73 protein-coding genes (2 of these 73 cut by a window edge) are annotated in these 52,711 nt (G+C 59.9%); 22 read left to right on the forward strand and 51 right to left on the reverse strand.

From position 1 onward, the window contains the following. From HWX91_RS25715 to HWX91_RS25920, 42 genes are all read right to left on the reverse strand, one after another. Positions 1 to 831: the 5' portion of a hypothetical protein gene (locus HWX91_RS25715; protein ID WP_028195606.1), read on the reverse strand. Its footprint begins 453 nt before the window's first position; the window shows 831 of its 1,284 coding nt (coding positions 1–831); the start codon lies at positions 829 to 831; its stop codon lies off the left edge, out of view. A 2-nt stretch (positions 832 to 833) separates the two neighbouring features. Next, complete coding sequence (locus HWX91_RS25720; RefSeq protein WP_028195605.1) at positions 834 to 1,394, reverse strand: hypothetical protein; 561 nt, start codon at positions 1,392 to 1,394, stop codon at positions 834 to 836. Between the two features lie 16 nt (positions 1,395 to 1,410). After that, positions 1,411 to 2,145: a DNA methyltransferase family protein gene (locus HWX91_RS25725; protein WP_028195604.1), complete on the reverse strand. Its 735-nt coding sequence runs from the start codon at positions 2,143 to 2,145 to the stop codon at positions 1,411 to 1,413. A gap of 89 nt (positions 2,146 to 2,234) precedes the next feature. Then, positions 2,235 to 2,429 carry a hypothetical protein gene (locus HWX91_RS25730; RefSeq protein ID WP_052660685.1) on the reverse strand — a complete coding sequence of 65 codons (195 nt, stop codon included), beginning with the start codon at positions 2,427 to 2,429 and terminating at the stop codon, positions 2,235 to 2,237. Between the two features lie 14 nt (positions 2,430 to 2,443). Then, positions 2,444 to 2,824, reverse strand: a complete 381-nt coding sequence (locus HWX91_RS25735) for a hypothetical protein (RefSeq protein WP_052660684.1) — start codon at positions 2,822 to 2,824, stop codon at positions 2,444 to 2,446. Between the two features lie 23 nt (positions 2,825 to 2,847). Further along, entirely contained in the window at positions 2,848 to 3,570 is a 723-nt protein-coding gene (locus HWX91_RS25740) for a metallophosphoesterase (protein WP_042274448.1), read from the reverse strand. Positions 3,571 to 3,735: 165 nt separating this feature from the next. Next, on the reverse strand, positions 3,736 to 4,233 hold the full coding sequence (locus tag HWX91_RS25745; protein ID WP_028195602.1) for a hypothetical protein: 498 nt from the start codon (positions 4,231 to 4,233) through the stop codon (positions 3,736 to 3,738). A gap of 12 nt (positions 4,234 to 4,245) precedes the next feature. Continuing rightward, the gene (locus tag HWX91_RS25750; RefSeq protein ID WP_028195601.1) at positions 4,246 to 4,548 is read right to left on the reverse strand and encodes a hypothetical protein; all 303 of its coding nucleotides are present in this window, start codon (positions 4,546 to 4,548) and stop codon (positions 4,246 to 4,248) included. 303 nt (positions 4,549 to 4,851) lie between these two features. After that, positions 4,852 to 6,483, reverse strand: a complete 1,632-nt coding sequence (locus HWX91_RS25755; protein WP_052660683.1) for a hypothetical protein — start codon at positions 6,481 to 6,483, stop codon at positions 4,852 to 4,854. Between the two features lie 382 nt (positions 6,484 to 6,865). Further along, the gene (locus HWX91_RS25760) at positions 6,866 to 7,636 is read right to left on the reverse strand and encodes a hypothetical protein (protein WP_042274446.1); all 771 of its coding nucleotides are present in this window, start codon (positions 7,634 to 7,636) and stop codon (positions 6,866 to 6,868) included. 135 nt (positions 7,637 to 7,771) lie between these two features. Continuing rightward, entirely contained in the window at positions 7,772 to 7,942 is a 171-nt protein-coding gene (locus HWX91_RS25765; protein WP_156034511.1) for a hypothetical protein, read from the reverse strand. A 532-nt stretch (positions 7,943 to 8,474) separates the two neighbouring features. Continuing rightward, positions 8,475 to 8,798 (reverse strand): hypothetical protein, encoded by a 324-nt coding sequence (locus HWX91_RS25770; protein WP_028195599.1) that lies wholly within the window; start codon positions 8,796 to 8,798, stop codon positions 8,475 to 8,477. A gap of 47 nt (positions 8,799 to 8,845) precedes the next feature. Beyond that, positions 8,846 to 9,049: a hypothetical protein gene (locus tag HWX91_RS25775; protein ID WP_127837859.1), complete on the reverse strand. Its 204-nt coding sequence runs from the start codon at positions 9,047 to 9,049 to the stop codon at positions 8,846 to 8,848. A gap of 32 nt (positions 9,050 to 9,081) precedes the next feature. Beyond that, a complete protein-coding gene (locus tag HWX91_RS25780) occupies positions 9,082 to 10,239 on the reverse strand; it encodes a DEAD/DEAH box helicase family protein (RefSeq protein WP_028195598.1) in 1,158 nt (385 codons plus the stop codon). 9 nt (positions 10,240 to 10,248) lie between these two features. Continuing rightward, entirely contained in the window at positions 10,249 to 10,404 is a 156-nt protein-coding gene (locus HWX91_RS25785; protein ID WP_156034510.1) for a hypothetical protein, read from the reverse strand. Positions 10,405 to 10,414: 10 nt separating this feature from the next. Next, a complete protein-coding gene (locus HWX91_RS25790) occupies positions 10,415 to 10,606 on the reverse strand; it encodes a hypothetical protein (protein WP_127837860.1) in 192 nt (63 codons plus the stop codon). A gap of 106 nt (positions 10,607 to 10,712) precedes the next feature. After that, the gene (locus tag HWX91_RS25795) at positions 10,713 to 11,315 is read right to left on the reverse strand and encodes a hypothetical protein (protein ID WP_028195596.1); all 603 of its coding nucleotides are present in this window, start codon (positions 11,313 to 11,315) and stop codon (positions 10,713 to 10,715) included. Positions 11,316 to 11,390: 75 nt separating this feature from the next. Next, the gene (locus HWX91_RS25800; protein ID WP_028195595.1) at positions 11,391 to 11,825 is read right to left on the reverse strand and encodes a hypothetical protein; all 435 of its coding nucleotides are present in this window, start codon (positions 11,823 to 11,825) and stop codon (positions 11,391 to 11,393) included. Positions 11,826 to 11,879: 54 nt separating this feature from the next. Beyond that, a complete protein-coding gene (locus tag HWX91_RS25805) occupies positions 11,880 to 12,365 on the reverse strand; it encodes a hypothetical protein (protein ID WP_042274443.1) in 486 nt (161 codons plus the stop codon). 26 nt (positions 12,366 to 12,391) lie between these two features. After that, positions 12,392 to 13,174, reverse strand: a complete 783-nt coding sequence (locus HWX91_RS25810) for a hypothetical protein (protein ID WP_127837862.1) — start codon at positions 13,172 to 13,174, stop codon at positions 12,392 to 12,394. Positions 13,175 to 13,224: 50 nt separating this feature from the next. Further along, a complete protein-coding gene (locus HWX91_RS25815) occupies positions 13,225 to 13,731 on the reverse strand; it encodes a hypothetical protein (RefSeq protein WP_028195593.1) in 507 nt (168 codons plus the stop codon). Positions 13,732 to 13,927: 196 nt separating this feature from the next. Next, a complete protein-coding gene (locus tag HWX91_RS25820; protein ID WP_028195591.1) occupies positions 13,928 to 14,662 on the reverse strand; it encodes a TrbG/VirB9 family P-type conjugative transfer protein in 735 nt (244 codons plus the stop codon). A 103-nt stretch (positions 14,663 to 14,765) separates the two neighbouring features. Continuing rightward, positions 14,766 to 15,452 carry a hypothetical protein gene (locus HWX91_RS25825; RefSeq protein WP_028195590.1) on the reverse strand — a complete coding sequence of 229 codons (687 nt, stop codon included), beginning with the start codon at positions 15,450 to 15,452 and terminating at the stop codon, positions 14,766 to 14,768. A 76-nt stretch (positions 15,453 to 15,528) separates the two neighbouring features. Further along, positions 15,529 to 15,720: a hypothetical protein gene (locus tag HWX91_RS25830; RefSeq protein WP_028195589.1), complete on the reverse strand. Its 192-nt coding sequence runs from the start codon at positions 15,718 to 15,720 to the stop codon at positions 15,529 to 15,531. Between the two features lie 11 nt (positions 15,721 to 15,731). Then, positions 15,732 to 16,064, reverse strand: coding sequence for a hypothetical protein (locus HWX91_RS25835; protein WP_028195588.1), 333 nt, complete (start codon positions 16,062 to 16,064; stop codon positions 15,732 to 15,734). A 42-nt stretch (positions 16,065 to 16,106) separates the two neighbouring features. Then, entirely contained in the window at positions 16,107 to 16,415 is a 309-nt protein-coding gene (locus tag HWX91_RS25840) for a hypothetical protein (protein ID WP_102857297.1), read from the reverse strand. A 21-nt stretch (positions 16,416 to 16,436) separates the two neighbouring features. After that, complete coding sequence (locus HWX91_RS25845) at positions 16,437 to 16,697, reverse strand: hypothetical protein (RefSeq protein WP_042274441.1); 261 nt, start codon at positions 16,695 to 16,697, stop codon at positions 16,437 to 16,439. A gap of 154 nt (positions 16,698 to 16,851) precedes the next feature. Further along, entirely contained in the window at positions 16,852 to 17,118 is a 267-nt protein-coding gene (locus HWX91_RS25850) for a hypothetical protein (protein ID WP_028195587.1), read from the reverse strand. 151 nt (positions 17,119 to 17,269) lie between these two features. Continuing rightward, positions 17,270 to 17,488 (reverse strand): hypothetical protein, encoded by a 219-nt coding sequence (locus HWX91_RS25855; protein ID WP_127837864.1) that lies wholly within the window; start codon positions 17,486 to 17,488, stop codon positions 17,270 to 17,272. A gap of 79 nt (positions 17,489 to 17,567) precedes the next feature. After that, entirely contained in the window at positions 17,568 to 19,808 is a 2,241-nt protein-coding gene (locus HWX91_RS25860; protein WP_042274439.1) for a DEAD/DEAH box helicase, read from the reverse strand. Positions 19,809 to 19,818: 10 nt separating this feature from the next. Continuing rightward, positions 19,819 to 21,138: an ATP-binding protein gene (locus HWX91_RS25865; RefSeq protein ID WP_042274437.1), complete on the reverse strand. Its 1,320-nt coding sequence runs from the start codon at positions 21,136 to 21,138 to the stop codon at positions 19,819 to 19,821. Positions 21,139 to 21,532: 394 nt separating this feature from the next. After that, entirely contained in the window at positions 21,533 to 22,006 is a 474-nt protein-coding gene (locus tag HWX91_RS25870; protein WP_028195583.1) for a hypothetical protein, read from the reverse strand. Positions 22,007 to 22,062: 56 nt separating this feature from the next. After that, a complete protein-coding gene (locus tag HWX91_RS25875; RefSeq protein WP_028195582.1) occupies positions 22,063 to 22,548 on the reverse strand; it encodes a hypothetical protein in 486 nt (161 codons plus the stop codon). Positions 22,549 to 22,610: 62 nt separating this feature from the next. Further along, the gene (locus HWX91_RS25880) at positions 22,611 to 22,988 is read right to left on the reverse strand and encodes a hypothetical protein (protein WP_102857298.1); all 378 of its coding nucleotides are present in this window, start codon (positions 22,986 to 22,988) and stop codon (positions 22,611 to 22,613) included. A gap of 42 nt (positions 22,989 to 23,030) precedes the next feature. Continuing rightward, the gene (locus tag HWX91_RS25885; RefSeq protein ID WP_028195580.1) at positions 23,031 to 23,729 is read right to left on the reverse strand and encodes a hypothetical protein; all 699 of its coding nucleotides are present in this window, start codon (positions 23,727 to 23,729) and stop codon (positions 23,031 to 23,033) included. Between the two features lie 168 nt (positions 23,730 to 23,897). Next, positions 23,898 to 24,194, reverse strand: a complete 297-nt coding sequence (locus HWX91_RS25890) for a hypothetical protein (protein WP_028195579.1) — start codon at positions 24,192 to 24,194, stop codon at positions 23,898 to 23,900. A gap of 84 nt (positions 24,195 to 24,278) precedes the next feature. After that, positions 24,279 to 24,563 (reverse strand): H-NS histone family protein, encoded by a 285-nt coding sequence (locus HWX91_RS25895; protein ID WP_028195578.1) that lies wholly within the window; start codon positions 24,561 to 24,563, stop codon positions 24,279 to 24,281. A gap of 32 nt (positions 24,564 to 24,595) precedes the next feature. After that, a complete protein-coding gene (locus HWX91_RS25900; RefSeq protein WP_028195577.1) occupies positions 24,596 to 25,423 on the reverse strand; it encodes an SPFH domain-containing protein in 828 nt (275 codons plus the stop codon). A gap of 72 nt (positions 25,424 to 25,495) precedes the next feature. Next, a complete protein-coding gene (locus tag HWX91_RS25905) occupies positions 25,496 to 25,735 on the reverse strand; it encodes a hypothetical protein (RefSeq protein WP_042274435.1) in 240 nt (79 codons plus the stop codon). Positions 25,736 to 25,805: 70 nt separating this feature from the next. Further along, the gene (locus tag HWX91_RS25910; RefSeq protein ID WP_081833006.1) at positions 25,806 to 28,385 is read right to left on the reverse strand and encodes a TerB N-terminal domain-containing protein; all 2,580 of its coding nucleotides are present in this window, start codon (positions 28,383 to 28,385) and stop codon (positions 25,806 to 25,808) included. Between the two features lie 51 nt (positions 28,386 to 28,436). Continuing rightward, a complete protein-coding gene (locus HWX91_RS25915; RefSeq protein ID WP_028195573.1) occupies positions 28,437 to 29,252 on the reverse strand; it encodes a hypothetical protein in 816 nt (271 codons plus the stop codon). A 74-nt stretch (positions 29,253 to 29,326) separates the two neighbouring features. After that, complete coding sequence (locus HWX91_RS25920; RefSeq protein ID WP_028195572.1) at positions 29,327 to 30,109, reverse strand: hypothetical protein; 783 nt, start codon at positions 30,107 to 30,109, stop codon at positions 29,327 to 29,329. Positions 30,110 to 30,403: 294 nt separating this feature from the next. On the opposite strand from HWX91_RS25920, the gene HWX91_RS25925 reads away from it, so the two are divergent. From HWX91_RS25925 to HWX91_RS25955, 7 genes are all read left to right on the forward strand, one after another. Further along, on the forward strand, positions 30,404 to 30,769 hold the full coding sequence (locus HWX91_RS25925) for a hypothetical protein (protein ID WP_028195571.1): 366 nt from the start codon (positions 30,404 to 30,406) through the stop codon (positions 30,767 to 30,769). Continuing rightward, positions 30,766 to 31,053 (forward strand): hypothetical protein, encoded by a 288-nt coding sequence (locus HWX91_RS25930; RefSeq protein WP_052660681.1) that lies wholly within the window; start codon positions 30,766 to 30,768, stop codon positions 31,051 to 31,053. The genes HWX91_RS25925 and HWX91_RS25930 overlap by 4 nt, the downstream gene beginning before the upstream one ends. Positions 31,054 to 31,172: 119 nt before the next feature. Further along, positions 31,173 to 31,922, forward strand: a complete 750-nt coding sequence (locus HWX91_RS25935) for a hypothetical protein (RefSeq protein WP_052660680.1) — start codon at positions 31,173 to 31,175, stop codon at positions 31,920 to 31,922. 142 nt (positions 31,923 to 32,064) lie between these two features. Continuing rightward, positions 32,065 to 32,916, forward strand: coding sequence for a hypothetical protein (locus tag HWX91_RS25940; RefSeq protein ID WP_028195570.1), 852 nt, complete (start codon positions 32,065 to 32,067; stop codon positions 32,914 to 32,916). A gap of 142 nt (positions 32,917 to 33,058) precedes the next feature. Next, positions 33,059 to 33,904, forward strand: coding sequence for a hypothetical protein (locus HWX91_RS25945; RefSeq protein ID WP_028195569.1), 846 nt, complete (start codon positions 33,059 to 33,061; stop codon positions 33,902 to 33,904). Positions 33,905 to 34,167: 263 nt separating this feature from the next. Further along, positions 34,168 to 34,881, forward strand: a complete 714-nt coding sequence (locus HWX91_RS25950; RefSeq protein ID WP_028195568.1) for a hypothetical protein — start codon at positions 34,168 to 34,170, stop codon at positions 34,879 to 34,881. Positions 34,882 to 34,908: 27 nt separating this feature from the next. Continuing rightward, positions 34,909 to 35,154: a hypothetical protein gene (locus HWX91_RS25955; protein ID WP_028195567.1), complete on the forward strand. Its 246-nt coding sequence runs from the start codon at positions 34,909 to 34,911 to the stop codon at positions 35,152 to 35,154. Between the two features lie 475 nt (positions 35,155 to 35,629). Here HWX91_RS25955 and HWX91_RS25960 read toward each other — a convergent pair whose 3' ends face one another. Further along, a complete protein-coding gene (locus HWX91_RS25960; RefSeq protein WP_052660679.1) occupies positions 35,630 to 36,535 on the reverse strand; it encodes a Flp pilus assembly complex ATPase component TadA in 906 nt (301 codons plus the stop codon). Positions 36,536 to 36,795: 260 nt separating this feature from the next. On the opposite strand from HWX91_RS25960, the gene HWX91_RS25965 reads away from it, so the two are divergent. The 6 genes from HWX91_RS25965 to HWX91_RS40900 all read left to right on the forward strand — a co-directional run bounded on the left by HWX91_RS25965 (position 36,796) and on the right by HWX91_RS40900 (position 39,815). Further along, complete coding sequence (locus HWX91_RS25965) at positions 36,796 to 36,978, forward strand: hypothetical protein (protein WP_028195566.1); 183 nt, start codon at positions 36,796 to 36,798, stop codon at positions 36,976 to 36,978. A 467-nt stretch (positions 36,979 to 37,445) separates the two neighbouring features. Next, a complete protein-coding gene (locus tag HWX91_RS25970) occupies positions 37,446 to 37,751 on the forward strand; it encodes a hypothetical protein (RefSeq protein ID WP_042274427.1) in 306 nt (101 codons plus the stop codon). 79 nt (positions 37,752 to 37,830) lie between these two features. Then, positions 37,831 to 38,124 carry a hypothetical protein gene (locus tag HWX91_RS25975; protein ID WP_028195563.1) on the forward strand — a complete coding sequence of 98 codons (294 nt, stop codon included), beginning with the start codon at positions 37,831 to 37,833 and terminating at the stop codon, positions 38,122 to 38,124. Between the two features lie 61 nt (positions 38,125 to 38,185). After that, entirely contained in the window at positions 38,186 to 38,422 is a 237-nt protein-coding gene (locus HWX91_RS25980; RefSeq protein ID WP_028195562.1) for a hypothetical protein, read from the forward strand. A gap of 308 nt (positions 38,423 to 38,730) precedes the next feature. After that, positions 38,731 to 39,048 (forward strand): hypothetical protein, encoded by a 318-nt coding sequence (locus HWX91_RS40895; protein WP_028195561.1) that lies wholly within the window; start codon positions 38,731 to 38,733, stop codon positions 39,046 to 39,048. A 32-nt stretch (positions 39,049 to 39,080) separates the two neighbouring features. Next, positions 39,081 to 39,815: a hypothetical protein gene (locus HWX91_RS40900; RefSeq protein ID WP_063627871.1), complete on the forward strand. Its 735-nt coding sequence runs from the start codon at positions 39,081 to 39,083 to the stop codon at positions 39,813 to 39,815. On the opposite strand, the gene HWX91_RS25995 is transcribed toward HWX91_RS40900, so the two are convergent. Continuing rightward, positions 39,812 to 40,117 (reverse strand): hypothetical protein, encoded by a 306-nt coding sequence (locus HWX91_RS25995; RefSeq protein WP_127837866.1) that lies wholly within the window; start codon positions 40,115 to 40,117, stop codon positions 39,812 to 39,814. The genes HWX91_RS40900 and HWX91_RS25995 overlap by 4 nt on opposite strands. A 242-nt stretch (positions 40,118 to 40,359) precedes the next feature. Between HWX91_RS25995 and HWX91_RS26000 the strand changes: the two genes are divergently transcribed. Then, on the forward strand, positions 40,360 to 40,566 hold the full coding sequence (locus HWX91_RS26000; protein WP_028195559.1) for a hypothetical protein: 207 nt from the start codon (positions 40,360 to 40,362) through the stop codon (positions 40,564 to 40,566). A gap of 155 nt (positions 40,567 to 40,721) precedes the next feature. Here HWX91_RS26000 and HWX91_RS26005 read toward each other — a convergent pair whose 3' ends face one another. The 7 genes from HWX91_RS26005 to HWX91_RS26035 all read right to left on the reverse strand — a co-directional run bounded on the left by HWX91_RS26005 (position 40,722) and on the right by HWX91_RS26035 (position 44,333). Then, on the reverse strand, positions 40,722 to 41,192 hold the full coding sequence (locus HWX91_RS26005; RefSeq protein ID WP_102857301.1) for an RES family NAD+ phosphorylase: 471 nt from the start codon (positions 41,190 to 41,192) through the stop codon (positions 40,722 to 40,724). Next, complete coding sequence (gene parS, locus HWX91_RS26010; protein WP_028195557.1) at positions 41,189 to 41,644, reverse strand: type II RES/Xre toxin-antitoxin system antitoxin; 456 nt, start codon at positions 41,642 to 41,644, stop codon at positions 41,189 to 41,191. Before parS ends, HWX91_RS26005 begins: the two co-directional genes overlap by 4 nt. A gap of 87 nt (positions 41,645 to 41,731) precedes the next feature. Beyond that, on the reverse strand, positions 41,732 to 42,457 hold the full coding sequence (locus tag HWX91_RS26015; RefSeq protein ID WP_028195556.1) for an immunity 52 family protein: 726 nt from the start codon (positions 42,455 to 42,457) through the stop codon (positions 41,732 to 41,734). A gap of 8 nt (positions 42,458 to 42,465) precedes the next feature. Further along, positions 42,466 to 42,819, reverse strand: coding sequence for a restriction endonuclease fold toxin 5 domain-containing protein (locus HWX91_RS41240; RefSeq protein ID WP_311734554.1), 354 nt, complete (start codon positions 42,817 to 42,819; stop codon positions 42,466 to 42,468). A 130-nt stretch (positions 42,820 to 42,949) separates the two neighbouring features. Next, entirely contained in the window at positions 42,950 to 43,417 is a 468-nt protein-coding gene (locus HWX91_RS26025) for a hypothetical protein (protein ID WP_081833003.1), read from the reverse strand. After that, positions 43,410 to 43,913 carry a DUF4123 domain-containing protein gene (locus tag HWX91_RS26030; protein ID WP_028195553.1) on the reverse strand — a complete coding sequence of 168 codons (504 nt, stop codon included), beginning with the start codon at positions 43,911 to 43,913 and terminating at the stop codon, positions 43,410 to 43,412. The genes HWX91_RS26025 and HWX91_RS26030 overlap by 8 nt, the downstream gene beginning before the upstream one ends. 3 nt (positions 43,914 to 43,916) lie before the next feature. Next, complete coding sequence (locus HWX91_RS26035; RefSeq protein ID WP_028195552.1) at positions 43,917 to 44,333, reverse strand: PAAR domain-containing protein; 417 nt, start codon at positions 44,331 to 44,333, stop codon at positions 43,917 to 43,919. A 520-nt stretch (positions 44,334 to 44,853) separates the two neighbouring features. Here HWX91_RS26035 and HWX91_RS26040 point away from each other — a divergent pair. The 8 genes from HWX91_RS26040 to HWX91_RS26075 all read left to right on the forward strand — a co-directional run. After that, entirely contained in the window at positions 44,854 to 45,972 is a 1,119-nt protein-coding gene (locus tag HWX91_RS26040; RefSeq protein WP_028195551.1) for a hypothetical protein, read from the forward strand. A gap of 304 nt (positions 45,973 to 46,276) precedes the next feature. Continuing rightward, positions 46,277 to 47,515: a hypothetical protein gene (locus tag HWX91_RS26045; RefSeq protein WP_028195550.1), complete on the forward strand. Its 1,239-nt coding sequence runs from the start codon at positions 46,277 to 46,279 to the stop codon at positions 47,513 to 47,515. A gap of 156 nt (positions 47,516 to 47,671) precedes the next feature. Continuing rightward, a complete protein-coding gene (locus HWX91_RS26050; RefSeq protein ID WP_028195549.1) occupies positions 47,672 to 48,079 on the forward strand; it encodes a hypothetical protein in 408 nt (135 codons plus the stop codon). 471 nt (positions 48,080 to 48,550) lie between these two features. After that, complete coding sequence (locus HWX91_RS26055; protein ID WP_028195548.1) at positions 48,551 to 48,799, forward strand: hypothetical protein; 249 nt, start codon at positions 48,551 to 48,553, stop codon at positions 48,797 to 48,799. A 188-nt stretch (positions 48,800 to 48,987) separates the two neighbouring features. Then, positions 48,988 to 49,464, forward strand: coding sequence for a hypothetical protein (locus HWX91_RS26060; RefSeq protein WP_028195547.1), 477 nt, complete (start codon positions 48,988 to 48,990; stop codon positions 49,462 to 49,464). 10 nt (positions 49,465 to 49,474) lie between these two features. Beyond that, positions 49,475 to 49,996, forward strand: coding sequence for an NADAR family protein (locus HWX91_RS26065; RefSeq protein ID WP_042274424.1), 522 nt, complete (start codon positions 49,475 to 49,477; stop codon positions 49,994 to 49,996). A gap of 132 nt (positions 49,997 to 50,128) precedes the next feature. Next, on the forward strand, positions 50,129 to 50,950 hold the full coding sequence (locus HWX91_RS26070; protein WP_028195546.1) for a hypothetical protein: 822 nt from the start codon (positions 50,129 to 50,131) through the stop codon (positions 50,948 to 50,950). A gap of 196 nt (positions 50,951 to 51,146) precedes the next feature. Next, positions 51,147 to 52,711, forward strand: the 5' portion of a protein-coding gene (locus tag HWX91_RS26075; protein ID WP_028195545.1) for an adenine nucleotide alpha hydrolase family protein. 367 nt of this gene lie beyond the right edge of the window; only the first 1,565 of its 1,932 coding nucleotides appear in the window; its start codon is at positions 51,147 to 51,149; the stop codon falls past the right edge of the window.

The following is a 52,711-nucleotide window of genomic DNA, read 5'->3' on the forward strand; positions in this document are numbered from 1 at the left end:
GCGCGGTAGGGCATCGAGAAGAGCGTCATCGTTGCGAGTCGACGAGTCTTGCGTAACAAGGCTTTGCGCAATTTCACGGACCGAATGCTGTCCATCGACTTCGAGAGCACCCGCGCGAAGAGCGGCGAGACACCGTTCCCATGCTCGCGTCCAGATCAGCCGACAGACCTGTTCGTTCACGAGCTGGTGGCGCTGGCCGGCGTACCATTGGTCGAACGCCACATCAGCGGTCACCGCCGTGCCGGCGTGTGCTTCGGCGATCGCAACACGCACCGCGCGAATCCACAGTGCGTCATAGCCGGCGCACTCGGCGGACACCGGAACGGCGATCTGATTGCGGATCTCCAGGATCCGCTCGTTGGTCAGAGGTGCGGGCCACTCGGCCGGCCCGGCGAACAACCGGCGGACCTCGCATGCTGGGCCGCTCTCGTAGCCGCTGTAGCGGCCCGTCGCAAGCGTCGCCTCGTACAGATCCTGAGTGCAATTCTTCCAGACCGCCAGCGGACTGCCGTCGATGCGGTGCACCTGGTAGGAGGCCGGTTGCTGATGCTGGCTGGCGGGCAGGGCCGCGAGCAGAATTAAGCGCGCCTCCGCGATGCGATCAGCGCGGTTGCAGCGGTCGTCCTTGTTCCACCAGATCTCGAACTCATCATCCGACCACTCAAATTGCTTGCAGCGTTCACGCTCTAGCGCCTTGGCGGCGCGCTCAGCACGATTTTCGAGGTCGGCGGGCTGTGCGGTTGCCGGATGATGGCACCGGCCCTCGGATTTGCATTGACCCGGGAGGTCGCATTCGCGGAAGCGGCAGTTCGAGAAGGGCGAAGAGGCCATGTTCAGACTCGCGTGTTTGGGTCGTTGGTTTGCGCGCCGCCGGGCGCGAAAGGTTCTTTTTTGATCGGACAGGGCTGGATGGACCCTACACCGGGCATGCCGATTCGGCCGAGCGGGTCGACGTAGGCGCCGTCCCTGCGTTCCGTGACCGCGCTATCCGCCTGAGCGCGATCCAGGAACACCTTGTCGCGGTACATGCGGCCGCCCGTCACGAGGTAGGCGACGGGCTTCATGTCATGAGCAAGCATCCGGCCGAGCTTCGCGAGGACAGCCTGTTCGACCGCGCGGATCAGAACCGGGTCCGGCACGATGTCGCCGTATCCTTCGATTGCGGCCGTTGCCTTGGCGTCGTCCATGGCAGCCGACATCTCGCCTACTGACAGGACCTTGTTCGGGAAGCCGGTGGGCGGCGCAGTCAGCGCGGCGCGGCATTCCTGCAGCACGCTGACAGCCGACATTAGGTGACGCTGGCCATCCTGCTTGCCCAGCGCATCAAGGCCATCGCCCACGCCCGTCAGGCGGCTGATTGCAATGTCGATCTTGCTGCTCAGATGTTCAGTCATGTTCTGCGGGTGGCCGTTAGGAGGGGATCACAGCGATGATGGTGTTGACCGCCGTTCCAGCGGCAGCGAAGGCGCCGGCGGGGAGATCCTCGAAGTGGCCGCCACGCGCGACCACCAGGTCACGGAAGTCCGCCGTGAGTTTGTCGGCCCGAAAAAGCACGCCGGCGGACATAACCGAAACAAGGCGTCCGTTGGGCGCGAGAAAGCGCAGGGCGTGACGCACATGATGAACGTCAGCGCGCTTAGTGAACGGGGGATTCATCACGATGCGCTCATAAACCGGCTGAGGCTGGATCGTGAGAAAGTCGGCCTGCGTGATGCTCCAGTGGTCGTAACCGAGCGACTTGAGTGTCTCGACATTCGCCGGCAGGAGTTCGTAGCAGTCGACAGACGCCTCGCGAAATGCGCACGCGATGTTGCCGCGGCCCGCGCTAGGCTCAAGAACTCGGTGGCCTGCCCGCACGTCCGCGAGTCCGATCAGTCGTTCGACAACCGCGGGCGGCGTCGGGAAATAGCCGAAGTCTTGCGGCACGGTGATTTCACCCGACAGGATGATCTGCTCGATCGCGTCGCTGGCATCGCAATAGAACAAGTGCGCCTTCGCTTTGCGATTCCACTTTCCGCCGGCAGCTTCGAGCACTTTGTTGGTGCGCTCGTAGAGTGAGCGATCCAGTTGGCCGATCAGTCTCAGCGAGCTGCCCGTCGTTTCGGCAACACTCAGCGTTGCGAGCACATCGTTTGCGATTTTCATCTTCGCTCCAGGTTGTGATTTTTAGCGTATCGATAAGGTCCACGCGTTCATGATGCGGTTGCGAATTCGACTCGCAAATCGGCTCGCGATCAGAAGAGTTGAGGTTGCATTTGATGCAGGTTTTTCCGTTTCACTGCGCTGATGCGCGATTCCCCGTCCTCCGTCAGCCACTGGATCTTTGACCGCTCACCCTGAGCCACGCCCAGAACCAGCACGATGCGGTTCTTGTAGCGGGCGAGGGAGCTTTCGCCCGGAACCTGAGATGAGGAAGAGGGGTTCACCACGCGCTCTTTCCTGTTCAGGCCGCATCGGGAAAGAAGACTGGGATGCCAGGTAGCGTGCCGGGCATCCGGCGGCGCACAGCGGCAGGCACGGCCATGACGACGCCATTCACGGTCGGCAGGCTGTCCTGCGATTCGAAGGGCGTGCCGGTGCCGAGCACGACCCACATCGATTCGTTCCGATCGACCAGCGCGACCCATTCGATTTCACCTTCCTGACCGGCGAGTCCCTCGACCTCCACGACGCCGGCGTCGGGCAACACGATGTGGCCGCGCGAATAGTCGATCTCGACCTCGTCCATGCCGAACAGCGTTGCGACGCTGTCAGCCTCTTGCAGACGGATGTTGTTGGAGATGGCGTAGTGTTCCCAAAGCGAAGTGAGTTGGCGTGCGTTCATGGTTGCTGTAGGTGTTGGGCCCGTTAGGCGACGGCCGCTTCCCGAAGGATCGTGCAGGCGGTTGGCGCGAGCTGAACAAGCGTCAGCTTGTTCATGTGCTTGAAGCACGCGCCCGTGTCGATGTAGTAGACGTTTGCGAGGCGGCTGATCTGCCCAAGCGGCGTGTGACCGACGACGATGGCCGCCACGTCCTGAACCGTTGTGCAATCTCCGGACTCGATACGCTCACGCGACCACAGCGCCTGCTGCGTCAGCAGCGTGCGATCGCGGCTCGTGAGCGACGGATGGGTCAGCCTGCCGGTGAAGTCCCGCCAGCGTGCAGCCGGGCAGTCGGCATGCACGATACCGATGTCGCCCACATCCGTCTCGACGGTAATTGCGACGGGCAGCGTGGACAGCGCATCGGAGACTTCGATCTGGAACGAGCGCGGACTGCCTACCATCCACGCGCCACCGTTCCTTACGTAGGTCTCCATGTCCATGCTGCCTTCCGGATAGCGGATGGCCATGTCTTCGTGATTGCCCCGCACGGCATGGAACCAGGGCTGGCTGATGTACTCGAGCACCCGCTCCGACTCCGGACCGCGGTCAACCATGTCGCCGACCGAGAAAATGCGATCGACGGCCGGGTCGAAATCGATTTGGCGCATCGCCGCATCAAGGCGGGAGAAGTGGCCGTGAATATCCCCGACCACGAAGTCGCGGCCGCGGGTATTGCGCGGGTAATTCAGGGCAAGGCTCGACATAATGGCTTCTCTGCGTGTGTGTGACGATACGAAGAGCAGCGTACCTACCAGGCAATGAAACACAAACGGCCTCAGGCAAGCGCTCGGTTGAGCACGGGCTCAACGAAGCTGATTTACGAGAGGGGAAGCCCGCCGCTGGTTAGAGCGAGCGGGCATGGATCACTGTCAACGCAAGGTCTTGCCGTCAGGCAAGCCAATGAGTTTGGTGCGATCGAAGGTTTCGAGAAGGTCGTCCGTGGCGGTGAGCATGCGGCGCTCGGCCAGGAGGAAGGTTTCGTAGAGGCGTTGGCGTTCGCGGTCGTTTTTCCGTTGTTCCTCTCTCATGAAGTCAAATCGAGCTCGGAAATCCGAGTAGATCCAGTCTTCGTCGAGCGGAAGCAGTGCAACGTGATCCAGAACGAAATGTCCGACAGGGCCTGGAAGGGCGGAGCCTTTCAGATGCGCCGAGCCGACACTCAGTATCAGTCCCTGATGCGCGCGCATCAGCTCATCGTCCAGCTTCGAAGTCCCATAGGAAACCGCGACGTAATGCCGATCGCCCAGTGAAAAAGGGACATCCGCTACGAGGCAGTAATGGGGTTTCGGGCCGGGCTGATGAGGATCACTGTCGTACGGGAAGAGACACTTGAGCACAACACCTCGCACAATCTGCGAGGCGTCCATGCAGTGTCTCCTTCAGACGGCTGGGCTTGTGCCTGAGTTGCTATCCGCGTTTTCCAGCACGCGGGAGAGTTCACGGCGATTGCGAGCGCGAGACTCGGCGATCTGCTCGCGCCAAGCGGGAATGACTTCGGCCGGGATGGATGCGTCCATGTAGCCCGTGACACCAGAATCGGTGACGGTTTTCAGAACTTCTCGACCGTTGGCTGCAATGAACTTTTCCATGAGGAAATGATACACCCGGTACGCGGGTTGCAATGCTGATTTGATATTTCGGGAAACTGTCGCCATTACCTGGCGAAGCATTTGCTGTTGCATAAGCTCTCCTTGTTGCCGCGCGGGCGAGAAAAAAGGAGAGAGCGATGACGCTCGGTTGGGGCGACCCCCAACTGAATGTACCGTCAACACAACGCTGATCTTTGATGTGGGACGCTGGCCCTGCCGATCAAACGGCTGCTCCGATTATAGGCGATTTGTCCCGTCGCGAGGAAATCGGTGTAACCGGTCGGTGCCGGCGACGGCATCGGCTGGCGGCGCGTCGGCGCAGCTATGTTCATGCTCCAGCTTGCCGCGCTGACTGGTTGGCAGGGGGCAGTCAAACCCTGCCCAACCAGCCAGTTCTTATTGGCCTTGTTCAAACTGCTGCAATTCCTGCCGGAGCATTATCGGCGCGTTGATTTTGCGGCCCATCCGGAACATGTCACGGAAGGTCGAGATTTTCTGGCCTCGCAAGTCGGTCGCCTTCCCGTCGCTCTCAAGAAAGTCCATCGCAGTAGCAATCCGGCCCGCAGTCATTTCTACCCGGTTGCTGTTGAAGCGCACCTGGCACCCGAACCACATGGCGTCATCCAGCGCGTTCCCGCGCGTCCAGTGATAGGCCACCCACTTCCCGAGCGATAGCCAAGCGTACGAAGCCTTGCCAACGGTATCCGCAAGGCGTCCAATCAGGAAGAAGATGAACTCCTCGTCGCGGCTTGGGTCCCACGACCGCATGCTCCAGCACTCTCTCTGATAGGTATCGAACATCGACCACAGCGTGTCGTCCGACAGCATGGCCAGTTCCGGGTAGCATGACCGGAGCCCTTCGGCCTGATCTCTGTATTCATGGTCGAGAAGACCGTGTAGGGTATTCAACCGACCGAGGTCCAGCTTGTCAGTATCAGCCCAGATGGCGGACACGAGGTTGACTGCAATCGCGTCCATGCTGGCACACGCCTGTTTCCACGCGAGTTCAGCGTCTCTCGCCTTCAGGAAGAGTGACTCCGGTATCGGAGCAAATCCCGGGCGCCACTCGGTCCTTTTGAGGCGAAGATATAGTCCCGCAGGATCAGATTCGGGCTGGACTGTCGGTGGCTCGATCATCAAATCCCCGCTGTCCACAAGATTAAGCGGCTCGCGCAATACCATGGGCTGGCCACGATATTCGAATTCGCCGATGCCTGTTACGACCTCGCCCATCAGGAGTTTAACGAGGGCTGGCTGCGCTGCCTCGCGCGAACTGAAAGCGCCCGGCAAGCGCGCATCGAACGGAACATGGCGGATGACAACACCCCCGTCTGCAACTTCTTCGAATTCATACGGTGCCGGAACAATCTCCCACTGGCCGACGGCATCTTCCGGCGAAACCATTGCCTCACCGACCAGCTTTAGAGCAATGTCCGCAAAATCCGGATTGTCGTACTTAACCCCGACAGCCTCGACTAGACGGATCAACCTTTCGAACACGAATACCTGACCGTCACGAACCTGATACTTTGCATTCGGAATGCCGTCGATCACGCGGAGTGCTTCCCGAAGGGAGTCGTCCTTCTGGTTGAACAGGTATCCAGCCTCATCCAGGGCGAGCATCGTCTTGAATGTACCGTTCCCGCCGTGACTGGCGAGTCGCCTCTCGATCGCCTCGAACATGATCTTTGCCTCGGTGCTGATCGTGGTAGCTGCGGCCAGCTCGTCAAGATGAAGTTCTGGCACAAGATCCGTACCCGATAGCGGCGTGATCCCATAGCGCTCGAACATCTTCCACACCACGGCGGACTTGATTTCCTTCATGCTCAGTGAGCCATTGGGTATCGAAAACGATGCGGTGGCTTCGTGCTGAGCATCGTGCAGGCTGTTGTAGCCGAACAGGACGGCCAGGACATTCTGGGACTGCATCAGAGAGAGATCGTCGAGCGGCCAGACTTTACGCAGGGCTTTGGCGATCTTCGTATACGAACCATGCTCGAAGTCGGCATGGAGTAATGGGACACGCATAGCAACACTCCTTCCGTAGCGCGAATTCATGCAGTGGCTGGTTCACCGTCAGTGCGCTACGCAGGGTTGTTGTGTGCGTCTAACGGAATAGGTGTGTTACATCTCATGGCACTGCCTTTGCCAACACCAGCGGCGCGATCGAGATAGACCGGTGTGGCAAATATAGCATGGAGAAATAGCGGGGTGACAGTGGAATTTCGCTTCTGACGCGCTAAACAGGCCCGCATCAGGTTGGGGCCTATCCTGATTTCCAGGTCGCGCGCATTCATAAAAAACGGTGCACGCGCCCCGGTGGACGGAAACGATTCGCTGACTTCAAGCGACGCCCATCGAGACACACAGAAACGAAAACTCAGTCGCGATCATTGCGATTCGCGCTTCCTTATCCAAAGATGTGTCCGAAGGTTGCACGGGCGGAGGCGGTTGCTTTCCTGACGTTCTCGGAGAATGCTCGAAGTTCCGCAATCCGGTCGAGCGCATCGAGCAACTGCTCCATCTGCAGCGATTTTCCGGCCCGGCCGAATTCAGCGGCGATTACTTCACCCAGTCGCTTCGAAAGGTCGGGAGCCAGCTTTTCCATGCCGGCGACCTTGGACAGCATCTGCACAATCCAGTCGATATACGGGGGGGCTTCGGGTGAATCTTCTTTGCCCGGAACGGCACTCTCCACGGTTATGTCCAATCGGACGGCGCCGAATAGCCCGCGTGCCAGTGCACGCGAGGACTCCCGGTCGAGACCACGTACCGAAATTTTGCTCCCATCGACACCAATCGTCATGTCGTAGCCGCCGTCCTCGCTCTGGCCAAGTTCATCCATCGTTCCATGAACGGACAGCGTTGCGGCCGACATCATTGTGGCACGCTGCTCAAGGGTGGCGATCCGCTTCAGCAGCGCAATGATTGTCTCGGGGTTGCATGCCTCGATAAATGCCATGTCTTCCTCGGAGATCCCGATGTCGGCCGTGTTTTCACCGGGAATCTTGTAGGCCTGCGCAACACCGCCGTCCGGACCGCCTGCCGCCGTGAGCCGGCGCACGCTATTGGAGGTCCACCACGTCCATTGACCTCGGGTCGCAGCTTTCGCCAGTTGAAGGAGGAGGGCGGCATCGATTTGGTCGTTCTGATTCGACGCTTCGGATTTAGATTCGATCATCGGTTGATCCTTATCGTGCATTCTTTAGCTGGACAATCCGTCCGGCAAACTTGACGCAGGCCAGATACGGAGAAACTTGCAGTGCCGTCATCGCTGCGTCGCGCGCGAGCCATTGCCATCAAATTTCCAGTTGCTTCAGCGTGCGATGCGCTGGGCGATCGTCGGCCAGACGTAGACGGTTTCCAGCACAAGGAACGTGGTGAGAGCTGTCAAGTAAGCAATTGGTGTTACCTGCATCCAGCGAACCTGCTTCTTCAAGGCCCAAACTTCACAGCCCATCACTTGTTGGATTTCGGTGACGTTCATGTTTCCGTCCTATTGAATGGTCTCGACGCCCGAGAGCTTTGCAGAGCCCGTGCTGAATTGAGCAGTAATCGGTCTATGGAGGTCATGTTTTCCCTTAGACGTTTCTTTGACGGAGCAATCGACGCAATCGTGCTCTCGCGCTATTTCGATCTATACCCTTTGGGAGCATGACGTGCGGATCGTCTAGCGCATTACGTAGGCACTCAACCACGTCGCCAGCAATCGCCGGTTGGTCTTCGACGTGACAAGTCATGGCAAGGCCGACGAGTAGCGCCCGGTCATCGACTGGCATATCTATGAACCACGGCCACACCAACTGGAGACGCTCTTTTGAACGTACCGCTGCGGCCGCCCCAGCCTTCATTCCCAACACCTGGGCAACATGCACGGCAACGAGGATAGATAACGCGATCAGTGCAACGAACAGGAGCCGCCGCTTTGGACTCATCGCTTCGCACTACCTTTATTACGCAGCGGTTCTAGGGAGGTATCCAGTTCGCATCCAAGCGCCCAGATTCCGGCTATGCTTCTGTCAGTTTGCGAATCCGCTCGTGGTGTGCCGACGCTCCCATGGCGACCAAACGGCAAGGGTAAAGCACGAAACAACTATGCCCAGACGCATAATCACCCCGACAATCCCGTCATCGCACAGCGAGAGCCATAGTGGAATCGCTGTGCCGAGCTGCCGCAAGATATATAGAGCACATATCGGTCCAGCCGTACCCACCGTCGCCACGACGGCGAGCAGAATCTCTCTATCGCGATGTCCGAGGGTTGCCTTGGCAAAGAAGAACAACACGTACGCGATGAAGACCGTAGCCAGCACGTCTTGCAGGAAATTAACAGATATAGCCAATTCATCCTCCTTCAGTGATTTGGTGGGTCGCGTCCATTCCACTCTTTCTATTGGGCAATAAGCACGGCGACGAATAGCGGCCAGCCCCATCCCTCATGGTTGCCGCCGGCGAGGTATACCGCGCCTGCGATGCAGGCTAACACCGGCAGATTGGCGAGAACCAACATAGCGAGCGCCGGAGTGGCCGGTGTTGCGCTATGAGCGTTGTCGGAACGGATTCGCTTACTGACGAAATTCTTTATCTGAGACATGAGTTTTCCCCATCAACCTTTAATCTTAGTCGTTACTTCGCGCACATAGCGGTAGTTTCCGGCAGTGTCCGTTGCGCATCCACTTGAGCGGATTCGATAGGGAACTGTTCGCGCAGGCTGGGGTATTCGTCGAGTGCAGCTTTCGATGGCAAACAAACCTGCTTGCGAAAAAAATCGCGCGAAGAAGCGTCCGAATTCATATAGAGCGATTCGTGGACCGCCAGCCGATGCGCTTCGCGCAATGCCTCGTCGCCGAGCGAATCCACCGTACGTAGCACGCTGCCCCGGAACCAAACCATCGTCTTCGCCGGTTCGCCGTCGAACGGGCCATACTGTCGGCCTGACGCTATCTGCCTGAAGTGCGCATACGTGCACTCCTGCGGCTCAAGCGGCTTACTCTGTTCAGCGACGCCTCCCAATCGAGCCGGCGGTGCGGGATCGGAACCCTGGCCGGGTATCTCCGCCTTGTCAAACGCTTCGAGCCATCGCCCTTCGATAAGCGAGCTGACAATCGAATCTTCGTAGTCGGCCCAATCCATCTTGATGGTGTTCAGCGTGGTCGACTCAAAGGGCGAGCGATGCACAAACAGTCGATACGCGTCCTGGTAAGCCAGCTCTTCACGAACCCGCACATCCAATGCGTCGGGGCCGGTCGCCCACCATTCCGCAGGTCGCGTGCCCTTCGTGTGAAGCATGCGCTGTCGAATTGCGTTTTCTTCGCTGCCGAATACACCGTCGACGACAACGAGCAGCACATGACGCATCCGAAAACCGGAAGAGCGGATCGCAGTTTCGATATACCGGGCATGTTCGGTGGGGAGGTAGTCGAAGCTCTCCCACCATCGATCTACCAGTACCACGTTCGCGTCGGAACGTACCCACGACTCGATCAGCGCGAGGGAATGATCGACGATCTTCTGCAGGACGTCCGGATCGCGTCCGCCGGCTGCATTGTTCAGGTGGTCGAGTTCCCGGCTGAAGGCGCGGTCGCTTTGCCGCTGGTCATCGGGCGTGTGTGGATCGTAGTCGATCGTGCCAATGGCCTTTCCACCATGCTTCGCGATGCGCGCGGCGAGGCGGCTGGAGAGAGTCGACTTGCCTGCACCGCAGATACCGACGAAATGCACAATGTCTCGAGCATTCGTCCACAGTTCTGCCTCTGTCAACTTCATCGGCGTATCTGCAAGCATTCCTTCTCCTCATTCTTCAACGTCGTAGTAATACTCAACGGATGGCTCGGACCTGAAGCGGTAATTGGCGAGCTCGACGATGGCATACGCGAGATCGCGATCATCACGGCTATCGACGTATGTGCGCTCACCGCTGGCCCAGTCGACTCGAACGATCTTGAACATGGCGCTTGTCCTAGACCTTTCTTCGATCAAGCAGTTGCAAAGAGCCTGTTGCGTTACCCAGACGATCGGTGAGCGTTGATAGCTCATCCGTCGACAAACGGTCGATATCGGGAAAATCAACCTGAATCGTTGCCGCAATGGCGCCGTCCCGGACCACGATTACTTCGTTGCTAACAATCGTCGATATAGGGTCCGTGGTCATTGCTTTCCCGTTATGGTGCACGGTCTGGAATTTGACATCGCTGCGAGTAGGTCGCGCCGGGAGCAAGTAGGGCATCCGGATAGCCGCGAGGCCGTCGATATTCGTCTCACGTGTCCGCGTTCAGAAGATGCGCATTAACCCGAGCGGCCGTGTCGACGTCGAGTCGACGTTCGATCGCATCCTTCAGTTCCGGGCTTACCGCGATCCGGTATCCGTATCGCTTGCCACGTGCGAGAAAAGTCTCGTTCTCGGCGCACCACGTGGCGAAACTGTCGAGAGCGCCGTCGCCGAGATAGCCGGCTTCCGCGTTCGCCACTTCCTGCTCGAATAGGAGTCCGCCGGTCGGCAAATTGCCGAGAACCACGGTGTAACCGTTGTCGGTCGGCAGGTTGGCATACCACAGGTCGATCTGGCAGCGATCGATTGTGGCCCGGAGCTTTGCGGTCTGGCGCAGGTGCGACGACCAGGGCGAGTGAGGCGTCGACGAAGGCGCGTACCGGTTGTAGAGAAGCGCGAAGATGCTCAACGCCTCGGCCCTCGGCAGCGAGAGAGCCGGGTATCCGTCGTTCAGGGTTTGTCGGCCGAATTGGACTGAGACGTCTTCAGCGTCCTCGTCCACATCGCACCGCGCTATGTTGATGCCGGTCAAGAACGCTCGAAAAATGTCGACCAGATGGCCCGGCAGAGTAGATTGGCTGGATGATTGCATTGCTGGTCCTCAAATCAGTGCGTTACCGTGTATCGGACGCCTAGGGATGGCGCCGCCCGTTGATAGGGAAATTCTTTATCGAGGAACCGAAATCGAATTGCTTGACTTCGAGCACGCCGCCGTTGCTTGGGGCGTATTCGCGACCGGCTGGCCGTTGACCGCAATGACCGGCCGCGTCTTCAACAGGCCGGCTGCAGTCTCTTGACATTGGTCTTTTGCCAGCGGCCATGTTGTGATAGAGGTATCCGTCGTTCGAACAGCAGGATCTTGATCGACGATGTCGACCTGGATGCCGTCATGGCATTTGCCTTCGTTGGCACTCTTGATCTTGCCGTCCAGGGCAACCTTGAACAGCGCGCTTGCGGGGGAGGCGAGAAACGCCTTGCATTCCGTCGTGCTCACCTTCCCGAGGTGAATATAGGAGGTGCCGCCGTCGATCGACGTGGTGATCGACGCGTAAGTCGGGGCACACGCCGCCAGCATCCCAATCACAAAAAGTACCTTTTTCATTCTGGCTCTCGCAGATTATTTTGCTTTCAATGCCTCCGCCTTGCACGGTAGCGGCTATGCGGGAATCACCTTGAATGGCTTGCCGACGGCGAGCGCCGCGCGGATGGAGAAAACAATAACCTCGTCGGGCGTACTGGTGCCAAAGGTCAGGACGCCATTGCCTGAATCGAAATTGGAGTCCACGACGCATTTCAGGTCGATCTCCACACTGTCATCGGGGGAGGAGAGGAGCGATGAAGACCAACCAACCCTCGATTTGAGCGCCCCGCCAAATTCAACCAACGCCGGTTCCTGTTCGCAGGCAGTGGCAAATACCGCTATCGTGGCCTTCTCGGGCGAGAGTCCACTGATGACGCGCACAGCTTTCGCGCGCTGTTCTGCGGTCAGCGTCATTGCTGCGCAAACGCAGAGGAAATCCAACGCACGTCCTTGCTCCTGCTCGCCGAAAAGGGACGCTTCCGTGGAAGCGCGTAGGGCGTACTCCGCATTCGCGACCGTGCCTGCCGGTGCAAGCGGAACTATCTTGTGATCGTCGGTCATCTAATTCTCCAGTTGTTCATTCTTTATTATTCGTCCTTCTGACAACCTTTCGCGACGAAATTGCGGAGCCAGACCTTCACAACGGGACCAGAAACGCCCAGGAGTAGAGGCCCAGATGCGCCCGCTGTAAATTGGCGATCGTTCCGCTTTCCCCGGATCCGTCGAAGAAAACGGCTCAGGATGGTATCCGCGCCAAAGGCCTTCGTACCAAGATGAATTCCGGGGAGGCCCATGCTCCGAAGGCCGCAAAAGAAATTCGTGATCTGGGCGCGCGCGAAGTCCGCCTCGCGCAAGGCCTGCCGAACGTGGCTGACCAGAACGGGATCATCCAGCGAACCGTAAAAGAGTACGCCCTCGGGGCGCCCCAGCAAGCTGTAAGAAAGGAATCGCTTTCTCCAGTCACCCGACCAGGGAAGTACCGCCTCAAGGACGTTTCTCCCTTCGATTCGGATGCCACCCGCCTCGAGGGCGTCAAGGAGCGTCTTCTGCTGTTCGACCCGTGCCTCGTGGCCGCCCTCAATGAAGTAGTCACCGAGCGCCTTGAAGATTTCCGGGCGGGTTTGTTCCGACCATCGTTTCAGGTTACGTTCCTTCCAGTCCCCGGTGCTCTCCCTGACCTGGAGAGGCACGAACGTCGAAAGCCGATCGCCCACCGTGTACAGGTTCATGGCAACGCCATCGCGCAGCATGCAGGTAAGCATTTCGCTGAGTGCCGCCCGTCGTTCCCGGGCGAAGTGATCGTCTCCAGGAAGCACGGCATCTGCGAGGGCGGTATGGTATTCGTGGTAGAAGCGCACGGAGGTGATCATAGCGGGCATCCCGGCTCGGTTTTGTCTGGACTTTCAGCGAACTCGATCGATCAGTCCTGTGCCTTGTTTAGCGCAGCACGCACAGACTCGTCGTTTTCTTCGACGAACCGATATATTTGATCGCCGACCTCGGTATCCGTGAAGCCCCATGCAATCCCCTGGCCGATTATCGACGCCGGAAGGATCATGAAAAGAACTTTCACTTGCGAGGCAGATGGAACGCCGTCCACTACCGTCGCAGCCAACGCGTCGTGAATGCGAGAGAACTCGCTGTCGTCGTCCGAATAGGCATCCCAGGTTGCTTCGCGGATAGCCTGTAGGCGTTGCTCTTCACGCTGTTCTTCCGCGTCGCGTTGCATACGCATCTGCTCCTTCTCTGCGTCAGATGGCTCTAGACGTCGCTCTAGCTCCTCTGTGGTTATGCCGAGCCGCTTGGCTTCCTCTTCCAGCAGCCGGCTTTTCCCCTTGGCGGTGGAGCCGATGATCAAGACGTGCTGAGGACCGTCGTCAGATCCAACCGTTGCGGCACCCGATACACCAAAGAACTGTAGAGCCATTATTTTTTCCCGGGGAGGTATTCCAGAAACTCGCACATGCTCATAACAAAGAGAATCCCGCTGACTCCGGCCACGAGCGCTAGGAGTAGCGCCATCAATCCGAGATGCTGAAATGCGCAGGCAACCGATAACAGCCCGCTCACGATAATGGCTGCGAAACTGAGCGCTGGGGACATCTTCATCGGACGTCTTTCACCTAGTTCGACACGATCTGGTTGCCAGCCGCATCGCAGGGGAACGAACGATGTTCGACGACGGGCATGGGCATATTGTCCGTCGTTCGCTTGTATGCGCTTTCATCGCAGATGCCACTTGCTCGCGTGACAAGTACGCCGGAGGCCGGAACGCCATCGAAGAACCCCGTGCCAGTGCGCGTGTCCTTGATTACAACAGGCTGACCGGCCGTTGCGCGGTCGATCTCGACGGACTTCGCCCCCACCCTCATGATGACCCGATCGATCAGCTTCGGAATCACGAAGCGTGCCGATTTTTCGTCCCACTTGGCGTTCAGAAGCGCGAACTTTCCGTCGTCCGTCTCCGAGAACACCGCGGGCAGGTCACCGTTGTATGGGGCGCGCAGTTGGATGTAGGTGAACTTGCCATCATCCCAGACTTTCGTCGGCACGAACCGCGGCGGCGGCGGGACATAGACGTGATAGTCTGAGCTGCTCGAATTGGCATCGTCAGCATGCGAGACGTTTGATAACTGCCACGTATGGCTCTTCGCTTCACAGTAAACCATTCCGGCATCCGTGCTCGTGATTTCGCCGGGTACCACGCACTTGGTACTCAGCACGACGCCGGGGCCGACGTGGACCACGCTTTCAGCAAGCATGGCGCCACCATCAGCTTCCGCCGGGTCAGCGGCATATGCGCCAGCGGAGAACGCGCCAGTCAGAAGCATCGCGATAGTAAGTTTCTTCACGGTCATTTTCCCATAGTATCGATCGGAAAGGAGGGCGTGACGTTTCAGGAGCCGTGCTCGCAACGCCTTGTCCAGCGCTACCTCCCCCCGGAAATAGTTTCGTATCTACTTACGCGGACGCGGTGTCGCTGACGGCTTGTCCTAGCATAAGGTTGCCGAGAGCGGCGTTGCGCTGGCCGGCATCGCGCTGAACAAGGATATGGAGGTACGAGAGGGCTGCGGCGAAGTCGTGACGGTGCGACGCGAGCTCCACGCAAACGCGAAACAGCATGCCGACCTCCGGGTCCAGCAGCGCGGCGAAGTGCTGCTTCCAATTCTTCGCGCCGTCGGTGCGCAGCATGGCGGCGATTTCGCGCCACTCTCGCTGGTGTCCCCCAACATTTTGATCTGCCAGAATCTCAGCGCCATCGGCATAGTGCCGGCCGGTCGCTTCGCACAAGTCCAGTACCTCTAGCGCCACGATTTGATCTTTCAGGTGTGTCGCTGAACTACGTTGGCCTTCGTGGCGCAGCATGCTGTGAAGAAGTGCTATAGCAGGCTTGAGTTCGACCACGCCGCTGCGCAGAGAGACGCCAGCTTCCACCAGTACGCTGACGTGCGGATCCATAGTCGACACGAGGTTCTTGACCCATGTCGAAGATCCAGTAGCAATCAGGCCGCGTATCTTTCGCCATTCGTCGGCAAGCTCGCCGACGTTGAGTTCCTCGACCACCGCGAAACAATGATCGAAGGTAGCACCGCCTGGTAGCCCGATGTTGAGCGCCTGCAGCACGACCAGTTGTTCCTGTAATCTCATTAAACGAGCTCCTCGGGTAAAGTACGGTGGGGCGAGACAGCGAGACGAATGTTCTTCTTCCTCGCCGTGTGGGTTTTCATTTGAACGAAGGGGGCAAGGCCGTTGCAATCAAGTGACCGGCATCGGCCGCCTTGCGCGACGTCTCCGCGATCTCCGAGTGGGCCTGAAGGGCTCGAAACTCTGCGTCGGTGAGCTTGAGGGCGTCATAATCCGAACGTTTGGCATCGGCCGCATTGATGCCAGGATTAAAAGTCGTGGTCTTAGTCATGTTCGCTTTTGCTAGTAATCCTTAGGTGGGTAAAAAACCGTCCCGCTCACATTCAAGCTCGCGACAGCTCTTCCATTGACTTCCTTTGTCGTCATGGTTCCTTCAATGCGTGAGCCTGCCGGTAACAAGAATTTCCCATCGGCATGCCCGGCGCGCGCGGCAATAAGCTGTGTATAAGCTTTGCCTGCTTGGCGCTTCCAGTTGGCTGCGTCTCTCTCGGCCAGCGCCTCGGAGATACGCATTTTCGCGGCGTACATCGCCAACCCTGCCGTACACAGCCAACCCATGGCGCCCACCGCGACAATCAGGAAAATCCCATACATCTTCTGCTGTCTTGTAAGCACTCTCACTCTCCTTGTTTTTGGCCCGGCAAGATCTGTTTCGGTCTACTCGCGCGTGGCTGCTGCCGCCTGACGCTGCAATGTTTCGACCGTTTCCCCCGGCCAGGGGCGCGGGAAAGGGGCGATCGAGTTCTTCATCAACCCCAGAAACCGGCCCTCACTGATGGGGACCGCGTCGGCCAGTTCGCAAAGGAAATCGTCTTGAGACTGCAACCAGTTCACCACCTCCGGATGCGAGGCAATGAAATCTGGCACTTCGTTGCGCAGCAACTCCAGCAACTCACGGTTTTCGTCGATCCGCTTGTGCACGCCACCGCCGACCCATCCCAAGATACGGCGCACGTGAGTGATCATCCTGCTTTCTCGAAAGAACATTTACGTGTATTTCCGCTTGTCGAACTGACGGTAGTAGGGGGTGCAAGCTTGCCGCGCCGACTGAATAGCCTCTGAGTTCGACTTGCGCCCGCGCTTCATCACGACGTCGCCCAGAAAGGTGACTTTTCCCGAACCGGTCGCGCCGGCGACTATGACAGTCCTTGTGCTGTGAAGAATCCTCGCCAGATGGGTTTGCAGATCTTCGTCGTTCCCGAGATCTGGCAGTGACTGGGGCGTTTCATCTTGCGGTTGATTGCTCATCGCATGTCGATCCCGTTTTCCTCTGCTTGAGTTTTCCACGGATCTGGGAGCCAAGTTAGGAGTTGCAGCCTTATTCATGGGAAATTTTCGTCGGTGTTGCTGCCGACTATTGCGGCCAAGTGAAAGCGGCGGCGGTCAGGAGTGGCGGTCGATGTTATTGAATTCGCTTGCCGGTTACGCAGTCAACCGGGATCGTATCGGCCCTGTAGCTGGGTAGCTGAACCGTTACCTCGTTTCCGCTGCTGTCTTTGCGGCGGAGCATGTAGGTATTGATCGACAGTAGAGTTCGAATTTCCTGGGTACAAACGCTTTTACTCGGGTCCGCTAGCAGACCATTGTCGAGCGTTTGCTCAAATGCATTCGCCGACAGACTCGACGCGGCACCAATGGTGACACCGAGTACCAAAGCGATTCGCTTCATTTCACAGATCCACTTTGCGGCTGCCGGCCGTGCGGGACGCTCGCGCGTCAATTGTTTGTGCGGTTATGACGGAAGGCAGCCCGGCTAATCGTGTGCGGCATCAAGCCCCGGTGCCGACCACCGTACGGACGCTCATGCGCCGGATGCGTCCCTACTTGAGCAGACCGTGTCGGGTGCGGTAGTCGTCTTTTGCCGATTGCGACATCGATGCCCAACCGTCCGCGCGCCCGATGGATGACCAAAGGGCAGCTTGCGCATCGTTGCCGATGGTCGGGGCGTCCCTCAGCTTGGCTCCTAGAGTGGCAAGCTGTTCACGTGTCGGCTGAAGTTTCTTGGCTGCCATATGTCCACCAGGTTGTTGACTATCCATGCCCTCGTATACGGCACAAGGCACAAAAGTTTCGCCCCCCCTAATGAAAACTATTGAGAATTAGCCAAGTCCGACGGATTCAGGGCGAATCTGGCGCCTGAAAATGGCGCCGCAGGAATTCGTATGTGCCGGGCAGGTCGAGAAACTGGGACGCGTAGTTCACCTGCAGCAGTGGCGGGGGGATCAGGGAATCCCACTTCTCGACGGCCAGGTTCTCCGCGTGGCGCAGAAGGTCGGCGGCATGCATGGGCTCGCCTTCAGCCAGACGCGCCAATAGCCGCTCGGCTTCCTTGATCGATGCGCCGCTGAGCGCGAGGCACAACCCTTCATTAACGGCGTCCATGCCGAAAAACTTCAGCATTAGCGCCAACGTCGTCTGAATTTCATCTCCCTGCCACAGGAAGAGCCGCAAGGTGCCCCCGTCGTCCGCGTGGGATACCTCACCAAGTCCGAGGGACTGAAACGTCATACGCGCCCCCTTGAGGAGCCTCTGGGCCTCTTCATCGAGGTAGGGCACCGGGGCGTCGGATACGAGAATCTGGCGCATCTGCTGGCGCACTCGGGTGTGCACCAGGCCCGGCGAGCCGCCGAACGACGGCGCCCGCCCGCCGCCGGACGGCTCGACTTCAATTACCTTCTGACCGTCGTCGATACGCGCGACCTTCCAGCGCCGACCCGCAAAAAGCAGGAAATCGCCTTCGGAGAGCGGGGACGTCATTGGCAGGGAACCGAGCGTGCGGCCGCGAGATACCAGGCGGAACTCTTCCGGGCTGGAGAAAGCCGCGTAGAAGCTGTAGTGCCCCGTGATCGCCTCGCCGGCCTGGCCGTGCAGCAGGAGACCGGAACTGTCCTGAATCAGGATATCCTTTGCACCCAGCGCCCGCAGCACCGTGACGAAGTCCTCCTGCATGACTGACCGGAACGGCCCGCGCACGCAGAGTTGGCGGAAGGCGTCGGCAGCGGTCACGCCGCCGCGCTGCCCGATCAACGACAGCAATTGCTGGATCAGCGTTGACAGGTGCATGCCGCCCACTCGGGGCGGCTCAACCCAGCGCTGCAGCAGGAGGTCGATCTGGGCAATCATCTGCACCATATCCTCGCGTAGCCGGTCAGGAAGGGCGGCGCGGGCATCAAGCGGCGCCTCGAGCGCGTAGCCGCGCAGAATCGCGGGCGTCCCCTTGCGCCGACCGGAGCGGCCGAGCCGCTGCCGCAGACTCGAGACGGACGGCGCTGGACCGATCTGCACGACGGATTCGACCGGACCAATATCTACGCCGAGCTCGAGCGTCGATGTCGCCACAGCCGACGCCGGCGTAACGGTCTGCTTGAGCGCGCGTTCCGTTTCCTCGCGCAACTCCTTCGACAGGTTCCCGTGGTGCGGCCAGAACTCGGCCGGTACGCAGTCGCGCTCGCACATCGCACGCAGCAGGGAGGTGTACTGCTCAACCTTCTGCCGACTGTTTGGGAAAATTAGGTGGTTGCGGCCGCGCAGGTTGCCGTAGATGTGACGACCGATTTGCAGCATGCCAGAGCCTGTCGTCTCCATTGCGCTCACGGGCTGGCCGCGCTTCACGCGCTCTTCGACTTCCTCATCCGACAACTGCGGCGGCCCATCCTGATACGCCTTGATCAAGATGCGGAGGGATGACGAGGCCTGTGTGCTCTCGATGATCGTGACCTTGGCACCTTCGCCGGGGCGGAGAAAATCGGCCGCGAGCTCGATGTCGCCCAGCGTGGCGGAAAGGCCGATACGCGGCACGCGCCGGCCGAGCGCGATCTCGAGGCGGTCGAGCAGGCTTTGCAGTTGCATGCCGCGTTCGCTGCCCATAAAAGCGTGCAGTTCGTCCACGACGACGTAGTCGAGGCGCTCGAATAGACTCACGACCCCGGAACCGCGGTTGTAGAAAAGCGCCTCCAGCGACTCCGGTGTGATCAGCACGCAGCCCGACCGCCTCTTTGCGAAGGACTGTTTGCGGCTGGCGGCCACGTCGCCGTGCCATGGCACCACGGGGATCTCCAGCGTCTCGCATAACTGCGTCAGGCGGTCCCATTGGTCGTTGATGAGCGCCTTGAGCGGGGAGACACACAACGCGCTGTGCCCCGCGGCGTCCGGCGCCAGCAGACGGCTCAGGATCGGAAGAAATGCGGCTTCGGTCTTGCCAGCGGCGGTCGCCGCCGAGATGATGACATCGGTGTTGCCAGCGATAATGGGCGGGACCGACCGCTCCTGGGCATCGCGCAGTTCCGTCCAGCCAGCCTGCCAGATCCATTGCTGGATCAGCGGGTGCAGGAGTTCGAAGCTGGAGGATTGCGTCGACATGGGCCGGCGGTCAGAGCTTGAATTCGGTCAAGCCTTCGCCGCCGGCGGAGTCGTCGCCGATCGTTTCGGTTTCTGCGGCCGCGCCGTTGTCCTTGGCGACTTCCACACGCTTGATCAGCGAATCCCACGGTGTGTCTGGGTACTGGTCGAGTAGGGCGAGCAGGTTGACAAAGGAGGTGATTGTCGTGCGCGGCGTGCGAAAGTAGGCCTCGCCGACCCGCTGCTCGCAGTGGCTCATGAACGCAGCGATCCCTTCGTCCGGCAGAAGGAACTTTGCCGGATCGCCGGACGCGTACACAAGCCGGACCTTCTCGAGCAGCACGAAGAAGTCTTCGCGCGTCAGGGCGGCCAGGCGCAGCACGGGGTGGCTGTAGTCCACAAGGCCGCCGGACGAGAAGGTGTTCTCGGCGAGACGCGACTGCAGAGCCGCGTAGCTATAGATGCCGCGGCGCGTGTCGAGCAGCGAGTCCGGCGTGCAGCCAAGTACGAAGCCCAATCCCTCGACCGTTCCCTGCAACACGTCGTTCAGGATGCGCAGCAGCTGCTCGTAATTCGCGTTGCGCGACTGCGTGTTCGCCAGCTTGTAGAGGTTCACGAGCTCGTCCAGACCGACGAGCAGTCCACCGTACCCAGCGAGCCGCACGAACGCCGCCATCAACTTGATGTGGTCGTAGACGGTCGAGTCATCCACGATCGTGCGCACGCCAAGCGCCTGTCGGGCGTCGGTCTTGGTCGTGTACTCGCCGCGCATCCAGCGGATCGCGTCAAGTTTGAGTGTCTCGTTGCCGTCGTTGTGACCCCGCCAGTAGGCGGCGACCACCGCGGCGAAATCGTACCCGCTGACCATCTCGGTCAGTTGGGCGCACTTGCGGAAGATCAGTTGCTCGGGATTCTCGCCGCTCGTGCGAGAGTCGTCGAGCACCGTGCCGATGAACTTCTCCAGCACGCTCGCGAGCGCTCCACCTTCGGGCTTGCTGCGCGTCGACATATTCTTCATCAGTTCGGCGTACAGCGAGCGTGCCTGCCCGCCCGTGGCGTGAAGGCGCCGGTCCGGGTTCAGGTCCGCACTGATCGCAACGAGCTTCTTTTCCAGTGCGACGGCGCGCACCTGGTTGAGGAAGAAGGTCTTGCCCGCGCCATATGCGCCGACCACGACGCGAAATGCCGTGCCGCCGCCGGCGATGCGATCGATGTCGGCAATCAGTGCCTGTATTTCCCGGGCGCGGCCAACCTGAATGAGGTATTGACCCGTGCGCGGTACCACTCCGGCCCGGAGAGCCTGGAGGAGGGCGTCGCGATCGCGCGGGCGGATGGTAGTCGTAGTCGTCACGGGAAATCCCTCAATATGTACTCGTGCAGATGTTCAGACATGCATGCCATAGTTCATTTCGTAGATCATCGCCTATTGCTCGGGGCCGCCAGAACTTCGGCGCTCAGCGAGCCAAGTCCATGTAATCACCCCCACGACGAGCCAGATCAGGAGGCTGATCAACGTGGCTATAAGAGCGTCAACAAAGAACTCTTCAAGCACGTTCCACGAAGTGCTATTCCATTTGGCGAGCAGTAGTCTCCAGATACGCACCGTCGCTATGGTCACGGGGATGTTCACGGCCGTCAGCACAAGAAACGTCAACCCCGCGACGACTGGCTGACGTCTGAGGTACTGAATGAGATCCTGTCGCGCTCGAGTCCGATGCGTGCTCATCGTATTGCCGGATTAAATATCATTGGCCGCGGCGGTGGTCGCGTTTCCCGTCCGCAAGCCATGACCAGCTCATGAACGCCAGAAGGGCAGGACCGAACACCAACCACAGCCGAACGAGACCCGGTCCGACATTCAGCCCGCCGACCAGCGGGAGCCACGTCGGCCACGTCGAAGGTGAGCCGAACACGGGCGCCATGTTCACGAGTCCGGCCATATCGGCGATGATGGCACCAACCACGCAGGCGGCTCCCGACAATCCCCAGGCAATGACCCAGAAGAACAACACGGAACCGAATCCCATGGGCTCGTCGTAGGGCTCAATTTTGGCGCCCGGATGGAGCGATTTCTTCACATCTTCCAGTACAGCTTTATGTGACGTGTCACGCATGGCTGTCACCGTGAGAATCAGTTCGCGGCCGCCAACGGTCGTCGTCCTGAACTGGTGCTCGACTGTCGACGATTGGGACACGGGCATTATCACGATTGTGCTCATGGGCGATCACTCCTTCCCGGCCGAAGCGCTTGAACGCCGCGCGGATCTGGTCACCATCAGCGTTCTCCTTGATCTGCAGGAAGAACGTACTCCCCGTTCGGACGTTTCGCGACCGTCACGGGCATGTCTTTGTACTCGCGGTGCTCCACGGTCCAGATTTCTTCTGCTGGCGTTCCGCTAGTGAGATATCTGACGTGCACGGACGTCGTATCTGGCGCGACCACGACACACCCGAACGCACCTGACCGCTCGCTATCAGTCGGCGGACCTCCAAGCCAGTAATCCTTCCAGGGACGCGGATCTTCCGGGCACGGGACGAAGCCGATAACGGCCCTTGCATGCCCATCGACCGCTACCTTGAAACCCGGTCGAAGTACGATGTCGGGATTCCCCATGCCGGCCTGATCCATGTAGGATCGCGCAAGGCCGTGTGCGCACGGAAACATGATCGCCGATACCACGACGAGACACATGATGCCGATGGCCGCATAACGCGCTCGACTCTCCATTCGCCCTAACGCTGCCGTAAATGCGTTTGCCATGCCTACTTTCTCCTCTTATGCGGGCTGAATCCAAGACCCGATATCAGTCGACTTCGTTTCCGTTACTCTTTTACGAGAGAGCAGGAACCGCGACGCGCGTAGCGCAACCCCCGTTCGTAGCCAGCTTCTTCAGCGACTCGCAACTGGTCGGCGTGACGGCTTTGCATTTGGTACATCGAACGATGGAGGTCTGTGTCTTCGTCCATGTATCGTGCCAGCCGGTTCTCAGCCTCTCGCAGAGCCATCAGCAGGCCGCGCTCCGCACCAAGGCTCACTCGTACCATGCAGCCAGGCTCAGCAGTTGGCGTGGACCCGAAATGGTCCCGCGCACTGCCGACAGTTGTAAATGTTTCGCCGCAATGGAAGCACGTCCACCCGTGAGCTGGCATCTGGTAGGTATCACCGGTTTCCACACGAACCTCCGTTTGTTCACTTTTCACGGGTAGCTCCTTTCCACATATGTCTCGGGATAACCCTCTATCTCAGTTCGACCCGGCATTGGGCATTACCTTGATCTCGCTCGCCGGCACAGCCACGATACCGGGCTTCTGCGAGCCCCCATTGAGCACCGCATCGATTTGCGCCCTGAGCTTCATGCTTGAGTTTTCGACGTAACTCGGCCATGGAGCGAACGGTGCTGCGTAGTCACGTCCGAGTCGCAGCGACTGAGGACATCGATAAATCGCGGTATTACCCTTGATACGCACGAGGATCATCCCGCCGGAACAGGTCATTTGCTCGCCGGAATACGATACGTCCATCTGGCCAGAACGCTCTCGGTCGTGGAAAAAGATGAGATGGTCGACAGTGGTAAGAAAAATATAGATGCTCGCCAATACAGCCCACAGCGTCATGCCGAGGATCAGCCCAACGCCTTGGTTCTGGGCCGGCTCGCGGAGCTTCCCGTAGAGTTTCACCCCGAAGAGGATGAGACTGAGCACGCCGAAAGCGAGATAGAAAACCGGCGTCCAGTTGTAGGCATCGCCCGCGATCCCGCCGTCGCGATCGAAGACGAGCAACTCCATACCGAACAGGAAGCCGAGGGAAGAGACGAGGCAGGCGACCATGTGGCCTGCGCCGAGCATACCCGATGCGAAGGTGCCGGTGCCGCGTTGCACATAGCGCACTGCGGCGAGAAGGTTCGCGTACATCAGGAAACAGCTAATCGCGAGAAATGGCATTTTTCGTGTCGTGATGCGAAAAGAGATAGGTCCAACATTGGAATATCGGCAGCATTTCAGTAAATCTGAAGGGGCTGCGAGAATTCGCAACTACGCGACCACAGTGCGGGCGCTCTATGCGCGCCGGACCTACATCCCTAACTCGCCGCGCAGGGATACACTCGACGATTACGAAACCCACTCGATCGACGCTGCCTCCAGTTCCTCGCAGTCGATGACGACGCGATCGCCGGTCGGGCCGTCCCGGTCTGCGTTCCCATGGAGAAACTTTTTGTCCGGCCAGAGCTGCAACTCGATCACACCGAAGGCTTTCAGGTCCTCTTTCGAGGTCAGCATCGCCCCACGCCACGTCTTGCCGGACTTGAGGTAGAGGTTGAGCACGAATTTCCGATCAGCGTTTTCCGGCTGCTCGATGTGGCTCTTGAAGATCGGATACAGGACGCGCGGCAGCGGCTTCAGTTCCATTGAAAGGTCCTTTGCGAGGATGAGCGGACTAGGTCCGCGATAGGGAGCGGCGGACCGAAATCATCGGATCCGCCGTGCGTATTGTCAGTCGGCGATCAGGAATTTCTCGCGATCCTGCCCGGCGATCCATGCCGGCGGCTTGCCCCGGCCCGACCACGTCTTGCCCGAAGCGAGATCGACGTACTTCGCCGCGACGACGCTGGTCTTGCGTGCCTTTTTACCGCCGAGCTCATCGACCGAGATTCCGTAGTCGAGCATCTGTTCGCGAATCTTCTCGATGATGACGCTGCGCTCTTCGCCTCGCTTCTTCGCGATCTGCTCGTCGAGTACAGCGAGTTGGGCGAGAAGCTCTTTGTAACTGATGGCCATGTCTGTTCGACTCCTTGTGAAAGTGCCAGATTTTAATGCTGCGCGACGTTTGCAACCTTCGTCGCGGTGCCGATGTTCTGCGCTTGCACCATCGAGGCCTGTGCCCTCTTCCATTCGATGATCTGTTCCGGCGTCAGGCGCGCAGCATCGGCCGCTTGGCGGAGTGCCATCGCGTCGACGATCGCGTTCTTCTCGGCGAGCTGCGTGCGCTGCTCCGCAAGTTCGATCTCCTGCTGGTTACGCATACGCTCGGCGTCCATGCCGGCCATGTCGTTCACCTGCTTCTGCACCGAGTCGGGCAACTGAAACTTATTGACCTGCACGACGACGCTTTCGAATGCACCCGGATACTGCGCGTCGAGTTCGTGCTTGAACTCCTCGGAGGCCTGCCGCTCGTACGCCGTGAGGTCGCGCGACAGATTGATGATCTCGTCACGCGAGGTCACTTCCTGCATGACGTGTGGCGCCTTGCTTCGAATCAGGTAGAGACCGAGCGTCTGGAAAGTATTGCCGCTTTCATCGCGGTAATCGTCGATTTCCTTCGTCGACGCGTAGAACTTGGAGACGCCAGCCGGGTTCAGCTTGTAGGTGACGACGATATCGACGTCGTTGAGCGGCACGCCCTTGGCGTCCTTAGGCACCAGCCCCTCGACAGGGACACGGGTGAGAGTCGCATCCACCTCGGTGATGGTCTTGAACAGCGTCAAGTGGAAGCCCGGGTCGACCGGAATCGGGTCGATCGAGCCGCCCCAATGCTTCACGATGCCCACGTTGCCGGTCTCGATACGGGTGCAGCCAGACAGACACGACGCGGCCAGCGCGGCGGCGGCGAGAAAGAGCGGAATGGTTCTGATGCGCATGGAAAAGCGATCCTTGTTGTGTCGTTGTGCGGACTGGTAGCGTGTGGTTTCGTAGTCGCGGACGTCGGCCGGTTAGAAGCCGTCGTGTTGATAGCTCGGCGCACGGTTGTAGCCGTAACGCTGCTGGCGCTCCTTCTTGGCCATGTGGTGGCCGATGGCGCAGCCGGCCATCGCGCCAAGGACGGCGTGATGGCCGGCGACATGGCCGACCACCGCGCCGGCGACGGCGCCCTTGAGGCAGCCTTCGGCATGGGCGTTGGCGACGGGCAGCGCAACGGCGGCGGCAAGCAGGGCGATCTTGAGCATCTTCATGTGGATTTCCTTGTAGGGGGATCGGTCTTATCGAATATATGGGTGTCGCAAACGAATGCAAACGCAGCCCTTATCTTCGTAACTCCGCCAGTGGGCCCCGGTTGAATTCGATCTGATCGTCGCTTTCCAACAGCGCCTCGTCGAACGCGTCGAACGCCGCGTCGTTGATCCGCTCGATCGCACCCGACGGCATCAGTCCGTGCTCCGTGCACAAGGCAGCGAAAGACTCGCCCGTCCATGCGTCCTGGGCCAGGAGAGCACGCAGCAGACCGCTGTGACGTGTATCCAGCGTAGGCAACATGGAAAACGACGCTTCGGCTTTGACAACTGGCGTGGAGGCACGTTGATCAGGAGAAGCGGCGGGAAGGGTGGCAATCACTGGCGCTGGGTAGACCGGCTCGTCCACGGGAGCCGTAAAAATCGAGCCGAGCACGTTGTCGACCTCGGCCGTCTCCTTGCGCAGGGCAGCGATGCGAACCGTGTCGAGGACAACGGGCGCAGCTGCTGTACGCGTGGTCGGCGGCGCGGATGCGCCAGAGCCCATGCTCGTGTGCGCCATGTCATAGAGGGACGTCGGGTCGGCGCCGAGCAGGACGAAATACTTTTCCAACTGCCGGACCACCTCAACCTGTTCGAGCGCACCGCCAGCCTGGGCGATGGCGACGAGCTCGTGCGTGAGCGATTCCCGATCGGGTGAGTCGATCAAGTCCAGTTGTTTTTTGAGAGCGCTCTTGCCCTTGAAGGTGGGGGATTCAGGTGTGGTCAGCGCGATCAGCAAAGCGTGCAGGCGTACGTGTGCGTCGGCCGGCAGTCCATCCCATCCCTGCATGACCGCCTTCGCCTGTTCGAGCGCGGCGACGGGGTTCGGCAGGCCAGTCCGGATCAGGTCGGCGAGGAACGCGACGCACGCCACCCGCGCATGATGTTTGAGATGGAGCGGCAGCAAGTCTGTGCTTTTCGTCCGCGCCGCTTCCGGCAGTGGGACGTCGCCCGACCTGAAGAAAACGATCGGCGTTGCGGCGCCGGGCGTGACAGCGCCATGTCGTGGATCCGGCTCGACACCAACGCCCATGTAGGCATCCATCTGCCCGAGCAAACTCGCAACGGGGATCTTGCCCAGCACGTCATCCGCGTCGAGTGGTGCAAGGAATGCCGCGAGGGTCGTGGGCTCGGACACGTCTCCGGTGGCATTCAGTTCCGCCAGGATCAGCGCGAGGCGCTCCCACACTGGACCTGGCCACAACGGGCAGGGTAGCGTCAGCCGCGCGACGGGGTCATCGGCATGCTCATCATTTCGGGCGACGTATCGGGAATAGCGACTCAGTTCCTCGGCGGCCGACAGCGCGATGGTCTCGACGAGCCGGCCGAGCCCGGATTCCTGAGAAGTCAGGTCGGGCATTGGAATCGCTTCCTGAACCTCGCGCAGTGCCATAGACACCGGCCGATAGGAGATCAGCAGGCTCCTCGTTGACAGAGGCGGGGTCCAGTTTACAAGATTGCTTTGGAACTGCCGATTGCACAGTTCCCGAAAAACCTCGGCGAACATCAACTGATGGCGCTTTACCACTGCGGGTTTGTTGAAGAGGCCGGAGTTCAGGTACCAAGTCGTCAGCCATTTCGCGGGAAGCTCACGGCGCCGATGGTAGGTCTGCGATAGGGCGATTCGGAAAAGGTCATTTTCGACTTGCTGCTTACCTTCCAGTGGCACGGCCGGCGGGGTGAGACTTTCGGCTTGGTAAATGTGACGGCAGAAGGAGAGAAGCTGCCGGGCGCGCGAATTGAACGTCGAGTTCCGGTACGTCTCGATCAGCCCCTCGAGCTCCATGCAGATGGCGGGAATCTCGTCCCGCGCCGCCGGATCGCTATGAGCGTCGATGATCGCACGGCGCTCGAGACCGTAGAAGAACAGGTACACGTAGCCGAGATCCGCGAGCGGGTGGCGCCGGCCGTTGGTCAGCCAGTTGAGGTAGGCCGCGCGCGCAGTCGGACTCGCGCCGGCGTAGGTCGGGTAGTACGGCAGATGCCTGACGGTGAAGTCGCCCTCGCGACCAACCCGCAGACTTTCGTCGATCAGGCTTGGCTCGGTTCGCTCGAGGCGATTGCGCTCTGCGTTATCGCAGAGATAAACGAGGCCATCCGGCAGCGAATAGTCGTGCACCTGAACGCGCATACCTGGCGGTACCCAGTGCGTAGCGAGATCCTGTGGGCGGGCAGGCTTCGGAGAGGACCTGATGACGAAGACTTCAGGTTTGTCCGATTTCAGTTCGGCCTCAAAGAAGTGGTCGGTGTGCATGGTCCGTGTCGAAGATGAGGAGGAAGAGCGAGTTGTCGTGGTGAGCGGTGTGGCTTTGAGCGGCGGCGCGGGCCTGTTCGGAGTCTGCTTCGCCTGGTGTACCGCGACGGAAGCAACGGCCTGTTCGGGGGCTGCAGAGGCCTTTTCCTTTCGGGAACGGCTCAAGACGACGACCGCGGCGAAAACAAGCCAGTACGCAACAGTCGCGACGGCGAGCGGGTGTGACGTCTGCACGGCCAGTCCGATCACGAAAAGCGTGACCAGCAACCAGGCCGTGCCACTGCCAGCCTTTGAAGTCGGGTGGCTCGTTGCTTTGGTTGTGCGTGCAGTCGAGCGACGATAAGCTCGGCGGCTCATGCGTTCTCCTGTATATGCTCACGTAGCATCCCGAATTCCCTCACCATAAAATCAGTTGCCCTTGACGACGCTGGACAGCCATCGGAAAAGGCGACCCGCGCCGTCCTCCGGCGCCGTGTCGTCGATGTCGAGCGCATTGTCTTCTTCGATGTCTGGCTCGCACGGGAAGCGTGCGTACTTGCAGTCAGGGCAGGGATGCGGTTCCGCGTCGATGTCCAGGCGCATTTTGATGCCGTCGGCGACGCGCAGGCTGATGACCGTTTCCGGGTCGATCTTCGCGTCCGCGAGAACCTGGCGAAACCAGTCCCATGCAGCGGGGTGGCCGAGCATGTTCTCGAGCCCGTACGTGTCGATCCACTCGCGACAGACGGGCGGCCGGCGCGCGTAGTGCGTGTGCACCTTGCCGTCGAACTCGAAATAGATGAAGACACGAGGCCTTGGCCACGAGTAGGTCGCGTCGAGGTGCTCCGCCTCCCACGCGCGCAGGCCAACTGGATTGAGTTGCCGGCCGGCGATTCGCCGCTGCACCTCAAGGTCGATTGCGGCTCCCTTGTGCTCGAACTCGTCCAGATCGAGCAGCTCAGCAATGACAGGTTGGCCGTCCTCGAAAGCACTTTCGTCCAGCGTGACCGAACACACGATGATCTTGCCGCGGGGAGGCACATACAGCCCGAGATAGCCGCACTCCTGATCGGCGTAACTCAGCAGGACCGCGAGGCCCGTGCGAATAGCGGCCTCGAGTTCGGACGGCGACAGGCAGGCGACGGGCTGCGCCTGTTCGCGCGCGAGGCGACCCAGACGGATGTTGTCAATAACACGGCTATAGCGACTCAGCGCTCGGCGGCGCGTACCTTCTCGAATACTCAAGCGAAAACCTCAAATGGACCAGTGGCAAAACGAGTCTATGCGATCTCCGGCTTATCGGCGGATTTCGCTAGAACTTAACGTGCCACATGATTCTCTTGAGCAACGCTCGCCGAGGCGAAGCCGGAGAACATGCCTTTGACCGGCCTTTCGCTCGGGCAACACGAGCACGATAACGCCGGGGTGCTGACGTCGAGCTCGACCGGATGCGTGTCCGCGATACGGATCGCGAGTACCCGTTCGATCGGCACTCCATGCTGCTCCGCTTGCTGGCGGTACCAGTCCAGGAAGCCCGGGTGACCGGCCGCTTGTTCGAGAGAGTGCGTTTCCACGAAGTCGCGGCAAACCGGTGCGTTGTGGAACACCATCTGCGCCGGGCGTGCACCAGGCGCGTCATCATCGCGGCGGAACCAGGTCGTGACCCGGTATCGCGCCGGCGGCAGCACGCCGTCGAAGTACCGCATTTCCCACGCACGGAACGTGACTGGGTCGAGCGCCTGGAAGGCGGCCGTGCGCAGGCGAGCGGTCGAGATTGAGCCTGCGTCGTTCTCGAACTGCTCCTGAGTGAGCACCGTCACGACGCAGGGAGAAGCATCCGGCGCCGGGGCGTGCGCGAGCACGGCGACGAAGAACGCATCTTGTTCCGGGTTGTAGAGCAGATGGTAGGTACGGATCCGGTTGCCGGTCTCGCTCTGCCACGGCAGGATGACAGCGCCGCCGCGGGCGACGAAACTGCGCAGGCGCTCACCGTCGAGGCCAGTGCGGGAAAGGGTGCGCTCGCAGGCGTGGAAGGTGAGGTGCAGGCCTGCCATACGCGGGCGAAGTTCGTGGCCAATGGTCGACGGGTTGGCGTAATGCATGATGATCTCCGTGTAATGCCTTTCGGCGGTAGCAACGGTTTCATGCTCGCCCGCGGACACTGGAATGCAACCCAGGCGCGAGCGGCGGTCGTGGTCACGCCCACGCGAGCACCGCGTTTGCTGAGGTCAAATCTGGTGTGCTATATTTCCTGCCAGCCGTTCGATCGGCATCCCACCTCAAGGCGCGCGCCGCCGCATCAAAGATCTACCACCGCTTCGCCGGGTCGAGCCACCCCGCTGAGCGCAACGCTCTCTCCTTTATCAACAGCCCACTCGGGCAGCACAGGAGAAGCCATGAAGACCATTTGGGAAGTTCGTATCCGCTGGGCGGACAACGATGACGAGCAGGGGACCTACACAGGTCAGGCGGAAGGCTGCACACGGGAAGAAGCAATCGACATCGTCGCGCGTGAGATGGCAGAAACGCGAGACGGCTGTGGTCCAGACGCAAGCGAGACAAGAATCCAGACATTCATCGAGCACGCCCGCGAACGCGTCGATCAAGCGTGGAGCGTTACCGAGCACGTGTTCGACGACCTGAAAATGGTACTGGAAGACGATTTGCAGGGGCGCAGGCTGGACCCCGCAGCACTCGTCGACCTCATCAGGGAAAACCTCGACCGCGTCGCACCCGTCGTCGAACCCCGGAGGGCCGCATGACCATGAAGTTCAGTGGTTGCGCGCCCGAAGTCATCGCCGGCCGTCCCGAGGGCTTCGAGGGCATTGAGATCGAGGGTGTTCGAGAATGCGATGGACACTGCGAGGTCGACAACGAAACGCCGGAGTTCTTCTCGGTGTACCTACGTCTGAAGCCGGATGGCGACGACGTTGGCGTACGCTGTGTCGGCGACTTCGAAGCGCATGGTGACGCCGCGGCCTATGCGGAGAACCTCGCCCGTCAGTACGGCTGGCGGATTCGCGACAAGGCGCAAGTCCCAGCCTAATCCATGAACGCACCTGATTCGCCTTTGCCGGCGAGTCGGGTGCATCTCTGGCCATCAAGCATGCCCAGAGCCACGCTCGCTCCGTCTCAACCGCCTCTTCGAGGCATCAGGAGCAAATCATGAATCAGCGAACCAACGAAGAGAAGAAAACGGGCTGCGTTCCGATCATCCCGCTCATGTTCTTCCCGTATCCCGTGAAGGTCATCGCGACGGACACCTGCTATCCGGTCGATTTCGAAGCGAAGGGCTTTCTCTACGAAACGGGCGAAGTCGTGATCGAATACCCGTTCACGAACGAGAAGGGGATACCACCGAAGTCCGATGACGGTAGCAGCGCGATCGATATCCACACCATCGTCCTGCCGAACGGCGAGGAGATGGATAGGCCCGCCTGGGAGGAGATCGCTCAGGCACCGGCCTACGATCGTCGGCTAGCGGTGGCGATCGACATGATGGGAGAAGCCGAGTTTGAGTACGGCGAAGGCGAGGGCGCAGGTACCTTCGACCAGACGGTGCAGGCGAAGGCGAACGTGCTCAAGCTTGTCGGGCTGCCGTACGCGTATCTTCCGGCGCAGATCGGGCTCAAGGAAGAGCCGGAGGAACGGTTGTTCGAAGTACCGCAGACTGTCCTTTCGGTGATGATGCAGGACGTCGTCGCCAACTACGAGACGCCGGACCAGGTGCCCGAATGGGCTTGGGTCGAGGCAAACGCGGCCTATGTGCACAGCCGCAATGGCAACGACGGTGTCTGGGAGTTCACGCTGAACCTCAGTTGCACGTTCGAAGGCGACCCGGGTCGCCTCGCGCCGGTGATCGCGGCCGCGCGTGCCGAAGGTGCTGCGTATCTCATCATCCACCAGGGAACCTGAACCACATCCGGGAAACCTCACCGCGCCGCCAGTTGGGGGCGGGGAGAGGTGGACCAGCTTGCGGCTCAGCCGGGCGAGTCACCCCGCCGAGCTGATGCTCACTCCTTTTCAACAGCCTACTCAGGCATTCAAGGAGAGCATTATGAACAGCAACATTCAACCTAAAACTGCTTCGTATTCCGGCGGCCTCAGCTTCGTCGAGCCGCCGAGGTATTCGAAGCCCATGAACGATCTCGGCGGCCTGTACGTGAGCGTCCACAGCGACCAAGGTTCGGTTTCGAAAAGCGCGTTGCTCGACTTCGTGCGAGATGCTGTCGTGGGCGCCGGATACGATCCCGACGGTCACGCGAGAAGCGGTTTTCCCGTTGCTCATGGCGTAGTCGCGCATCGCTATCACCTGTGGTTTTACGACAAGCTCACGGCAGTCGCAGTTGTTCCAAAATTGACCGACAATGCCCGCTTTTTGGCGAGCCTCGTCGTCGAGCAGGCCGGGAACCACGAAGTCGAGGTCGAGGGCGACACGATTCGCGACACGATCGATCAGCTCTGCAAGTTGCACGACATCTCGGTTACCGAAGCCGAACGTATCGCTGCGTGCCAAGAGGCTAAGCGTCTCTGGGCGGCAAGGTCGGGCGACCACGTGACCGCGCCGAAGCGTGATGTGTCGAGGATCGAGCAGTCCGGTCGATTCATCGTTGACGATGCAGGCCGGAAGATCGCCGAAATGTATCCCGGTACTTCGCCGGACGCGAAGGAAGCGATCAAGCGTCGTTTGGTCCAGTCGTTCAACGCGCTGCCCGACCTGGTCGGAGTACTGTTGCGCGCGGACAAAGAGGGCGGGCTCTGGCAGGCGCTCTACAACGAGGGCATCACCGACTCGTATGACGCCGCCCTGGCAGCGTCGTTGAACGCGCTTGGGGATGACGGTATCGCCGACGTAGCCGCGCGCTACGAACTCGATCCGGAACGCATTCGTGCCAAGTTGGGCGAGTAAGCAGTCAATCGAGAGTATGCCCGCTGCCCCTTGAGGGCGGTTGGGCTCGAACCTGGCATCAGGTTCGGCCAGGCGGTCGCCTCGCCGAGCCAGTAGATCACTCCTTTTCAACCACCCCGATGGGGTATCAAAGGAGAAAGTCATGAACGGCAACAATCAATCGGCAGTTGCGGAAATCCGTCATTCATTGGGCGCCGTGGCACCCGGTATGGGAGTGCTGGTGGGCGCTGGCGTCTCGAGGGAGGACCGACTGACTAGCGAAGTCGATCGCGCGGCGGAGCTCTTGCGGGACACGTTCAGCGTGGCCGTCGAGAAGCGTTACAACAACAGCGGAAGATCGGGCGGCGCCTACGTCATCACCGATACCGCCGCTCGCGGCGTTGGCAGCAACAGATCGATCGGCATTTCGATCGGATTGACCGGCGATGGTGGCTTGCGCTTCAACGCTAACGTCGACGCCGCGTATCTGCACGACGGCACGCTGGCGACGGAAGGCGGCCACGGCAGCATGTTCGGACCGTATGCATATCACCCGGTCGGATCGGTTGACGAGGCGCTTGGCTGGATCAAAGAGAACGCGACGGTGCCGGGAAGCAATGGTGACCCGCTCAAGACGTGGTTTCGCGATCCGGTTGGGGGCACGTGCTATCCGAGCATGGAAAGCGTGAAGATGTACCTCCAGGAAGGCCGATACGCCGTGCCGTCGCTGCCGCCGACCATCGAAATCAAGACAATCGCCGGCAAGGTCTATTCACTACACCCGGTGTGTATGGACCGCATGCCGAGCATGGTCGCATCCGACTGGCTGCAGTTCCTCGGTGCCCACATCGCGGGGACCACGCTCGACGAGGCAATGCAACGCAAGATCCAGCGATTCATGCGCGAGTTCGAAACGGAGTGCCTGACCGACCATCGCGATTACTTCACGATGGCCGGTGGCATGCTGGCGCAGTGCGACCCGAAACCGTTTCAGCGCCGCCATGCTTGATACGGGCAATCCGAAAGTTACTTTTCGGCCTCGGTAATCAATCAACCTGAAAACAACCCGCCGCGCCGCCCAACTGGGCGGGCGGCGCGGCCCGCAATCCGTGCTGCCCGTGGTATATTCGCACCACGCCGTTAGGTCGGCATCTCAGGGCTCGCAGCCCCCTCAGTCCTCCAAGTCGCCCCTACGGCTCGGCCAGTCCTCCAGACCCGCCGAGCTCTACGCTCCCTCCTTTTCAACAGCCCATTGGGCACAAGGAGAGAAGCATGAACAGCAACGTCACAAACGGGAAGTTGTCGCCTACCAGCCAGACGGTCTACTGTGTCGCGGTGGAAGGTGGCGCTGTCGGCGGCGTCGACTGGTATCGCGATGCGTCCAGACGCGCCGAGAAGCACCGCGGCGAGAAGGATGTTTGGTTCGATCTCGACGTACCCGAAAACTCCTCAAAAGACGAGATCACCGCGTTGGCCGATCATGCAGCGTGGGGAAAGTGGTACGACGCCGGACGCCTGGACTGCCGAAGGGTCTCCAGAACGATCACGTTTGAGCCGGGCACCGCGGTGGAAGTCGAGTTCCACGGCAAGGCGATGATTGGAATCGTGAAGGCGGACTTCAACGCCGTGAACAAGGTGCCGGTCGACATCGCAGGTACGGTCTACGGCTTCCACGACACGCAGATCCTGCGTACGATGACGTCTAGGGTTCTTGCGGAGCGGTATCCGGTCAAGGGCTCGATGCCGTTGGCAGTTGTTCACCAACTATATCAGCTGCGCGAGGCGGAGATCGAGCGGCTCACCCATCGCGACGTGATCGTGGCTCCTGATCTGCAGGGTCTCGATCGTGGTGCCCGTTTTCTGGTCGCAGCGACCCTCTTCGAGAAATGTGATGATGCCGCCCGTCAGGCCCTGCTGTACGACGAGCACCCACACGTGCGCAGCTGCGCAGTCATTGCTCAGTCGGATCTTGCAACCGTTTCGTAGCAGCCCGCCCGGGAAAAGGAAGCCGTTATGTCGTACACCGCGAAAGATGAAGCAACTGCCGTCCTCACCGGATACGTCTCGACGCATCCGAATCACGAGGCGGCTTTATCCGATGCCGAAAAGTGGCGCAGGGCCGCTGAAGTCGAGCTCGAAGCACGGGGTCTGGGAGTGGTCAAGGCGATGTCCGACGACACACTCCGGGCTATCGTGAGCGGCGAGATCGACATGCCAGTGATCTACGCTGCTACGCGAGCAAAGCGCAACCAGTCCTGACCTGCACGGGTGCCGGTCAACGTGAAACTACGCCCGTCGCGTCGCCCTTACGGGTGACCGGCGTGCTACCGAACAGTCATCAGGTTCGGCAAGGCAGACCGTCTTGCCGAGCTGTTTGCTCCCTTTGTTTCAACGACCCGGTGGGGTAAGAAGGAGTGAACCAATGAAACCGCAGCGCAACGTTTCCGGGCGTTCGAACGGTAACGGAGGGTACTTCGAAGCTTTCAGACTTCGGCTACGATCCGCAGTGCGAAGCGTGCGGCGGCGACGTGAAGTCGACTATCGCTCGAAGTCACCGCTGTTGGTAATACTGCCGATCTAAAGACCACCGTACCGGAACCGACCGGCATCTGGTCGAAACAGGATGCGGTGCAAAAGCCACCGGTTTATTCGATGACCGCGTAACCGATCAAACTAGAATCCGACACGCCGCGCTCCTCTTCGGAGGTGCCGGCGGTTGTTCTCTTTATCCGGTTCAGTTTGGTATTGCCGCAACTCCATTGAATATCTCGATGGAGTGGACAGACGGCTTGCCATCCTTGTGCTCCATATAGACGCAGGCGTCGATCGCTTGCGCAAGGGAGCCAGCCCTCAGGTCTTCCGTCAGGGCCGCTACACGCTCAAGGCAACGGCCAGGCGCCGCATGGATCGTGGCGCTACCGTACCGGCTTACCTTCCAACTCTCCAGCACGATTGTCGAATACACCGGATGGCGCATGTCGTCAATGCAAAGGGTGTCATAGTCAGCCGCACTATCCCAAGCTCCATCCAATGTGGCGTAGAACCTTGTGTCCGGGTCCAACGCTGCCTCACTCGGACCAGGAAGGAATTCGACGACGTTTGACGGGTAATCCGCGAACTCTCGGACGTCCTGATACAACCCAATGCGATGGCTTGGATGGCAACGCGCTTGCACTTCGATAATGGCACGCATGAGCGTAGATTTGCCCGTGCCGGTTGCACCCGCGACCATGATCGTGTGCGGCGTATCTGCAAGGTTTCGAATCGTCGCATGCTGCTCGGCGTTGAACAGTCCGCGTTCAGCCAAAGCATTTAGCATGTGGAAGCGGTGCTCGTTGTGCCCGGACGACGCATCGCATGTCCCGTGGGGTGTCGGTGGAAGGACCAGCGGATGGTTAGCAATCTCGGGGTAACCGAGTTCGACCAGCCTAGCCGTCGCGTGATCCCGAGTGAAGATGGCTGACAGGGGTGCTTCCATAGATGCACCTCTGAGAGCAGTGATCAGCGCGGCCCATGTGTCAAAGCTAAATCCACGTGCGAGCGCCTCGAGGAGGTGAGAGTTCTTCACCTGAGGGAACTGAGCGCGCGCGGCGCGTTTGAAATAGTGAACTTGCGCGGAAGAGAGAATGATCGACGGCATGGCGATTCCTTCGTGTGAGGTCTGCATACCGGCGATTACATGCGACCTGGACGAAGGTCGTCCTGCTGTCTGATGTGTTGCACCGATTTAGCCCGCCGGCAGGCTTGGAAGGTATCCGTCGCCAAGCATAACGGGAGACTGCAGAGAGCGCAATACGGATAGGGTATGCGCCTTAATTCGTAAAGGAGGGGTGAAACTTTCGCGCCAGTTGCCGTATAGATGGTTGTCGCCCGAAGACCGCGGCCTGACAGGAAGAGCTAATGGTTTTCGATACGATGTGCGCGGAAGTCCGCGAACTGGTCGAGTTGCTCCGGAAAGCGACGGAATGGGCGATCATGGGTGCGTGCGGAAAGGTGTCGCTCGGCGATGTATCGACCGACGCCCGGGTAGACCACCAAGCGCGTACCAAGCGCGTTGCCGAGTTGCAAACCAAGTACCGTTGATGAGGAATGAACGATGCAATACGGGGTTGAAGTGCTACCGCAGGATGTGCCCCTGCTCGATCAAAGCGTCGGCGCTGTGGGGCAGAGCCCGATGAGAGGGCGCAACGGCGATCCATACTATGAGATGGGAACCGACGATCGTGCGGTATGGGATGGTTGGCGTACAGCGCTGGATCGCGCGAGGCGGCCTTACAAGTACGTCGATGGTATCAATCAACAGGCAGTGCCAGTCAATGCTCCGAACTGGTAATCGCCGCGGCATGGATATGTCGCCGGCGCTGCTCGCCAACGCGCTCAGCGCCTTCGGTTGTGTCATGGCGGCGGCCCTAACGAGGACCGCAGGATTCGCGGTGATTGATATCGCACTGGCTATCGGGAACGTGGTAACGCTCGCGTTCGTGGCTCGTCGGATAGCCCGGGCCCGCTGCGTCCGCACGGGCGACACTCCGAAAGGGATGGTGAGATAGATGGCTCAAAAGATCGAGATGAAGTTTGGCGAGTGGATGATCCGCCTGATCAGCAAGATGATCGCGTTGGGGGCCGTAATTCTGGGGATCGAGGGCATGTGGATTGTGCTCCAAGATGACCTTGGTGAGCTTCTCATGCACGGTGCGTACGGAAAGGCAGCATGCGTGGGCATTCTGTGCATCGCGGCTAACTTCGGTATCGTCCCACTGGCGCTGGAGATAGACCAGCAGATTCTCAACACTCTCGGTCACAAGACCACGGCGAAGTCGGGCAAGGACGGCGTCGAAAAACAGGAAGGCCGATAGCTTCGGCGATTTGACGGGAAAGCACTTGGCGCACAAGCGCCCCGCACTGGCCGGTAGCCAGGAAGAAAGGAAGATGGCTATGAAGAAGATGACGAAGGCAGCGGTAATGTTGATGGGCGTGGCACCGGCTCTCGCAATGGCGGATAGCGCACCGAAGGTGCTCCAGTCGAGAGTCACGACGGAGAACTACCTCGCATCGGCCACGAGTGGCGTCATGGTTCCCGCTCAGGCATGGGAGGGCGAAAAGATCGTGCAACTCGGCGACGGCGCATGCCAAAGGATCACGCACTCGAAGCTTCGTATCGAGAATGCGGGCGACGCTCAGAAGGCGACGGTCGAAGAATCGGCATCGCCAGTTGCCTGCCCGGCATAAAGTCACTTTTCTGCTGCCGCCACGGGTGGCAGTGGAAAGACGATTTCCAAAGGGAAAGACGATGGCTCGATCGAGAATCCACTGGGGCTCGTTCGTCCTGGGCGCCGCCGCGACCGTGCTGATCGCGATTTTTGTGGCGACGGCGGGGAGCATCTGGGGCGACTCAGTTGCGTGGCGCGTTCACAATGTGCCGATGCTGAGCACAACATCCGAAAGGGCCTTCGTATCCACGATTGACGCGCTGCAGTCCTTCGGCGATGGTATTCGAAAAGTCCAGCGCGGCTTTCTGTCGAATTGAGAAGCCGCAAAATGTCAGTGTCCGGCGCGCGGTGAAGGATGGGCTCGAATGGGTACTCTGGTTCACTGGGCGATTGGCCTGTTCGTGGCGTGGTGCTTCCTGTACGGGATGTTTGCGTCGCCGACGTGAACGAGACGCGGTCGCGAGCGGCGGTTCTGGATGCATGGGGAGCGTCACAGGAGCGGCGACGCGGCCCGGATCGCACAGCAGAACGTGCATAATCATCATCGGCCGAAGCCGATCAACGTAGAACTGCGCAGCGTCTGCGCCCGTGTCGCCAGCCGGTTAGCTGGACGGAGACCACTATCATGAGTAGCGACGATTCACTGAGCCCGAAGGCGATGGACTACTGGGACGAGGTGTCCGAAGCGCATACGCGTGAGGTCGTGGCCGAGAATGCTCGCCGAGAGAAGCAGCCGCGGCTCGATCGCGTCAATGCAGGCTTGTCGAAAATACTGCCGCTCGCGGCCGCACGCGCGCCGCATGTGAGTGAGGCGGACGCCGACTTCGCCAAGGTGCTGCGCCAACAGATCTCGTCCGCACCGACCGACGCATCTCTGGCTGCTGCGGAGGGTTTCCTCGACAAGCTCGGTTTGCTACCCAAGGAAGGCCCGATTGCGGCCTGAGCGCCCGCAATCGAAGAAGACGGAGGAAGTCATTGCCAGGCGAGATTCATGATCAACTCGTCGCTCTCGGCGAGCGGTGGCAGAAGCGGCAGGGGTTTGCCGTCGTGGCCACCGAGATTGCTGTCCGTGGTACGGAGGAGGAGGCGGACGTCATCGGGTTCCGGTCGAGCTGCTCGGCCGTGCTCGAGGCGAAGGCATCTCGTTCGGACTTCCTTGCCGACGCCAAGAAACCACACCGCGCATCAGGCGGGCTGGGTGTATATCGGTTCTATATCTGCCCGCCTGGCGTGATTGAGGTAGTTGACCTACCGCCGGGCTGGGGGCTCTTGCACGCCGTAGGAAGCAAGGTGATCGAGGTCCTTAGGCCAACCGGCAACATATGGCCGGCGTACGGCACGACGAGCGGGGACTGGGCGCGGTTCCAGCACGCGCCTGATTTGGCCGCGGAGCGTGCCGTCCTGTTTTCGATTTCGCGCCGCCGCTCACTGTCACGCTCGGATGAGCGGTACGAGCACCAACTGCGGAACGCGGCGCGGGAGCGCGGGCGTCTCGCGCGACGCAACGATGAACTAGGCAAGCAGGTCGGCCTGCTACAGGCCCAGCTTGCCGCGACCCGAGCGCCAGTCGGCGAGACGGTGGGGGAACTGCGTGCTGCGGTTCGCAGGAAGCTCTCACAAGATCCTCCGCGTCGCGCTAAGAACGATCGTGAGAGTGAGCCGGACAGCCCCAAGGGTCTGTCCGGTATTTGCGACGATCGCGCGGCTTAGCGCACGCGGACCGGGCCTCTGCGACAAACCTGGAATGTATCGGGAAGACACGTCAGCAGATTTGTGCCGGCCTTTTCCCGGTCGAACTGGAGGACACTGAGCTCGTACTGACCGCTCGTGTCCGGCCCACGTAGGACGGAAGCCATGACTTGCTTGCCGTCAGGAAGCATGGCGATAACTGTATCGCCAGCGAATGCCTTCGGGCCGATGTTGCCAGGGTAGGATTTCGATGCGTGCCGCGGGCGTGAGTAGCGACGGGCGCGTGGGTTTTCGAAAAACTCGTTGTTCCAGATTGCCATCATTTGCTCCTTGTTGCCTGCGATCAGGCGTTAAAAAAGGAGCGGGCAATATGCCCGGCTGAACTGTACGTTTCAGCGAGGCAGTGGCAGAGCGACCCGGTGTCTTGTATCTGCGGTGTTTAGGTGTGGGATGCCGACTGAACGGCTGGGGCTATTGTAGGTCCGCGCCGGCCTCAAGGGCAAGGGTGTGAGCCTGCGGTGGTGCAGCGCTGAAAATGACATTTGGCTGGGTGGACTGAAAAGCAATGACGACGATATGGCATTGTCACTTCGAGTTGGACTATCTGATCCGGCAGCGCGACGAACAACTCGCGGAAATGCTGACGGGCGGTACGCCGGTCGAGATTCGCACTCAGTTGATCTGCATGCGCGCGGCAGGTAAGCGGTATCTGGCGGTCGGAAAGTGTGACAACCGGGACCGAGAGGGCAAGTGCGCAGGCCATCCGAACTGAACGGAGCTGCCGGACATGCTGACGCGGCCGCACGCTGCAAGGAACTGAACATGAAGAATGCTCACCAGTTTGATGAGTCATGGAAGGCACTTGGCGATCCGGCTTTGCTTCGTGCCCTTCAGCAACAAGGTTCACCGGATGGGTCGGGACAAGACTCAGGCACCACCTAACAGGGTAAGAATGCGCGGGTCATAGGGTACCCGTTGGTACTCAGCGATGAACGCGATTCCGGCGTTTTGGTGAGCCGGGTTGAATAGGTAGTTATAGGCGTGCGGTAGGATCGCGCTGGGCACCTTCAGGAGCAGTTCCTGGCCGGCCGAAAGCCATTCTGTGCCGGTCGACTGTGTCCACGACAAATTCTCGCGCCAGTCGGCTGGAATAACGTCCGTGGTGAGTTCTGCGATTGCGATGCCTTCCGGGATTTCTACGCGGAGTAGTTGATAGTTCTCCGGCAGATCCGCCAGTGACCCTATCTCGTGATGCACCATCGTTTCGAGCAGCGCCAGGGCGGGGTGCTCTGCAAGATATACGACCGGCTGACCTCTATAGTGCCAGCGTCCGCTGGCATGCAGTCCACCAACACCAGCCAGGTCCCCATAGTTGCTGATCCGCCAGAACTCCATCAGGCGAAATAGCCTTCGTCGATCTGCACGAGCGCTTCCTCGACAAGCCTGCCGCCCTGCTCGGTAGCCATCATTTCGAGGGCATTCTTGCCGGCAAAGCGGGTCTGCTGGCGCCGCAGCCACCTCACAGCCTTATCTTGATCGCCAAAGACCGCCTCGGCCTGCGCAACGATCTTCGCGAGCCGGATTGCCTTGTCCGATTCTTCCGTGGACAGCCGTTCGCCGTTCTGGCGACGGTGAGACAGCGTGCGTCGCGGGATAATGAACAGCAGCTCGTCGGCCTTCAGGCCGTGTTCGCCAAGCCGGTCGATGACGTCGACGCCGACCCGTTCCACCGCCAAAACGGCGAGGTCACTCCCGGATCGGACGGGGGTGCGAAGCAGATCCCCAAGTAGTGCAAGTTCGGTTGCGCGCGGATGGGCGCGGCCGGTCGGGCGAAACTCGACAGTCGACATGATCAATCCTCCGGCAAAATGCCCTTGCAGTGTAGGCATTTTGCCAGAAATTGCAGGTGCTGTCCGGTCGGATGTATGGCGCCGCGGCTATTGGCCGCTTAAAAGGTCTGCGTACCGGGGAAGGAGGTCCTGGTCGACAAGGCGAATCTCGATCCGGTTCGCGATCTCGATATGTTCGGGATTGTCAGCGGAAAACTCGGAATCCGACACACTCACGATGATCGTGCCGATTTGCTTTCCCATCACGTCGAGCACTTTGCGGAGGGCGCGCGCTTCGGGAACCTCCTGCACGGTGATGGCGTTCGGCAGGTATAGCATCCAGCCGACGCCCGGCTTGTCGTCGAACACCCGCTTTTCAAAATACTCCGGCGGCGATACCTCGACATAGGCAGGATGGAACTGTTGTGCGACCTGCTCAACGATGTTGACGATGGCGTCAGTGCCCAGGCCATGTTCGCCAAGTATCTCGACTGTGAGGGAGTTTAGTTCACCTTGTGGCCCTACATGACATGCCATGCTGGCACCGTCTGTCGAAGTCTCGTTGCCGTCCCAGATCGACACAAATGTCTGATCCTTCGAATTGCGGAACTGCTCTTTCAACACCGCCAGTGCGGCCGACGACGGTCCGTTGCCGTCGAACGCGGGGTAGAGCGCCGCTTCTTCCTGTGAGTCGCCTTTCAGGCACCATCCGTTTTTGCCAAGCCCGGCGTTCTTTGCAGCCATCGAATCGATGATCTTGCCTAGCCGGGTAAGGACCGTCGTGAAATCGGTCGGCGCAAGTGTGATATCTCGAAACTGCGAATTGATTTCCATATAACGCCTCAAGGTACAACAACGGATGGAACTCCGTTCTGGCTTAGGAAGCGAAGCATTTTCTGTTGTGTCTTCGGCCCCTGGAAGTACCACATTAGCCTGGTCGGCGGGTTGAGCCGGACAGCTCGCGCCTGCTTGACAATCGCGGATCGCATCGTGTCAAACCCGTTGAAGGACTTGACCGCCCAAGGGGTGTCCACAAACTGGTCGTAGTTCCCTTTTGCCTCCTGTAGCAGACACTCGGCCTGTACAAAGCCGTCGAAATCGATCGTCTCCCACGACCACTCTTCGCTCCATCCTTCTGCGACGCTATACGGGCGACCTGTTATGCGGCCCTGGTACTCGCGCGGTGCTGCATTCATGTTATACGAGCGTCTAACTGCCAGGCCCGTCTGTTCAGGTGGGCATTTCTTGCAGCTCTCATCGGTACGAGGGAGCGTGCGCGCGACAGGCGCGGCCTTGCTGTCGTCCTTTGATGCGTCACCTGACAGGCTAGCCGTCCCCGCCGTTGCCGCTCCTCCCAATAAGGCTGCGCCACCACGCGCCAGGACCGGTCCAAGCGCGTCCACCGCTGCCTCCACTAACGGCGCGATTAGGCTCGCCATAAGTCACTCCTCCAACAAATTCAGGATGTTCGATTCGCCAACGCATCACGCGCAAATAGTCGTGAAACCGGACATCGGCCGAGCGGCCTGGCCGCGCGATCCATGCGCGTGTTGCCGGCTGCTCATAGAAGTTGGGCGCGTAGGCCTCGACGCGCAGGAACGCAACGAGGTTGTCATCTTCCTGGATGCCAAGCTCGCGAGCGGCCTTGTATGCACGCCACAGTCGCGACGCGAGCGCCGGATCAGCGGCGAGCTTCGGATTCTCTTTTACGAGATCTCCGCACATGCCCTGAACGAAACCCTTGGCATCAATCTCGGCAAGCGCCGCAACCTGTTCTGCATTCAAATCAAGCATGCGGGTGCACCCTCGTCAGTTCACCATTGATCTGAATCAGCCAGTCAAATGTTGGCACAAAAAACTCCGCGCGCTGCGAGAACGACAGCAGCCCGGCGATGTCATTCATCAGGCGTGCATCGTAAAAGCGCAGCAACGCCGTGCGGCCATCTGGCATGCGCGCATCTAAGCGTTCGCGCAGTTCCTGGGCGAGGGAGCGGAACGGGTATGCGCTAATGAGCCACGACACGCCCTCCGTGCCGGCGGCTAGCCCGAACAGCGTCTGCCGCACGTCCATCGACGCCTGATCAATATCGATCAGCCACGGACCGGCATCGGCCAGTGAGGCATCGGAAGTGCCGTCGAACAGGGCAATAGCCGCCGGCGAACGTTCAGGCGCGGATGCGGCGGGACCGCGCGCGTAGAGCAGCGCATCAACCAGCGCGTAAAGCCGGACGGGTAATGAGGCCCTCGCCTGACGCTGGGCGAGATATTCTTCGATTTTCGATTGCTGCACGGGCTACCCCCGCATGACGGTAGTGGCGCCGCTTTCGGCCGCCGCTTTCAGGCATTCAAGGCACAAGGTCGGACTGGGCGCCAGCGATGCAGCTGCGGGGGCTGCTGCTGCAGCACCGTGGTCCGGATTCCCCTCGCCAAAGTCGTCAATTGTGGAGGTAAATTGGGAGGCAATGAGCACTGCTCCGCATGCAGCGCGCATACCCTCGACGGCGGTATCGCGACCGTGAATCCGGTGCGGGTAGCGGCGGCCCAGCAGGTCCGGAAGAATCGGGAATACGCCCTTGCAGAGTGGACACAAAACCTTGTGTCCGACCCCGGCAATGGGCTTGCCATCAATCATTGAAGTGGGCATTCCTTCGAGAACGCGGCCACCATGCGACGTCGCGTCCCCCTCGCGAATAATGGCGCGTTTCCCCAATTTATCCCCGCTGTCCGTCTGACCAATCGCGAAGCTTGCCACAAGCGCGCATACCGTGCTACCTGTCAAGGTAAGGAGGTGTCAGATCGATCGTCTCATCGATGAGGATCCCATGTTGAACGTAGCCTCCACGAAACGCGCAATACATTGTCCAAGCCGATATATCGTCGAGCTAGAACGGTCCAACACCACCGAACTTGGAGCTGGGCGGGGCGGCAAATCAGCAGAGAATCTGGCCTAAAGAGATCCATTTTTGTGAAAGCCGGCGCGTGCGGCGGGCGGGTTCAGGCTACGATCTAGGCGCGCTGATTGCCCTGACCGTCACGACCCCTGTTCGCGTTCTGAGGGCGGTGTACAGCACGATTCCCGCCGTGCTATATTCACTTCAGCCGTTGGATCGGCATATCCCCCGGGCCCTCGCCCATCTAAATCCTGCCGTGCTTCCCCGTCTACTCGGACCGGAAAGTCATCGTGGCTTCTCTCCTTTTCAATCGCCTATTCGGGCAACAAAGGAGAAATCATGAACAGCAATATCGACAACGCAGGAAGTCAACCCGAACAGAAGGTGTGGAAAGCCGGTGACACGGTGTCGTTTGGTCGTAGTAACGAAACCATTGTGGAGGCCTTTCCGGGCTTGTACCGGTACAGCGGTCTGGGTATGGGAAGCTATTACAGTTCTTCACATCTGATCGAGTGGCTTGAGAACACCGTTGCGGCGGGCCGAGCGAATAGCGAGGGCGTGAAGTTCGTGTACTGGGATGCGGAAAGGGCTATCGAGCCACCTGAGTACAAGGAACTGAAGCGAAATCTCCTCGCCGCGAAAATTCCCGAATCTGTTCAGTTCTACGTCAAGCACGCTTTGAGCGTCTTGCACGAACAGGAGGCCGCTCTTCACGGCGTGCAGTTGGCGCGTGGCAACGGATACATCCTGGCACTGGAGCTGAAAGATCGCGAAGGGAAGATCACGCAGGCCATGAATAGACTTGGGGAGTTTCGAGACCTCGCCGGCAAGAACGGTGTCGATGCTGAGGCATTTATTCTGGCCAGTGGCGGTATTCCCGATCTAGGGAAGTTCGGATATCCGAAGCTGAGCGGGGAGGACCGCCCGGAGCACGAGTATGCCTTCGACTGCACGTTGACGGCAGCCATTCGCGTCAAGGGCCCATCGCGCGAAGCGGCGGAGGCCCATTTGCGTGACGCAATGGATGCCGCCGACTGCAACGGTGGGGCTTGGGCGAACGGGGATCCGATCCTCTTCGAAGCGAGCGTCAATGACAATGAACTCACGCTCTACGAAGTGGACGGAGACCCGGTCGACGACGCGAAGTTGCGAGCATCGGGCACCGGGCACAGGCCCGACCCGGCGGGCGCGAAGCTCTTCTTCGAGGAACTGATCGCATCGGTTGAAACGCTGGGTAGCATTGCTGATCAGCACGGTGTCAATACCCTGACGGACCTGATGTACTTGCAGCAGGCAATTCTCGATGGCGAGACGATCGACGTTTGGCCTGGCGAAAGCGAAGTAGGCGAGGTGGTTCAAGCCTTGCCGTCAGCGGATCGTTGGCGGAAGTACACGGACCTCGCACAGGAGTGGAAGAAGAACTGCGTGCGTGTCGACAACCGGTTGCCAAGCAGGTAATCCATCAAGCTGAAACTTCCATCCACCGCGATCCCGAATTTCGGGAGCCGGTGGGTGTTTCTTTGTGCCCACCGGGCAATTTCGGCCCGCGGCCATCCGGATAACCAGCGTCAGGGAGACCTGGTCCATACGTATACCGCGGTGTGCGCCCATGCTATATTGCCTCCAGCCGTTTGATCGGCATTTCTCGCGGGCCGTCGCTGCCCGTCTAAACCTGCCTGGCTTCCCTGTCTATTTGGACCGGCAAGCCCACCGTGGCTCATCTCCTTTTCAATCGCCCATTCGGGCATCAAAGGAGAAATCCATGAACAGCAATTTTCCGCACAAGCTCGTAAAGGTCCTTTTCGTATACAACGAAAGCTCGATCCCGCCGCGCTGCCGCAAGCCGCGTACCGAGCTCAAACGCGATGGCGAAATCGTTCTCGAAATCCCTGACCTGACGGATGCGGAAGCACCGATCGCCCTACGGGCCACGGGACGTCGGCTGACGGACGACGCGTTATGGCGTGTCGACAATCGGTGGTTCGACGGCCGGCTGTGGGTCTCGGTCAGCACCGACACTGATGGTTCCCCGCGTGCGCGCGAAGTCGGCAGCACGAACTACGGATGGCCGGCGCTTCGAGATGTCATCGACCTTCGCCGTCCGCACGACAACCAGGACCACGAGATGGGTTACTCTGGCCCGTACGTGGTCGGGGATCGCGATCAGACCGAAGCCAGCATCCGTGCGTGGGGAAATAGCATTCTCCTCGTCAACGGGCAGTGTCATCGGCCGACGTTCGAGCGTAGCTACCAGGTCTCGACCTTTGGGCTTGGCAGCAACCATGGCGGCACCGCAGTGTTTTCGACGTCTGCCGGTCGCAGCGGCCGCGAGTTCAGCTTGCTCGAGCGGGACAGGGCGCTGGAGGAGGGAACTCGGGTCGCTCGACGGAGAGGCGACACCCAGAGTCTTCCAATGACGATTAACAGCGACGTGAACTGGGAAGTGCTGATGCCCGAGGTACTCACCGTACCCACTGGCCTCAATGCTTACCGTGTCCATCTCAATGCAGTCGTTCGCGTGCCGGTGGAAGTGCCTGCGGCGGCTTCGCAGCTCGAGGCGATCGGCAAGGCAATCGAGGAAACGAACCTTGCTCAACTCTTTCGCAGTCGTGCCTACGAGTATGCTGACGAGATCGTCAGCATCCTGGTGGACGAAGCTGGCGACGAGGACTACCTGAACTCCCAGTTCTACGATCCTGGCATGAAGCCGGGGGAGGGAGAGTGGGTGCAAGGGAAGGTGGTTTCTTTTCCGAGTGATGTCGCTCTGTCGCGCGAAATCGGGGTGTCCGAAGCCAACCGTGAAACTGTGTTCTCGCAGTCTCTCCACGGCTACGCTGCGCTCGCCGCGGTCAAGGAAATTGAGGCAAGCTGGTCGGATGCGCTGCGAGACAGCTACCAAGGCAACCTGCTGGCCGACATCGACAAGACGATCGAGTTGCTCAATCGTTTCAAGGAACGTGCGAAGGCAATTCTGCCACCGCACACAACCCTGGGCGCCTAACGGCCGCTGACGCAACCTAGGCCCCTGCCGTGCTGTCCCGAAAGGGAAGCCGGCGGGAGTCCTCCATTTCTCCAGGCTTTCCCGTGCACATGGACCGGAAAGCCAATGTGGCTTGCCTCCTTATCAACCGCCCATCAGGGCATAAAGGAGAAAACCATGAATAGCAACGCCACCCGCACTATCGAAGTGATCGACGCTGAGCTTGCGAAGCTGCAGGCAGAGCGAGTTCAACTCGTTCGTGCCCGCAAAGACGGCCTTAAACTCGGCCAACACGATAAGGTCGCCATAGGCACGCCAGGGCGGCTCGTCACATTGGACGGGAGGCCGATCGCAGGCTCGTACGAAGTGATGCATGGCATGGCCAGCATCACGACCGCGACACGCGAGCCGGACGGCACGCTGAGCTTCGACTACGAAGGGGGGACAGAGGTGTACTGGAACGGTCAGAAAACGGTCCGCAGTTCGTTGGGCGAAATCGTGTTCGTCGACGAGGACGGCGAAATCGTTCACGAAAACCACGTCAAACTTATCTCTGAGGACGGCAACGAGGAGGACGCCGAATAACCGGCTGCGTTCTCTGCCAGATCAATCGAAGCGACGTCCGCCACGCGTCCCGTTACGGGATGCGCGGCGGTTTCTTCTGGAAATATCTTCGTGATATAGTGCCTCCAGCCGTTCAATCGGCATCTCAAAAACCGCTTTTTCTGCCTGACGACCTCTTGCTCAAAGAACCTTTTCCGTCGACGAGACTGAAAAGCGTCAAATAGCGTCAGCTTCTCTCCTTTTCGTCGCCCTGTCAGGGCACAAAGGAGAAAATCATGAACCGCAATTCGAATGACTATACCGAGGTCTAACTACGACACCCCGTGGTGAACAGGCACGGCAGGTTGATAGTCGTCACGTTGGATCAGGACGGTCACGATCACACCTGCGACTATTGGTATCTTGTCCGGACGACGTACGGCTCGGCGCATACCGCATTCGATGAGCTGGAGCGCCTCCTGGCATGGCTCTAAGGGCTGGGACTGAAGCTCGATGGCGCATGGTTCTCCCGGCGTCGTGTGGGTGAGCGGCGAGTCCCGCGAGGCATCGCATCTCTCGTATGACCTGTTCTATGAGCCGGCTCCGCGATGGATGATCGGCCGAGCGGTGTCGAACGGGCAGTACACCATGTCGACCGTTACTCGGGATGAAGATGGCATTCAGACGATCCATACGTTAAATCCGAGTCTTCGCTATTGCCACGTCTACGACCATCAGGAAAGTCGCGGACTGGTTGGTTAAACGAAGATTCTGAAGTTGAGCGTGCGGCCTGCCGCCTGGCAATCTTGAAGCAAGTCCAACCTGCATCCCTATGTGGGTGCTGGCCGCTTCTTGTCACAGCGCAGGTTCTGCAGGTCAGCGATGACCCACAGAGCTTACGGGCTCACTCCTTTATCAACAGCCCATTGGGCACAAAAGGAGAAACCCAAATGAATAAGAAAAAGCCCGAAGCCGCGGCCCGCCTCTCGGTCGTTTTGCAAGTGCCAGTTTCCACTCGCGCACGAGCGACCCCGGCCCAGATCGCAAAGACTGTCGATGCGCTGATCAACATCGGCCTGGCCGATGTCGTGCGCACGCTCGAAGGTGAGGGCGGCGATCAGAACATTGCCAAGCTCGCGACCGATTTGACCATTACCGCGACGAGTGCGCTGGACCAGGGTAACAAGCGGCTGGCAGATCTGGATGCTGCGCAGACATTCTGGGGAGAGCTGCAGTCCGTCGTGGGGCCGCTGAAGGAAGCCGCGGAGCATTACGGGCACGAAGCGATCATCCAACTTTTCTACCTGCAAAACGCTATCCTCGAGAATGGGAAAATCGATTCCGCCCGTGCCAAGTCGCCCGTGGCCACCATCCTCAAAAAACTGCCGTCGGGCGACCGTTGGCTACGCTACCTGAAGCGCGCATAGGGAGGCGAAGATGCACGTGATCAATGGCATGACACTTTTCTTTGGCGCAGAGGATCCTCTGAGCAACTGGCATCCGTGCCGATTCGAGTTTCGCGGTCGGCAGTTTTCGTGCGTCGAACAGTTCATGATGTACGCGAAAGCTATGCTTTTCGAGGATCACCGAGTCGCCGAAGCAGTTATCGCTACGGCAGACCCTCGGGCTCAGAAAAAGCTTGGTCGGGAGGTCAAGGGCTTCGATGAGGCAGTCTGGGTCGGGAAGCGAGAGTCGATCGTGACCGTCGGGTGCCGGGAAAAGTTTCGGCAAAGCGGTTCGCTTGCGGACGCGCTGCTCGCGACGGGGGACACCATGCTGGTGGAAGCCAGTCCGTACGACCGGATCTGGGGCGTCGGCCTGGCATGGAACGATCCGCGGATTCTCGATCAACGTCGATGGCTCGGATCAAACCTGCTGGGGAGCGCATTGATGAACGTTCGAGACATCCTGGCAACGGAAAGGCGCGAACTGACGTTTCTCGGCGAGCACCCGCAATAAGCGAACGGAATTCCGCCCGCCCCTCACGGGCCGGCGGATGACCGACTCTGATGTTCCGACAGTCACGTGACTGCCTGAGCGCGAGTCGCTCTCTCCTTTTCAACCGCCTCAGAGAGGCAAAAGGAGATCACCATGAATCCGAGACGCTTCAAGACGAGAATCGACTACTACGTCTGGCATGACGAAGGCGAGTGCGACAACAAGACGGACGATTTGCGGGAAGCCTTGCATATCCGCACCGACCTGATTGCTGACGGCCATAGGCCGATTTACATCATCGACAGTCACAACGACGAAGTCGACGATGACTATGTCGCGCGCCTGTTCGTCAATGTGCGGCAAATCAACGAAACAGTCGACAATCCAGAAGACGAGGATGCGGCAGGTCTGTATCAGGTCAGCTTCAGCCAGGCAGTCCAGAAAGATCAGGAACTACGCCGCGAAGTCCTCGCCGAAATCGCTCTCAAGGTCTTCCACGCTCATCAAGGAATCGAGGTCCTGTCGGACTTCGAAATCGAGGTTGTCGATGCGTTTGGCCGTGTCGTCGATCCGGAGACCCAATACGAGGGGTTCGGGGAAGACGACGGCGACGTCGAGAAGATCAGCGAGCCGCTTACCGAACTGCGCGACTCGACGAGTCCTGAAAGCATCGTGACCAAAGTCGGCAATCTCCGGCTGGCGAACCAGAACCTGACGACGGCACTCGCCGAAGTCGCGGCATGCCTGGATGGTTTGGGCGTGGAGGTGACGTTTAACTCGGTCCACGGTGACGTCACCGACTGGGTAACGCGTGCGCGCTACGTCGCCGAAGTGGCGCTCGGCCGTCGCCACGCGTACCCGGATCTCGATCTGGTCGGGGAATGGGTCGGACTCCACTACCACCGTAACTTTGAGGCTGAACCGGCCGAGAAGCGCGCGGAATGGGTCGGCCGCTATATGGAAGCCCATGCGTAACCTGAAGCTGGCCATGCCGGCATGAAACGAACCGTGTTCGCCGAGCCCGTTTGGGTCGGTGAACGCGGGTTTTTCCGCTGATTGTCCGCCGGAATCTGTAAAGACAAGACGTTCGGCTGCGCGACATCGCGCCGCCGAGCGCAGGGCGGGCGCTCTCTCCTTTAACCAACGCCAGTTACTGGCACAGGAGAGAACCATGAAATACGAAACCATCGAGCTCTTCCCGGTCCACATGCTGCAGATGAGCATCGAAAACCGGATCGCTCAGGCACTCCAAAACATCATCCGTCTGTTCCTCAACGGGCAGCCTGTCGTCGTGGCTTTCAGCGGCGGAAAAGATAGCAGTCTGGTCCTCGCGATCACGCTGCACGCTGCTAGGGACTATGCGGAGATGCTTCGTTCGGCTCGGGCGTTCGCGTACCGGCCGGCAGGGAACAAGGGTAGTCGCTTCCTGCCAGCCTTGCGGGCATGGAGAAACCTCCGGAAGTCCACCCCACTGCGTGCGTCGTTGAAGCGTCTCCGGGAGCCATTCGTCCTGGTCACGACATCGAACACGTTGATCGAAAACCCATCCGTCATTGAGCACATCAAGTCCGAGTTCAGCCGCGTCGAGAAGTTCGCCGCGGCCGAACAACTGCGCGTCGAGACGCACATGGTCACGCCACCGCTGTTGAGCACGTGGCAGGTCTCGGTGCTTAGCGGTCGCGCGATTCCCAGCTATGCCGGGATGAAGGGTGACTGCAGTGTCTCGTACAAGATCTTGCCGCAGCGCTCCTTTCGTCGAAAGCTGTTCCGGCGATTGAAACATGAGCGAATGGGCGTGCCGGTGACCCTCCTGGGCACCCGGTACAGCGAGAGCGAACGACGCTCGACTGCCATGCGTGCGCGTGGCGAACGGGCGGATCGGCCGGTGCGAAACAAGGACGGTGAGTACGTTCTCAGCCCGATTTGTTCATTTTCGACGGACGATGTGTGGGAAGCTCTTGCGTACTATGGCAGTGGAGTGTGGCCGAGTTACTCGGATTTCGAGGACACAAAGCGCATTTACGCTGACGCTGGCGGCACCTCCTGTGCTGTCGTCGCCGATGCCATCTACGAAGGGAGTTCAAGCAAGTCTGGCAAGTGCGGTGCACGTTTCGGATGCCACCTTTGCCTCCAGACGGAAGACAGGTCACTCGCAACGATGGTCGAGTACGATCCGCAGTACGCGTATGCGAAGGGACTGCTCACGTTGAATGAGTATCTCCGGAACATCCGCTACGACTGGTCGCGACGGAACTGGATAGGGCGAACGATCCGCAACGGCTACGTCGCTGTGGGACCGGATACGCTCCATCCGAAAACCGTGCGTGAAATTTCGCGCTTCATGCTGCAACTCGACCATGACGAACGCACCCGTGCACGTCGGGCAAAGGAAAAGCCGAAGTTCGAGCTTCTTCCGCTGGACATGCTCATTGCGTTGGACGCCATGCAATCCCTATATGGGGTTGCTCGGCCGTTCAGCTTATGGGCTGACCTGCGAGATATCCAGTTCGGGAATGTGCGGTACGACATTCCGACGATCGCTCCCGTGCCGGAGACGCCTCTCCCTGAGACGCGGTTCCTGTACGTGGGCGAGGAGTGGGACGAACGTCCGGATACAGCGTTCACGGGGCTGCGTGACAGCTACCGTGAGGCTATGACCGAGATGGGATGTCAGCCAGAACTGGTGGAACTCAGCAGCGGCAAGACGGCGTGGAAAGTCGTGACCAGCCAATCGTT

Origin of the sequence: Paraburkholderia fungorum (genome assembly GCF_902833645.1) — a bacterium.
GTDB lineage: Bacteria > Pseudomonadota > Gammaproteobacteria > Burkholderiales > Burkholderiaceae > Paraburkholderia > Paraburkholderia fungorum.

What these genes read in the sequence shown, in the direction of transcription:
- HWX91_RS25970 (WP_042274427.1), top strand. Translation starts at nt 37,446, where the DNA reads ATGGCTCAAAAGATCGAGATGAAGTTTGGCGAGTGGATGATCCGCCTG.
- HWX91_RS25805 (WP_042274443.1), bottom strand. Translation starts at nt 12,365, where the DNA reads ATGACCGACGATCACAAGATAGTTCCGCTTGCACCGGCAGGCACGGTC.
- HWX91_RS25940 (WP_028195570.1), top strand. Translation starts at nt 32,065, where the DNA reads ATGAACAGCAACATTCAACCTAAAACTGCTTCGTATTCCGGCGGCCTC.
- HWX91_RS40895 (WP_028195561.1), top strand. Translation starts at nt 38,731, where the DNA reads ATGAGTAGCGACGATTCACTGAGCCCGAAGGCGATGGACTACTGGGAC.
- HWX91_RS25850 (WP_028195587.1), bottom strand. Translation starts at nt 17,118, where the DNA reads ATGAAGCGAATCGCTTTGGTACTCGGTGTCACCATTGGTGCCGCGTCG.
- HWX91_RS25905 (WP_042274435.1), bottom strand. Translation starts at nt 25,735, where the DNA reads ATGAAGATGCTCAAGATCGCCCTGCTTGCCGCCGCCGTTGCGCTGCCC.
- HWX91_RS26060 (WP_028195547.1), top strand. Translation starts at nt 48,988, where the DNA reads ATGAATAAGAAAAAGCCCGAAGCCGCGGCCCGCCTCTCGGTCGTTTTG.
- HWX91_RS25755 (WP_052660683.1), bottom strand. Translation starts at nt 6,483, where the DNA reads ATGCGTGTCCCATTACTCCATGCCGACTTCGAGCATGGTTCGTATACG.
- HWX91_RS25980 (WP_028195562.1), top strand. Translation starts at nt 38,186, where the DNA reads ATGGCTCGATCGAGAATCCACTGGGGCTCGTTCGTCCTGGGCGCCGCC.
- HWX91_RS25720 (WP_028195605.1), bottom strand. Translation starts at nt 1,394, where the DNA reads ATGACTGAACATCTGAGCAGCAAGATCGACATTGCAATCAGCCGCCTG.
- HWX91_RS25815 (WP_028195593.1), bottom strand. Translation starts at nt 13,731, where the DNA reads ATGGCTCTACAGTTCTTTGGTGTATCGGGTGCCGCAACGGTTGGATCT.
- HWX91_RS26070 (WP_028195546.1), top strand. Translation starts at nt 50,129, where the DNA reads ATGAATCCGAGACGCTTCAAGACGAGAATCGACTACTACGTCTGGCAT.
- HWX91_RS25930 (WP_052660681.1), top strand. Translation starts at nt 30,766, where the DNA reads ATGACCATGAAGTTCAGTGGTTGCGCGCCCGAAGTCATCGCCGGCCGT.
- HWX91_RS25920 (WP_028195572.1), bottom strand. Translation starts at nt 30,109, where the DNA reads ATGCATTACGCCAACCCGTCGACCATTGGCCACGAACTTCGCCCGCGT.
- HWX91_RS25885 (WP_028195580.1), bottom strand. Translation starts at nt 23,729, where the DNA reads ATGCCATTTCTCGCGATTAGCTGTTTCCTGATGTACGCGAACCTTCTC.
- HWX91_RS25735 (WP_052660684.1), bottom strand. Translation starts at nt 2,824, where the DNA reads ATGAACGCACGCCAACTCACTTCGCTTTGGGAACACTACGCCATCTCC.
- HWX91_RS25825 (WP_028195590.1), bottom strand. Translation starts at nt 15,452, where the DNA reads ATGAGATTACAGGAACAACTGGTCGTGCTGCAGGCGCTCAACATCGGG.
- HWX91_RS25775 (WP_127837859.1), bottom strand. Translation starts at nt 9,049, where the DNA reads ATGTCTCAGATAAAGAATTTCGTCAGTAAGCGAATCCGTTCCGACAAC.
- HWX91_RS26045 (WP_028195550.1), top strand. Translation starts at nt 46,277, where the DNA reads ATGAACAGCAATTTTCCGCACAAGCTCGTAAAGGTCCTTTTCGTATAC.
- HWX91_RS41240 (WP_311734554.1), bottom strand. Translation starts at nt 42,819, where the DNA reads ATGAATGCAGCACCGCGCGAGTACCAGGGCCGCATAACAGGTCGCCCG.
- HWX91_RS25810 (WP_127837862.1), bottom strand. Translation starts at nt 13,174, where the DNA reads ATGATCACCTCCGTGCGCTTCTACCACGAATACCATACCGCCCTCGCA.
- HWX91_RS25960 (WP_052660679.1), bottom strand. Translation starts at nt 36,535, where the DNA reads ATGCCGTCGATCATTCTCTCTTCCGCGCAAGTTCACTATTTCAAACGC.
- HWX91_RS25765 (WP_156034511.1), bottom strand. Translation starts at nt 7,942, where the DNA reads ATGAACGTCACCGAAATCCAACAAGTGATGGGCTGTGAAGTTTGGGCC.
- HWX91_RS25925 (WP_028195571.1), top strand. Translation starts at nt 30,404, where the DNA reads ATGAAGACCATTTGGGAAGTTCGTATCCGCTGGGCGGACAACGATGAC.
- HWX91_RS25830 (WP_028195589.1), bottom strand. Translation starts at nt 15,720, where the DNA reads ATGACTAAGACCACGACTTTTAATCCTGGCATCAATGCGGCCGATGCC.
- HWX91_RS25965 (WP_028195566.1), top strand. Translation starts at nt 36,796, where the DNA reads ATGGTTTTCGATACGATGTGCGCGGAAGTCCGCGAACTGGTCGAGTTG.
- HWX91_RS25795 (WP_028195596.1), bottom strand. Translation starts at nt 11,315, where the DNA reads ATGCAATCATCCAGCCAATCTACTCTGCCGGGCCATCTGGTCGACATT.
- HWX91_RS25875 (WP_028195582.1), bottom strand. Translation starts at nt 22,548, where the DNA reads ATGGCAAACGCATTTACGGCAGCGTTAGGGCGAATGGAGAGTCGAGCG.
- HWX91_RS25740 (WP_042274448.1), bottom strand. Translation starts at nt 3,570, where the DNA reads ATGTCGAGCCTTGCCCTGAATTACCCGCGCAATACCCGCGGCCGCGAC.
- HWX91_RS25900 (WP_028195577.1), bottom strand. Translation starts at nt 25,423, where the DNA reads ATGCGCATCAGAACCATTCCGCTCTTTCTCGCCGCCGCCGCGCTGGCC.
- HWX91_RS26055 (WP_028195548.1), top strand. Translation starts at nt 48,551, where the DNA reads ATGGCGCATGGTTCTCCCGGCGTCGTGTGGGTGAGCGGCGAGTCCCGC.
- HWX91_RS25975 (WP_028195563.1), top strand. Translation starts at nt 37,831, where the DNA reads ATGAAGAAGATGACGAAGGCAGCGGTAATGTTGATGGGCGTGGCACCG.
- HWX91_RS26000 (WP_028195559.1), top strand. Translation starts at nt 40,360, where the DNA reads ATGACGACGATATGGCATTGTCACTTCGAGTTGGACTATCTGATCCGG.
- HWX91_RS25910 (WP_081833006.1), bottom strand. Translation starts at nt 28,385, where the DNA reads ATGAGCCGCCGAGCTTATCGTCGCTCGACTGCACGCACAACCAAAGCA.
- HWX91_RS25870 (WP_028195583.1), bottom strand. Translation starts at nt 22,006, where the DNA reads ATGAGCACAATCGTGATAATGCCCGTGTCCCAATCGTCGACAGTCGAG.
- HWX91_RS25760 (WP_042274446.1), bottom strand. Translation starts at nt 7,636, where the DNA reads ATGATCGAATCTAAATCCGAAGCGTCGAATCAGAACGACCAAATCGAT.
- HWX91_RS25780 (WP_028195598.1), bottom strand. Translation starts at nt 10,239, where the DNA reads ATGCTTGCAGATACGCCGATGAAGTTGACAGAGGCAGAACTGTGGACG.
- HWX91_RS26040 (WP_028195551.1), top strand. Translation starts at nt 44,854, where the DNA reads ATGAACAGCAATATCGACAACGCAGGAAGTCAACCCGAACAGAAGGTG.
- HWX91_RS25950 (WP_028195568.1), top strand. Translation starts at nt 34,168, where the DNA reads ATGAACAGCAACGTCACAAACGGGAAGTTGTCGCCTACCAGCCAGACG.
- HWX91_RS25945 (WP_028195569.1), top strand. Translation starts at nt 33,059, where the DNA reads ATGAACGGCAACAATCAATCGGCAGTTGCGGAAATCCGTCATTCATTG.
- HWX91_RS25860 (WP_042274439.1), bottom strand. Translation starts at nt 19,808, where the DNA reads ATGTCGACGCAATCCTCCAGCTTCGAACTCCTGCACCCGCTGATCCAG.
- HWX91_RS25840 (WP_102857297.1), bottom strand. Translation starts at nt 16,415, where the DNA reads ATGATCACTCACGTGCGCCGTATCTTGGGATGGGTCGGCGGTGGCGTG.
- HWX91_RS25750 (WP_028195601.1), bottom strand. Translation starts at nt 4,548, where the DNA reads ATGCAACAGCAAATGCTTCGCCAGGTAATGGCGACAGTTTCCCGAAAT.
- HWX91_RS25785 (WP_156034510.1), bottom strand. Translation starts at nt 10,404, where the DNA reads ATGTTCAAGATCGTTCGAGTCGACTGGGCCAGCGGTGAGCGCACATAC.
- HWX91_RS25845 (WP_042274441.1), bottom strand. Translation starts at nt 16,697, where the DNA reads ATGAGCAATCAACCGCAAGATGAAACGCCCCAGTCACTGCCAGATCTC.
- HWX91_RS25935 (WP_052660680.1), top strand. Translation starts at nt 31,173, where the DNA reads ATGAATCAGCGAACCAACGAAGAGAAGAAAACGGGCTGCGTTCCGATC.
- HWX91_RS26025 (WP_081833003.1), bottom strand. Translation starts at nt 43,417, where the DNA reads ATGCTTGATTTGAATGCAGAACAGGTTGCGGCGCTTGCCGAGATTGAT.
- HWX91_RS25890 (WP_028195579.1), bottom strand. Translation starts at nt 24,194, where the DNA reads ATGGAACTGAAGCCGCTGCCGCGCGTCCTGTATCCGATCTTCAAGAGC.
- HWX91_RS25725 (WP_028195604.1), bottom strand. Translation starts at nt 2,145, where the DNA reads ATGAAAATCGCAAACGATGTGCTCGCAACGCTGAGTGTTGCCGAAACG.
- HWX91_RS25790 (WP_127837860.1), bottom strand. Translation starts at nt 10,606, where the DNA reads ATGACCACGGACCCTATATCGACGATTGTTAGCAACGAAGTAATCGTG.
- parS (WP_028195557.1), bottom strand. Translation starts at nt 41,644, where the DNA reads ATGTCGACTGTCGAGTTTCGCCCGACCGGCCGCGCCCATCCGCGCGCA.
- HWX91_RS25895 (WP_028195578.1), bottom strand. Translation starts at nt 24,563, where the DNA reads ATGGCCATCAGTTACAAAGAGCTTCTCGCCCAACTCGCTGTACTCGAC.
- HWX91_RS25800 (WP_028195595.1), bottom strand. Translation starts at nt 11,825, where the DNA reads ATGAAAAAGGTACTTTTTGTGATTGGGATGCTGGCGGCGTGTGCCCCG.
- HWX91_RS25855 (WP_127837864.1), bottom strand. Translation starts at nt 17,488, where the DNA reads ATGGATAGTCAACAACCTGGTGGACATATGGCAGCCAAGAAACTTCAG.
- HWX91_RS26065 (WP_042274424.1), top strand. Translation starts at nt 49,475, where the DNA reads ATGCACGTGATCAATGGCATGACACTTTTCTTTGGCGCAGAGGATCCT.
- HWX91_RS25955 (WP_028195567.1), top strand. Translation starts at nt 34,909, where the DNA reads ATGTCGTACACCGCGAAAGATGAAGCAACTGCCGTCCTCACCGGATAC.
- HWX91_RS26050 (WP_028195549.1), top strand. Translation starts at nt 47,672, where the DNA reads ATGAATAGCAACGCCACCCGCACTATCGAAGTGATCGACGCTGAGCTT.
- HWX91_RS26015 (WP_028195556.1), bottom strand. Translation starts at nt 42,457, where the DNA reads ATGGAAATCAATTCGCAGTTTCGAGATATCACACTTGCGCCGACCGAT.
- HWX91_RS25995 (WP_127837866.1), bottom strand. Translation starts at nt 40,117, where the DNA reads ATGATGGCAATCTGGAACAACGAGTTTTTCGAAAACCCACGCGCCCGT.
- HWX91_RS25745 (WP_028195602.1), bottom strand. Translation starts at nt 4,233, where the DNA reads ATGGACGCCTCGCAGATTGTGCGAGGTGTTGTGCTCAAGTGTCTCTTC.
- HWX91_RS25820 (WP_028195591.1), bottom strand. Translation starts at nt 14,662, where the DNA reads ATGACCGTGAAGAAACTTACTATCGCGATGCTTCTGACTGGCGCGTTC.